We start from the raw sequence: 57,671 nt of genomic DNA, 5'->3' as shown, positions 1-57,671 counted from the left end.
ACAAGGGAAAATGGTATTGGCGGCTGGCCTCGCTGGATGACAAGAACCAACCCGGCCCCTATGGAAACACTCAGGAACTGAGAATCAAGGCCTGGTATGAGATAGGCCTCCCCGGCGACCGCAAGCTGCAATCCCGCCGCTACCCGGTGGCCAAGGCGCGCTACACGCTGCAACTAGCCCGGCCGGATGAACCCGGCCGCATCATCTGGCAGCAGGGCGCAGACGAGCCCGCCTGGTCGCTGCTGCGCATGCCCAGCGGGCGTTTCGTCGTCACCATCCTGGTGGACGGCGACGGCGGATACCATGCCGAAGAACGGTATCCCGCGCTGCTTTTGCCGTAAAATCACGCGATGCGCTCCACCCAGATCTCCCGCTACAGCAGGGGCATTCCCCTGCTGCTCGCCCTGCTCGGCCTGCTGCTCATCGCCAGCCAGCTGCTGGGCCGGCTGGATTTCTGGCTGTACGACAGCCTGACCCGGGCCAATCCGCTGCATCCGCCGGACCAGAATCTCATCGTCATCGCCATCGATGAAAAGAGCTTGTCCGAGCTGGGCCGCTGGCCCTGGCCGCGCGCTTACCACGCCCAGCTGCTGGACAAGCTGGGCGGCGCCAGCGCTGTCGGCTTCGACATCGCCATCGCCGAACCCTCGCGCGACCATCCGGAAGCCGACAAGCATCTCGCCGAAGCCATCCGCCGCAACGGCAAGGTGGTCGGCCCGGTGTTTCCGGAATTGCAGGCCGGCCAGCTGCTGGAAACCCGCCCGCTGCCGCCGATCGCATCGGCGATGGCCGCGCTCGGCCACACCGATTACGAACGCGACGAAGACGGCACCATACGCCGCGTCTATCTGCAGGCCGGCCTGGGCGCGCCGCGCTACCCCAGTTTCGCCGCCGCCGTCTGCGCCGTAGCCAACGGCCAGAAAGAGGCCATCCCTCCAGCCCAGCCGCCCCGCCCCGGACAGGCCTGGCAACGGCGCAACCTGGTGATGGTGCCGTTCAGCAGCGGCCCCAAGCCCTTTCACACCGTATCGTACAGCGACGCGCTGAGCCGGCTGCCGCCGTCGTTCTTCGAAGACAGCATCGTGCTGATAGGCGTGACCGCCAATGGCTTGGGCAACCAGCAGCCGACCCCGGTTTCAGCGAACAATACCGGCATGTCCGGCGTGGGAATAGACGCCTACATGGTGCACGGCCTGCTCACCCACCAACAGATACGGCCGATGCCGCTGCCATTGGAGTGCCTGCTGGGCGCGCTGCTGCTGGGACTGGGCGACTGGCTGCTGTCGCGCCGGGTGCGCGCGCGCAGCCTGCTGGCCGGCTACGCGCTGGCATCGGGCGCCGTGCTGCTATCGTCGGCCGCGCTGCTCTACTTCGCCTCGATTTGGGCCGGCGGCAGCGTGGTGGCCATCCTACTGCTGCTCAGCGGCACGCTGCGCTACGTCAGCGGCCAGGCCCAATTGTTCTCGCTGGCCTTCACCGACGGCCTGACCCGGCTCTACAATCGCCGCCACTTCGATGAAGTCTTCGGCCATGCCGTCGAGCAAAGCCGGCAAAAGCGCAAGCCGCTAGCGCTGCTCATTCTCGACATCGACCACTTCAAGAAATACAACGACCACTACGGCCATTACGCCGGCGACGAAGCGCTGCAGAAAGTGGCGCGGGCGCTCAAAGACTGTTTCCGCCAAAAGGGGCAATTGGCCACCCGGCTGGGCGGAGAGGAGTTCGGCGTGCTGCTGACGCCCGGCGATGCGCCGCAAGCCCTGTCCGCCGCCGAGCGCTTCCTCGGCCATCTGGCGGCGATGGAGCTGCCCCACTCCGCCAGCCCACTCGGCAAGATCAGCTGCAGCATAGGCGTGCGCGCCTGTGTCCCCGGCCCCGCCGACAGCACCCGCACCCTGTTCGAACAGGCCGACAAGGCGCTGTACGAAGCCAAGCGCGGCGGCCGCAACCGCGCCAGCCTTTACTTTTCATCCGACGCCGACGCAAAAAAAAGCGCGGACGAGATGTCCGCGCGACTGGATTGAAAATCCGGAAAACGCTCAACGGCGTCGACGGGCAACCAGCCACAACGTCCAGGCGATAACGCCCGCGAAGAACACCGCCACCCAGAACGGCATGGTCATGCCCAGGAAGCGGCCATGGATTTCCGCGCACTCGCCGCTGCCCTTCAACACCTTGGACAACACATCCCACAAGGGAAAGGACTCCATCAGGAATTCCAGCCCCGGACCGCATTGCGGCACCTGGTCTGCAGGCAGGCTCTGCAGCCACAACTGGCGCAGCGACACCCCCGCGCCCGCCAGGCCGGCCAGCGTCACCAGGCCGCCCCATACCCGCGCGCCGGCCCGGCCGGGATTATGCAGCGCCGCCAGCAGCGCCAGCGCGCCCACAGCCATCACGCCGATACGCTGCAGAATGCACAGCGGGCACGGCTCCTGGCCGAGCTGGTATTGCGCGAACAGCGCAAACCCCATGGCGCCGGCGCAAGCGGCCGCCACCAGCAAGAACCCCTGACGGTTCGTGATATTCAAACCCATCCCCCTTAACCTTTCCTGTCATGTCCAGTGAGTGAACGCAGTGTAAACGGAAAAGCTGAGATTAGGGCCGCCAGGCAAAGTTCCGGACGTCAGAGCTCCAAAAATTCCCGGATCGCGCCCTTTTGCTGCAAGGTGTCGCGGTAGCCCAGCGCGATCAGCTCGCGGCAATAGGCCGGCTCGAACAACAGATAGGTGGCGAGCGCGGTGCCGCGCTGCCGGGTGGCGCCGGTGCCGCGCATGATGAAACGCAGCATGGCCGGGAACAAATGGGTGTGGCGGTAGACGATGCCCTCCAGCGATTTGCTGGGATTGAGCTGGAAAATATCCACCTTCTTGAGCTGAGTCTGGTGGGCCAGCTCCTCGCTGCTCTGCAACAGCGACACCGTATGGTTGATGCGAGTCAGGCGCTCCATGTCCACCGCCATGCTGTCGATGAACACGCTGTTGAGCAGATGGCCGAATATCTGGGCCGGCATCGGATAAGAACCGACATTGCGCCGCTCTATCGTGTCGGGCCGCTTGCTGGCCAAGCCCACCACGAACAGTTTTTCCGCGCCCAGATGCAGCGCCGGCGACAGCGGCGACAGCTGGCGCACCGCGCCGTCGCAATAAAACTTCTCCCCGATCCGCACCGAGGGGAAGATCAGCGGAATCGCAGCCGTCGCCATCAGATGGTCCAACCCTATCCGCTCGCGCACGCCCAAGCGCTGATAGCGCATCCATTCGCCCAAGTGCTCCTGCCCCTGGAAGAAAGTGACCGACATGCCGGTGGTGTAGCAGGACGCGGTCAGCGCAAGCGCCTGCAGCGCGCCGGAGTCTATCGAAGGCGCGATGCCCTCGAACGGCATCCAGCGCCCCAGCGTGTCGCGCAGCGGCGCGTTGTCGAGAAAGCTCTGCGGATTGTTCCAGGCGTGGCCCGCGCTCAACAAGGACACACCGAAATGCAGGAAGGTCTTGATGAAGTAGCCAGCGCTGACGTCGTAAACGTCCGAGATATGCAGATGCTTCCACACCTTGGCCAGCGTGCTGACCGCCAGTTGGAAATTGCCGGCGCCGGCCGCCAGCGCCACCGCGTTGATCGCGCCGGCCGAGGTGCCGCAAATGATGGGAAAGGGATTGCGCCTGGGATCCGGCAGCAAGCGGGCAATGCCCAGCAACACCCCCACCTGGTAGGCCGCGCGGGCGCCCCCGCCCGACAGCACCAAACCGATTCTGCTCGGTCCGCCCATGCTCGTCTCTTTCTTAACGCCTTGTCAGTTCTATTTAGACATAGTCAAAAAGACGAAGCGACCGCAAGCGCCAGAACGAGACAGGGGCGAAACAGCCGAAAACGCGGGGGCTTGCGAACGGCGAAAGAGCCTGCTTGCAAGATGACTCCCAAGCGGCGCGGCGCTCGAGCAGGCGCTCAGAAACCTCCCGCCTGCAGCAAGGCCCACAAATGCGCGGCCACCAGCGCGCGCCATGGCGAGAATGCCTCCAGCCAGGCCTGCGTCTGCCGCTGGTCGGGCTTGTCGGCGGCGCCCAGCACCACGCCCAACGCCTTGCGCACGGCGACATCGCCATGCAGCGAGCCATCCAGCCAGCCATAGCCGCGCAGCAAGGCGTAGCTGACCGTCCACGGCCCGATGCCGGGCACCGCCAGCAACCGTTCGGAGATCTCTTCCGCCGCCGCGCCGTCCAGCCAGGCATCCAGCGGCAGGTCGCCATTCGCCGCGGCCTGGCTCAAAGCCAGCATGGCGCGGCTCTTGGCGCGCGAGAAGCCCGCCTCGCCCAACTGATCGGCCGTCAGCGCCGCCAGCCGCGCCGCATCCGGGTGGCACAGCAGGCCGGAAGAATGGCGGCAATCGCACAGCAGCAGCATGCGCCGGCGTATCGTCACCGCCGCGGCCACGCTGATCTGCTGGCCGGTGATCGCCCAGGCCAGCGCCTCGAACGGCGTCGCCGTCTGCGGCACCCGGAGGCCCGCGCGCGCGGCGATCAGGCCGCCCAATTGCGGATGGCCGCGGTATTGGCGCTCGAATGCCTCCACCGGCTGATTCAGGCCCAGCATGCGCCGGCCCATGCGCTCCAGCTCGCCGGCATCCCCCGATTCGCCGTCCACATCCAAGCCCAGAATCGCCCGGTCAGAATGAAAACGCAGATCAAGGCAGGCCGGCAGGCCTTGCCACAGCAAGCCTTTTTTCAAACCGTCGTCGTCCACCTGCTCGGCCAGCCGCTCGCCGTCGCGGCGGTGGAAAGCCAGGATGTCCTGCGGACGGAAGCCGGCCGGCAGCGCGATATCGCAATGAATGACGGACATGGATCAGCGGGCCTTGCGAAAAGTGAGATTGATGCGGCGTTCGCCCAGCAGCGGGTGGATGCCGGGCTGGACCGGCTGCACGCCATGGAAGCGCATCCGGTCCGGCCCGCCCCATACCAGCACGTCTCCGTGCCCCAGCAGGATGCGGGCGGTTTTGTCCGACCGGCGCAGGCCGCCCAGCAGGAATACCGCGGGCAGGCCCAGCGACACCGAGACGATGGGCGCGGAGAAATCGCGCTCGTCCTTATCCTGATGCAGGCCCATCCGGGCGCCGGGCAAGTAGCAGTTGATCAGGCAGGCATCGGGATCGAAGCCGGCGAAGCCCGCCTCGGCGGCCGCGCCGCGCGCCAGCTCACGCAACGGATCGGGCATCGTCGGCCAGGCTTGGCCGCTGTCGGGATCGACGGCGGAGTAGCGATAGCCGCGGCGGTCGGACACCCAGCCCCAGTCGCCGCAGCTGGAGGTGGCCACCGACATCGCCTGCCCGCCCGGCGTGACCATGCCGCGCGGCGGCGACTGCCTTAGCACCGCCTCCACCGCATCAAGCAGCCGTGCATCGCCGGCGCGGGCCCAGCCATGCAGCAGCGCGGTGCCGGCCGACAGCCGCTCAAGCCACGGCCCTTCGTCCGGCGCGAACAGGCTGCCGCTCACTCCTCGCCGGCCACCATCATGCCGCCGATCAGCACCGAGCCGATGCGGCGGCCGCCGCGATCCAGCACGTCGTCGGCGATCGCTTCGATATTGAGGAACATGTCGCGCAAATTGCCCGCGATGGTGATCTCCTCCACCGGATAGGCGACCACGCCGTTTTCCACCCAGAAGCCGGCCGCGCCGCGCGAGTAGTCGCCGGTGACGGTGTTGACGCCCTGGCCCAGCAATTCGGTCACCAGCAAGCCGCTGCCCATGCGCGACAGCACGTCGGCAAAGCTCTCGCCGGTGGAGTGGACCACCAGATTGTGCGCGCCGCCGGAGTTGCCGGTGGTCTGCATGCCCAGCTTACGCGCCGAGTAGCTGCTCAAGAAATATCCCTGCAGCACGCCGCTGTCCACCAAGCGGCGCGACTGCGTCGCCACGCCCTCGCTGTCGAAAGCGCTGCTGGCAAGGCCGCGCAGCAGGAATGGGTCTTCGTCTATCGTCACCCGGGACGCCATCACCGGCTTGCCCAGCGCGTCGAGCAGGAAGGACGACTTGCGGTACAGATTGCCGCCGCTGATCGCCGCGGCCAGATGGCCCAGCAGCGACATCGCCACCGGCGCCTCGAACAGCACCGGATACTGGCCGGTTTTGACCCGCCGACTGCCCAGACGGCGCACCGCGCGTTCGCCGGCGATGCGGCCGATCTCCTCGACCGGCGCCAAGTCGTCTTTGTGGCGCGCGGAAGAGTACCAGTAGTCGCGCTGCATCACGCCATCCTGCTCGGCCACCACCGCGGCGGACAGGCTATGGCGGCTGCCGGCGAAACCGCCGCGGAAACCGTTGCTGTTGGCGTAGGCGAACTGATTGGCCTGCACCGACACGCTGGCGCCCTCGGAATTGCGGATGCGGGCGTCCACCCCGCGCGCGGCGTCCTCGCAGCGGCGCGCCAGCGCTATCGCCTCCTCCACCGGCAGCTGCCAGGGATGGAACAGGTCAAGGTCCGGCAGATCGTCGGCCAGCAGTTGCGGATCGGCCAGTCCGGAGCAATCGTCCTCCGCCGTGTAGCGGGCGATGTCCAGCGCGGCGCGCACGGTGTCGGACAGCGCCTCGTCGGAAAAGTCGGATGTGCTGGCATGGCCTTTTTTCTGGCCCAGGTAGACGGTGACGCTGACGCCCTTGTCCTGGTTGTATTCTATGGTTTCCACTTCGGACAGGCGCACGCTCACTGTCTGGCCGACACCCTCGGAAACATCGGCCTCGGCCGCGCTGGCGCCTTGCTGGCGCGCCAGCTCGAGCACGCGGCCGGCGATCCCGCTCAAGGTATCGGGACTGAAACTGAATGTCTTATCTGCCATAGTATCTTTCGGAACGTGGAAACGGCCGGCGGCCTTTTCCGGTATCATACCAGCCTTGAAAACCGAGTGAGACCTAGCAACAATGACCGACCACCAGAACGACGACGATGGTTTCGTCAGCAAGTCCCAGCGCAAGCGCGACATGGACGCGCTGCAGGATCTGGGTAGCGAACTGGTCGAGCTGTCCAAGGATACGCTGAAGAAAATGGCGCTGCCGGAGGATTTGCTCTCCGCGCTGCTGGAACACAAGCGCCTGACCGCGCATGGCGCCATCCGCCGCCAGCTGCAGTACATCGGCAAACTGATGCGCAATGTCGATCCCGAGCCGATCCAGCAATATCTGCAGATCCTCAAGGGTGAATCGTCCGAGCACATCGCCTGGCAGAAGCTGCTGGAGCGCTGGCGCGACAAGCTGATGGCCGACGACGCCAACCAGCCGCTGTTCCTGCAGAGCTTCCCCGAGACCGACCCCAAGCAGCTGCATTCGCTGGTGCGCCAATCGCGCAAGGAAAAGCAAGACAACAAGCCGCCCAAGGCCTTCCGCCAGTTGTACCAGTTGATCAAGGAACAAATCCCCGAGCCGGGCAAGCCCCGCATCTGGCAAAAGGATGAGGAAGAGGACGACGAGTGATGCTGAAGATAGGCCTGGTTTCCATTTCCGACCGCGCGAGCCAGGGCGTCTACGAGGACAAGGGCCTGCCCGCGCTGCGGGACTGGCTGTCCCGCGCCATCGCCACGCCGTTCGAGACGGTGAGCCGGCTGATCCCTGACGAGCAGCCCGGCATCGAAGCCGCGCTCAAAGCGCTGGTCGACGACGAAGGTTGTCAGCTGGTGCTGACCACCGGCGGCACCGGACCAGCCCCGCGCGACGTGACGCCGGACGCCACGCTGGCGGTGGCCGACCGCGTGATGCCCGGCTTCGGCGAGCAGATGCGCCAGATCAGCCTGCGCTTCGTCCCCACCGCCATTCTGTCGCGCCAGACAGGCGTGATCCGCAAACAGAGCCTGATCCTGAATCTGCCCGGACAGCCCAAGGCCATCCAGGAAACGCTGGAGGGCCTGCGCGGCGCGGACGGCAAGGTGGAAGTGCCCGGCATCTTCGCCGCCGTGCCCTACTGCCTGGACCTGATCGGCGCGCCCTACATCGAAACCGATGAAGCGGTGGTGAAGGCCTTCCGGCCCAAGTCCGCCATCAAGCCGGCGCCATGAGCTACCGCGCGCCGCGCTGGCTGCGAGGCGGCCACGCCCAGACCATCTGGCCGGCGCTGGCGGTCAAGCAGGACGCCCCGTCCTACCGCCGCGAGCTGTGGGACACGCCGGACGGCGCGCGCATCGCGCTGGACTTCGTCGACGGCCAGCCCGGCGCGCCGCTGGTGGTGCTGTTCCACGGCCTGGAAGGCAGCAGCGCCAGCCACTACGCCAAGGCGCTGATGCAGGCGGTGGCCGCGCGCGGCTGGCACGGCGCGGTATCGCATTTCCGCGGCTGCGGCGGCGTGGACAATCCGCTGCCGCGCGCCTACCACGCCGGCGACGCCGCCGAGGTGCGCTGGATCTTGCAGCGGCTGTCCGGCCGCTTCGCCGCCATCGCCGCCGTCGGCGTGTCGCTGGGCGGCAGCATGCTGCTCAATTACCTGGCCGACGACGGCGAAGCCGCGCTGCCGCAAGCCGCCGCCGCGGTGTCCGCGCCGCTGGACCTGGTGGCTGCCAGCACCCGGCTGGACCGCGGCCTGGGCAAGCTGCTATACACCCGGATGTTCATGGACACGCTCAAGCCCAAGGCGATGGCGTCGCTGCAACGCCATCCGGGCCTGTTCGACGGCGCCAGACTGAGCCGCGCGCGCACCTTCATCGAGTTCGACGACCTAGTCACCGCCCCCATCCACGGTTTCGGCACCGCGCTCAACTACTGGACGCAGGCCAGCAGCAAGCCACGGCTCGGCCAGATCGTCCGCCCCACGCTGGTGCTGAACGCGCGCAACGATCCCTTCCTGCCGGAAAGCGCGCTGCCAGACGCCAGCCAGGTGTCGCCTGCGGTGACGCTGGACTTCCCCCGCGACGGCGGGCATGTGGGCTTCGCCACCGGCCCCTTCCCCGGACGGATAGACTGGCTGCCGCAACGGCTGCTGGAATTCATCGCGCCGCATCTGCAAAGCGCCTCGCCCGAACGTCATAGCCGTTGACGATCCCATCCCCTTGATGGCAAGTTCGAAGGCTTGCCAACAGGAGGACTTTCCATGACGAATCCAGACGCCGCCCAACGCAGCCTCACCGTCCAGTGGGACGATCCGATGATAGGCGCCCGCGCCGCCCAGACGCTCGGCGGCCTGGAATACCTGCGGGAAATGGCCGAAGGCCGCATCCCGCCGCCGCCGGTGATGAAGCTGCTCGGCTTCGACTTTATCCGCGCCGCCGAAGGCGAGGTGGAATTCGCCTTCGTCCCTCACGAATCCCATTTCAACCCGATAGGCAGCGTCCACGGCGGCGTGATCAGCACGCTGCTGGATTCCGCGATGGGTTGCAGCGTCCACTCGCTGCTGCCTCGCGGCAAGGGCTACACTACGCTGGAATTGAAAGTGAATTTCGTGCGCGCCGTCCAGCCCCGCCACGGCAAGCTGCTGTGCAGCGGCCAGGTCATCCACGCCGGCGGCCGCATGGCTACCGCGGAGGCCCGGCTGCAGGACGAGGCCGGCAAGCTGTACGCCCATGCCACCACCACCTGCATGATCTTCGACGCCCCGGCCGGCTGATCGGCAAAAGGAAGGAACCATGCTCCGCTCCGCCTTATTGTGCTTCGCATTCGCCTTGCTGGCCGGTTGCTCCACCATGGCCGACCGCCTCAAAGGCTCGCTGACGCCGCCGCCGGGCCAGGCTTACGCCATCGTCTCGCTGACCGGCAAGGCATTCGACCCCGACCGCGCCACCATCGGCCTGACAGTCAGCGACACCGGCGGCCGCGTAGCGGCCCAGGACATTGCCAGCCTGATCACAGACACGGTGTTCGGCGAGGAAGGCATGTCGCCGGCGGAGGGCAAGCTGGTGCTGATGGCGCTGCCCCCGGGCGACTACCGCGTTTCCGGCGCGTGGGGCCACTGGGTGGACGACGGCGTTTTCGGGTCCAATCTGCAGATGAAGCAGTTTCGGCTGAACGCGCCCTTCCATCTGGATGAGGGCGAAACGGTCTATCTGGGGCAGGTGCAGGTGGAAATGTCCTTCCTGCCGGAAGTGAAGCTGTCCGACGAGCGGCGGCGCGACTTCGGCCACATGCGGCGGGTATGGAAGATCAAGGACCTGAGCCAGGTGAAGATCCGCCCGCTGGCGATGCCGGCGGCGGCCCGGCCATAAAGCGACTCAGGGCTTGTACCACAGCTTGTACAGATAGGCGGGCTTGACCGCCGCCACCGCCGCGCTGACCGGCTCCATCACATGGTAGGCCGACTGGCGGCTGTCGCGCAGCAGGGGGTCGGCATAAGGCGGGCCATCCAGCTTGCGCAGCGCCGCCACCTTGGGCGTGTTGGCCTTGTCGCCGCGGTGGGTCACCACCGCCACCTCGTTGCTGGCCAGCCGCACGAAGCTGCCAGGCGGATAGATGCCCATCTCCTTCACCAGCAAGGACACATGCTGCGGCGGAAAACCGCCCAGCTCGCCGCGGAACAGGCTGCCCAGCACCAGCGCCGGCAACTGAGGCTGCGGGTTGTGCACGCAGCCGCACACCAGATCCACCATCTGCAGCAGCAGGGCGTCGGTTTCGATCTCGTCTCCCGCCAGACCCTGCGGATAGCCGCTGCCGTCCTGCTGCTCATGTTGCTGCTGCACCAGCAGATGCCAGTATTCGTCGTCGACGCCCGCCTCCCGCAGCATGGCCGAGCCCAGCGCCGGGTGGGCGAACATCGCCTCCTGCTGCGCCAGATCCATCGGCGCGCTCTGCGCCGCCAGCTGATTGAGCAGTCCGGTGACGGCGAGATTCATGCTCAGGGCCGCGCCCAGCATCGGCCGCAGTTCGGCGTCGGACAACCCCAGCCGCCGCCCCAATACCGCCAGCACCGCGGCCACGTGCACGCTCTGCGCGCTGCCTATGCATTGGAACGGCAACAAAAACACGCTAGCCAGCACGCCATCCGGGTGGCGGCGGCTGAGCGCCAGCAACCCTTCAGCCATGCCCAGCAGGCTTCCGGCCAGGTCCCGCACCGCCAGCCCATGCTGCAACACGCCCTCGGCCCGCCGCAGCAAGAAAGCCATTTCCTGCAGCGGATTGGCGCTGTTGCGCTGCTGCTCCGCCTCTTTCTCGCGCTGGGCGGCGCGTTCCAGCCGCTCGCGCTCGAGCTTGGCCGCCACTTCATCGCTTTCGCCGTGCCCCAGCTGCGCCAGGCGGTCGCGCTGCTCCTCGGTCAGCACGTACAGCCCCCGCTTCAGCAACAGCACGCCGTTCTTGGCGTACACATCGACCGGAGCTTGTTGGCCGGCGCGGAGAAAATTGCGCGGCAGTTTTACCTTTGCAGACGAATCCGTCATATTCCACTTGCATCAGTTGCGCCGACGCCTTGCCGGCCATCGCTTCAAAAATCGCCCAAGGGTGTCCTGATGCTTGGACGCATTGCCGATTTTGTTAGTTCTACTTAGAGCAGCTACCAGTGTTTATTCAAATTTTATCGAAAATCGGCGCGGACACCAGTCCCCGCCCCGATAAAGGAGTCATCTCGACATGAGCGACAACAGCGCACACCTTCCCCGCCGCAGCTTTCTCGCCGGTGCGGGCAGCCTGGGTTTCGCCCTGGCCGTGCAACCCATCGCCGCCAGCACCATCCTCACCGACAGCCGGCAATTGCAAACCGGCCATCCGGACATCGACACCGGCAAGGGAACGATGCCCGGCTACTATGCCCGTCCGGCCGAAGGCAACGGCCCCTGGCCGCTGGTGATCGTGATCCAGGAAATCTTCGGCGTGCACGAGCATATCCAGGACTTGTGCCGCCGGCTGGCCAAGCAGGGCTACCTGGCCGTGGCGCCGGAACTGTATTTCCGCCACGGCAATCCGGCGCAGGCACCGGACATCGACAGCCTGTTGCGCGACATCGTATCCAAGGTGCCGGACGGCGAGGTGATGAACGATCTGGACGCCACCTGGCGCTGGGCCGGCGCGCACGGCGCCGACCTCAAGCGCGCGGCCGTCACCGGATTTTGCTGGGGCGGACGCCAAACCTGGCTCTACGCCGCGCACAACCCGCAGTTGAAGGCGGCCGCGGCCTGGTACGGCAAGCTGGAGGGACCGGCAAACGCCAATGCGCCGCGTCAGCCGCTGGACATCGTCGGCGAGTTGAAGGCGCCGGTTCTGGGACTGTACGGCGGACAGGACCAGAGCATCCCGCTCGCCGGCGTGGAGAAAATGAAAGCCGCGCTGCGCGCCGCCGGCAAAGACAGCGAGATCGTCGTCTACCCCGATGCCGGCCACGGTTTCAACGCCGACTATCGCCCCAGCTACCACCCGCGGGATGCCCAGGACGCCTGGCGCAGGATGCTGGACTGGTTCGCCCGCCATGGCGCGCGTTGAGCCGGCGGGCTACGCGCCGCCGACCACATTGCCCAGCTCCAGCCGGGTGCGCACCACCTGGTTGAACAGCTGCAGCCAGTAGGGATCGAACTGCCGCTCCGACGCGTTCAGCTCGGCCACCGCCCGCAGCATCGAGCGGCGCTGGCCTTGCTGGGCGTGCTTGAGCATCACCGACTCGAACGCGTCCACCAGCGCCAGCACGCAAGCGCCGGAACAGATGGCGCCGTCACGCAGCCCATCCGGATAGCCGCTGCCGTCCGGACGCTCATGGTGCTGGGCCACCATCGCCGCCGCCTCCTCCCAACCCGGCATGCGCTCCAGCAGCCCCGCCGCCCAACCCGGATGCGCGGACATATCACGCCGTTCCTCATCGCTCAGCTGACCGGCTTTCAACCACATCGACTCCGGCAACAGCATCATGCCGATATCGTGCATATAGATGGCGGCTGCCAATTGCTCCATCGGCAATGGCTGCTTGGCCAGGCGATTGGTTTCCAGCGCAAGCGCCAGGTTGCGCTCGGTGCGGCCGGCATAGGCCGGCAGACGATGTTCCAGCTGTACCGCCAGAGACCGGAAAAACTGCAGGTCGGCAAATCGATGGCCGCCATGCGTCCCGGTTTGTTCGGCGGCCGCCTGCGCGACAACGGGCGGATGCCCCATCATGCTGGCCACCAGCCAGGCGCAGGCCTGCGGCAGTTCCTCGGCGCTCTTGTCCAGCAAAGGGTCCAGCCTCATCCGCAAGGCGTCCATCCGCAAATCATCCAAGGGGGCATCGTCCGCGACCGCGTCCAGCATCAGCACCAGCCGATCCATCACCAGCAGCAGCACATCGCCCAGCACGTCCAGGTATGGCAGTTCCTTGCGCCGGACCCGGTCCAGCAAATGCTCCAGCACGTGCACATAAGGCTCGACGAAGTGCACTTGGCACAAGCTGGCGTCGCCCTTGATGCTATGCAGGATGCGGAACAACTGCGCGATTTTCTCCCCATTTCCGCTGCCATCCTCCAACTGGCAGACCAACTGTTCGAGCTGCGGCGCGTAATCGGACACTGCGTCGCGAAAGTCCTGGAACGCAATAGGATCGATGATTTCCGGCATCAGTTGCTGCGTGGCCATATGGAACCCCTTCGGATTGGCGTTTTATCCAGTATATGCAAGCATGGCCGCTACGCATCCCGACACGCGCAACGCCCTTCAATGTAAACATCCTGTCCAAACGTATTGAATTATTCGTAAAAACAGATCACGCCTGCAGAAAACGCTTGCCATGGCGTGCAACTAGAGGCAATATTCCCCCCGCAGGATGCTCAAGTTGTGTGATGTGTAGTTGTCGTAGTGGCAATAGCCGTACCTCAGTCGCCATTTCCCTTGATCTTCGTGCCTTTTATTCAACTGCTCGTTTTGAGGAATTTAACAAAATGGCAACCGGCATTGTTAAGTGGTTTAACGACTCCAAAGGCTTTGGCTTCATCACCCCGGACGAAGGCGGCGACGACGTATTCGCTCACTTCTCCCAGATCAACGCCAAGGGCTTCCGCTCCCTGTCCGAGCAACAGCGCGTGAGCTTCGACATCGTCGAAGGTCCGAAGGGCAAGCAAGCCTCCAACATCCAGCCCATCTAATCTCTCTCGTAGAGATCATTTGGTCGTGATGAGAAAACCCGGATTCGTCCGGGTTTTTTGCATTCTGACCGAGAAAATCCGCGCCATCGCCATCGGAGCCCGCATGTCCGACAACCACGAAACCGTGATCGCCGCCACCCGCGAATGGGTGGAGAAAGCCGTGATCGGCCTCAACCTGTGCCCGTTCGCCAAGTCCGTGTACGTGAAGAACCAGGTGCGCATCCAGGTCAGCGAGGCCGCCAATCCGCAACAACTGGCTGAAGAGCTGGCCGCCGAGCTGAAGCTGCTGGCCGACACCGACCCGCAGGAAATAGACACCACGCTGCTGGTGCACCCGAATACGCTGGCCCGCTTCCTGGATTTCAATGAATTCCTGGACATCGCCGACGCCATCGTCGAAGACCTGGGTCTGGACGGCGTGATCCAGGTGGCCAGCTTCCACCCCAAATTCCAGTTCGACGGCACCGGCGTCAACGATATCGACAACTACACCAACCGCTCGCCCTATCCAACGCTGCATCTAATCCGCGAAGCCAGTATAGACCGCGCGGTGGAAGCATTTCCGGAAGCCGAAGCCATCTACGAGCGCAATATCGAAACGCTGCAAACGCTGGGCCTGGCCGGCTGGAAAGCGATGTTCGCGCCCAAGCCATCCGAGTAAGACGCTCCGCAAAACAAAAAGCGCAGCCCATGGCTGCGCTTTGTCGTTTGCGCCCCCGCCTCAACGCGGATGACGGCCTTGCTTGTCCGCATAGAAGGCCTGGATTCTGGGCATGTCCGCGGCGATATCGCCGCTAGGCTGGAACAACGGCCCGAAACCGCCCTCCTTGCGCCCATAGTCCAGATAGGCCAGCGCGATCGGCACGCCCGCGCCGCAGGCGATGTGGTAAAAACCGGTCTTCCACTCCTTTACCGCCTTGCGCGTGCCTTCCGGCGGAATCGCCAGCACCAGCCTGTCGCTGCGCTGAAACACGTCCACCATCTGCTGTACCAGCGAATTGTTCTGATGCCGCATCACCGGCACGCCGCCCAGCCAGCGCATCACCGGCCCCATTGGGCCCTTGAACAGCGTGTGCTTTCCCATCCAGTAGATCTTGGCGCGGGCGGCGAAGCACAGGCCCAGCGTGATCGGAAAATCCCAATTGCTGGTATGCGGCGCGCCTATCATCACGTACTTGCCCAACGCGGGAAACTCTCCCTTCAGCTTCCAGCCGCACAGCTTGAGCATGACGATGGACAGCCAGCGAAACAAATCGCGGACGATTGGGGTATCGAAAATGGTGAAATGCATGGCTGCCCTGTTGCAACGGCGCGGTTCCGCGCGCGAGAGCGGCATATGGCGCAGCCCTGCGTCGGGACAGCGCCAAACACGTAGAAGGCGCTGAATGTACTAAATCAAACACTAACAGTAAAGAACATAGCGCAAACCTCCCGCCGCCGCCCGCATCAACCTATAACAATCAGTAACATACTTAATGGAACTGTCGCCGCCGACAGCTGCCCAAAACCTATATCTCACCCCTAGTAGGACCTTGATAATGAACACTGCCAAGACCAGCCTGAAACTCGCCGCCGCCGGACTGATCGCCATCGCCACGCTCTCCGGCTGCGCCAATATGTCGCATCGCCAACAGAATACCGCCATCGGCGCCGTCGGCGGCGCGGTGCTCGGCTCAGTGCTTACCGGCGGCGACGCGCTCGGCACCATCGGCGGCGCAGCCGTCGGCGGCGTGATCGGCCATCAGACCGGCCGTCACTAAACCCAGGCGCACATCGAGAGCCAGCCCAACCGCTGGCTCTTTTGTTTTAAGGCCCGTCCCCCTATCATCCTGATGGAATCCACACCGGGCCAAACCATGAGCCAAACCATGAACTGGGAGAGCCTGCTCTCCACCCGCCGTTTCAAGATCATCCAGAACGAAGTGAGGGAAACCCGGACCCCGGCCACCCAGGAAGGCGGCTCCGGCCTGCGCACCGACTTCCACATCGACCACGACCGGGTGGTGTTCTCCAGCGCCTTCCGCCGACTGGGCCGCAAAACCCAGGTGCACCCGCTGGCCCGCCACGACCACACCCATAACCGCCTGACCCACAGCGTGGAGGTGGCCAGCGTCGGCCGCAGCCTGGGCAACCGCGTGGGCGTGATGCTGGAACACGACGGCCTGCTGCCGGCCGGCTACACGCCGCACGACATCGGCGCCGTGGTGCAGGTGGCCTGCCTGGCGCACGACATCGGCAACCCGCCGTTTGGCCATACCGGCGAGTACGCGCTGCGCGACTGGTTCCGCGACGAGCGCAACGCGCATTGGCTGAACAGCCTGTCGGCGGCGGAAATCCGCGACGTGCAAACCTACGAAGGCAACGCGCACGGCCTGCGTATGCTGGCCACGCTGGAAATGTACAGCGGCGAAGGCGGCATGCGCCTCACCTCCGCCGCGCTGGGCACGCTGATCAAATATCCGTGGACCGCCGACGCGCCGTCGGCTTACGAGCGCGACAAGTTCAACATCTACCGCACCGAGTTGCCGTATTTCGAACGGGTAGCCGAGGAGCTAGGCCTGCTGCGCCACGGTCCGCTGCAGTGGAGCCGGCACCCTCTGTCCTATCTGATGGAGGCGGCCGATGACATCTGCTACGCGATTCTGGACCTGGAAGACGCGGTGGAAATCGGCATTCTGGATTTCAAGGAATTCGAAACCCTATTTTCAGGCTTCTCCGAACACGAGCGCGTATGGGGCGTGCACGATGTCCGCCAGAAGTGCGGCACGCTGCGCGGCGTGGCCATCGGCCGCTGCGTGACCGAAGTGGCGGAAAAATTCATGCTGCACCAGCCCTCGCTGCTGCGCGGCGAGTTTCCGGCCAAAGACCTGATCAATCTGTGCGATCCCGCCGTGCAGGATGCGCTGCTGCAAGCCAAGGAGCTGGCCAGCCACAAGGTGTACCGCCATCGCACCAAGCTGGTGACCGAGCTGGCCTCCTACCCCTGCATCGCCACCATCCTCAACGTGCTGGTGCCGGCGGTGCACGCTTTCGTCACCAAGGACGACAAGGAACTCACCCCGCGCGAGCACCTGGCGATGGGCCTGCTGGAAGGCCATATTCAAACAGGCGACAGCCTATACCAGGCCTATATGAAGGTTCTGGACTTCGTCGGCGCCATGACCGACAACTACGCCGCCAACCTGGCGCGCGAATTGTCCGGCGTCGGCATTCTGTAGATACTCGAAGAAAGGCGACAATGACTCAGCCCGTTACCCGCTTCTGCCTGGTTCGCCACGGCGAAACCGACTGGAACCGCGAATACCGGCTGCAAGGCCATACCGACATCCCCCTCAACCACGCCGGCCTGGAACAGGCCAGCCAGCTGGCCCAGGCCTTCCGGCCCGACCACGCCTTCCAGGCGCTGTACGTCAGCGACCTGATCCGCACCCGGCAAACTTCCGCTCCGCTGCAAACCCGGCTGCAACTCAACGCCCACTACACGCCACAGCTGCGCGAACGCCATATGGGCGCCCTGCAGGGACTTACCTATGCGGAAGCGGCCGAGCAAATTCCCGACCTCTACCGCCTGCACCAGGCGCGCGATCCCGACTTCGACCTGGAAGGCGGCGAAAGCCTGCGCCGCTTCCGCGCCCGCATTCTAGATGGCCTGGCCAGCATCGCCGCGCTGCATCCCGGCGAAAACGTGCTGATCGTCACCCACGGCGGCGTGCTGGACATCATCTACCGCGCCGCCACGTCCAAACCATTAGAAGACAAGCGCGACTTCCCCATTCCCAACGCCGCGCTGAACTGGCTGGACTATCAGGACGGCGGCTGGACGCTGCGCCGCTGGGCCGACGAATCCCACCTCAGCAGCGCGCTGGACGAAATCCAGTAACCGCGCCGCGGCGCGCGTCCGGAACCACGCCCCCACGCGCCGGCGGGAATTTGTTAGTCTCCGGTAAGAAAGCCGCCCGCGCGGCGACCAACCATCAAGCGCCCGGCCCGCCGGGCCGGACGACACAAGGACACCCGCCATGACCATAGAAAAAACCGACGCCGAATGGCGCGCGCAACTGACGCCGGAACAATACCGCGTGGCGCGTCAGGCCGGAACCGAGCGCCCCTTCAGCGGCGAACACTACTTCCACAACAAGAAGGGCGACTATTTCTGCGTCTGCTGCGGCGCCCTGCTGTTCCATAGCGACACCAAGTTCGACGCCGGCTGCGGCTGGCCCAGCTTTTGGGCCGAAGCCGCCGGCGCCAACATCGCCCGCATCACCGACACCTCCCACGGCATGGTGCGCGTGGAAGTACGCTGCTCGCATTGCGACGCCCACCTCGGCCACGTCTTTGAAGATGGCCCGGAACCAAGCGGGGAAAGGTACTGCATCAACTCGGTGTGTCTGAACTTCAAGGCGGAATAAGCTCATGGTAGGTGTAGGTTTTCAGAGTTATTGAAAACTTTGTGCACATAGTTGAAATTGCACCAACATAGGGCATAACCTTTACTGGTTATGCCCTTGCTTATTTCCCTTCTAAAATCCTTCCAGTCGCCATTATTTTTTTAAATATGGCCAACACACGCCAATTGCAGCCAATTTAATTATTGTAGAAAAACAACAATGCTGAAAGCGCATGATTTTAATAAAAATTCAAGCATGCCATTTGGGTTTTTTAAGTCAAAATATATAATATCGACCTATCAAAACCTACCATTTTGATGAGCCATTTTTCAAAACCGCCTTGCCAATTTGCAAATCACATAGCTAGCTAATACGATGTAGAAGTCATGACATCTTTTGACTAATCTGAAAGATGGCAACGTTCATCTACTGAACAAAGAGATACATGCCATGCCAACCCCACACTTGGGGCTGCAGAACATTGTAAAGAAGAGCAGAGGAAGGAGAACCAAGCGCAGATAACAAAACAGGACACCCCTTTTCAGAAGTGCCCCGCTTGCTAGTGTAGGTGACTACACGGTACAACTCTCACAAAGCCAGTATCGTTAAGTCCCCTCCACTGGTCAAGCTCCCTATACGCCTTTTTTCTAGAACTCGACTTTTGAGAGGCACCCACGCGCCTTTCTCAAGCTGAGGCAGGAGCTTGTCATGTCGCATACCAACAAAGAAGTATCCATTTCAATACTCAGAGAGCTATTGAACTCCACTACCCCTGCTCGCGATGTAGTTCATCGGCACGGATGTTCATATCGTGGCTTCTTCCAGTCAACAAAGGCTTTCGCAGGAGCTATCCCTTTCGAATCAGGACTCGCCAGAGATGCTCTTCGAACATTTGAACTTGCCCCTGAAGTGACCATGATCGTCCCGGAACCGTTCACTTTTCATTATGAAATGGATGGGTTGATCCGAAACTACACCCCTGACTACTTGTTGTTTCTGCGCGACGGGCGTCGTGCTGTTAATGAAGTCAGATGGCAGGCAGAGGCAGATCAGCCAGCAAACCAACGCCGCTTCGACGTCATCGGCAAGCAGATGGCACGTGCCAACGCCATGTTCGCCGTTCTAACTGAAAGACAGCTACGTGCTCCAGTCTTACAGAAGAACATGTCGTTGATAGAAAGCCACAAGCACCTTCAGCTATCGACTGACATCATCAGCAAGATCTTGAGCAGCCTGCGTCACGGCGATCAACTCCTGGGACAGCTTACCGATAGCATAGGCTGCCAAAATCTCGTCCTAGCAGCCATCGGGCAAGGTATTCTTGCCATAGACCTACGCCGCCCACTGACTAACGAAACCAAGATCAGGAGGGTATGAGCATGGCTACTCTCGATCAAGCCACCAGCCTGAATCTTGCGGGACAACTCGTCCCTGCATCTCTCGACACTCCACCGCAATTGGGGCGAACTTTTGAATCGTATCCTGCAGGTGCTCAGCAAGAGGCACTACGACGCCGTGCCTACATCGATGCGCTTGCAGCACAGCACCCAGTTCGTCAAACGCAGGACATGCTGAAGGAGTTAGCCCAACGGGTTGCGACAAGGATCGGGGATGTGTCTCCACCATCGGCCATATCCATCTATCGCTGGCACAAGAGCTTTGTGACCAGCGGTCATGATCTGCGTGCGCTCATCCCTAAATTTCATGCCCGCGGCGGCGGCGGCCAGCGACTCCAAGCAGAACAGCTAGTGTTGCTGGAGAAAGCTGTCGACCAGACTTTCCTTAGCTTGCAACGGAAGTCGATTTCTTCAACTTATGAAGCCCTATTAAGCTCAATCGCCTATGAAAACTCTCAACGAGCAGACGAGAGCCTCATCGCGCCACCCTCATATGCGACAGTACGGCGCTATATCCGCTCGCTTCCCTGCTATGAAGTCGATCTTGCCCGCTACGGACGCGAGTACACCCGCAAAAAGTACCGGCATAGCAGCATCACACCCACCACGATGTATCTGCTGGAACGCGTCGAAATTGACCATACGCCGTTCAACATCTTCGTCATCGATGAGGAGTCGATGCTGGTGCTGGGGCGTCCGTACATCACGGTGATCATCGATTGCCACACGCGCATGATCCTGGGCTTCTACTTGTCGTTCTCGCCACCCAGCATCGAGGCGGTGCTGCGTTGCTTGCAGCACGCCATCGGCAACAAAGACTATGTGAAAGAGCGGTACCCCGACATCCAGCATGACTGGCCATGCCATGGCATTCCCACCACCGCTGTCGTCGACAATGGATTGGAGTTTCACTCCCAGGACCTGCTGCGCGCCACTTTCGAACTGGGCCTCAACTATCAGTTCTGCCCGCCCCGCACGCCCTGGTTCAAACCCATGGTCGAGCGATCGCTGCGAACGCTGGCGGAACAGTTCGCCCACCAGTTGCCGGGCACCAGCTTTGCCAACTGGTTCGACCGCTACGGCTATGACCCATTGAAGGAGTCCATCGTCACCTTGTCGGAGCTGGTCCACGCCCTGCACATCTGGATCATCGACATCTACTCCCAGACGTACCATCGAGGCCTGAAGCAGACGCCGTATGCCGCATGGCAGCGCGCGGCAGAAATTGTCACGCCTCGCACCATCGACCCCGAGCGCTTGCGGTTGGTGCTCTCCAAGCAGGCTGAACGGGTACTGGGCCATGCCGGCATTGAGCTGCATGGCTTGCGCTACAACTGCAAAGATCTGCTCCCTTGGCGCAAACAGCTCGGCGACCGCATAAAAGTGCAGGTCCGCTTCGACCCGGACAATCTGGGTTCGATATTCGCCCTCCACCCGCAGACCAAAGAAGCCATGCCCGTGCCCTGCCTCACCCCGGACTATGCCGAAGGACTGCAACTGCACCAGCACAAGCTGATTCAGGCGGCGCTACACAAAGAAGGCCTGGCATCCGCCGATCCGCTATCGCTGGCTCGGGCCAAAGTACGTATGCAAGAGGTGATCGGCCAATTGCTGCAAAGCCGTAAACTGGCCGACCGCAAACGCGCCGCGCGAGCCAAAGGCGCGCACTCAAGCAAGGTGATGACCACTGGCAAGCGGCCTCCTGCGATTTCAGAGGACGCAGAACTCCCCCCGACAGACAGCTGGTCACCGCCCAGTACGTTGCCTGTGCTCACGCACGCTCCGGAAGGAGATGGCCATGAGTGAGCGTTATACGCTGGCAGATCTTCGACGCGCGGAGCGGATCCAGATCCTGCATCCACAATTCAGCACGGCGCTGGAAAGGCTGTCGCACAGCCATACCCTGTCGCGCCAAGGCGCCGCGGCCAGGCATCTGCTGCTGGTTGGCGCATCCGGTACAGGCAAGACCTCTGTGCTGCTCAGCTTTGCCAAACAGCACCCCAGCTACGAAACGGAGGAGGCGACGATACGCCCGGTGGTGTATGTCCAAGTGCCCGCCCACCCCACCATCCGCGGTTTGGCAGAGGCCATTCTGATCGCGCTAGGGGCCGGCGTTCAGCTCCGGGGCAGCACCGCGGAGAAGACCAATCAGATCGTGCAGCTAATCCGCGGCGGTAAAACCGAAGCCTTGCTGCTGGATGAGTTCCATCACTTCGTCGACGCCGGCCGTAGAACCTTCGAGGAGGTCACCGAGTGGCTGAAGATCCTGATCGATCAGATCGCCATTCCCACGGTACTGTCCGGCCTGCCAGAGTGCGAGTGGATCCTGCGCTCCAACGAGCAGTTGCGCCGTCGCTTCGCCGCCCGCGTGGCGCTGACGCCGATCGGTTTCTCCTGCAACGAGGACAAGTCCTTGTTCCGCGACGTTGTCCATGCCTGGGACACGCAGATCAATCAGGGGCGTCCAATCTGGGGACTCGCCGAGTGGGACTGCGTCAGACGCCTGCACTATGCCAGCAATGGCCTGCTCAGCTATCTCTCCAAGGTAATTCTGGGGGCATTGGAATGTTTGATCGAACAGGAGCAGCAAGATCTCGACCAAAGCGTCTTGGCTATGGCTTTCTCCAACTATATCTGGCGAGACAGCCCGCCTGAGCTGAATCCCTTCGATGCCAACTTTGTATTCCGACGCCTGAATCAGCCTGACGAGCCATTCGAGCCGACACGGTTCTCCCGGAGGAATGCTCCAAAAGCCGCCATCCCCGCGTTGTAACCCCATGAGGATCGCCGCCCTGGCGATCCTCCAACGGAACAACCATGACCTCCCCACTACTGCAGATCCGCCCCAAGCCGCAGGCGGGTGAAAGTCTGCTGGGCTATTGCCTACGTCTGGGACACGCCAACGGCTACCCCGGACAGACTTGGCTACCGTTATTCGTCAAAAAGCACGACTCCGCCGGGCAGAATCTAACCCGGCTAACAGGCCACGATCAGACTAGCCTGGCTTGCCTGACAGGCCCGGCGCCGGCCAGCCTGGGCCGTCATAGCTACCATCGGCTCGGTCTCAAGGTGACGTACTGGAATCACCATCATCGCCGCTGGTGCCCCGTCTGCCTGGCTGAACACGGCATCTGGCAAACGGAGTGGCTGCTGACCCTGCAAATAGCCTGCCCGATTCATCGCCTGCTGCTGCGAGAAAAATGCCCCGGCTGCGACAAACTCATCCGCTGGCATCAAGGCACCATGTTTACTTGCAGCTGCGGCGCCGACTTGCGCCATGCCGCCACACGCCCAGGCACCGCTTCCGAGCTGGCACTCGCCAAACTGATTACCCAGACTATCCGGCCGCTGGTCGGCCTGCCCTACCTCTCCGTCAGCAACATTCCCACGCCACCGGAATTAGATCATCTATACCCGGTACAACTATGCGACCTGCTCTGGTTCTTTGGCGCCTATGCCTCGCACCGACCCAATACCCGGCCGCAAAAAATAGCCGATCATGGCCGAATCGAAATCATTCAGCCCTATCTGCAGTTGGCCATGCAGATTACCCAGCACTGGCCGCAACGCTTCCATCAACTACTGGAGGAATACACACTACCCATTTCCGGCAACACGGCATCGCTGCGGGTGTACTTGCGGGAAATGCATCAGGCCCTATACCGGCTGCTGATCTATCCAGAGTTGCTATTTGTACGGGCAGAATTCGAGCGTTATGTCCATGAACGCTGGCCGGACAAACTGATCCTGCAGCAGGACCTGCGACATGCCCATCCCATCATCAGCCTGGCCAAAGCAGCGGAACAACTCAATCTCTCAAGAGGCGCCGTACACAAGCTGATCGAAAGCGGCACGCTCAAAGGCTGCCAATCCTCATCGGCTAAAGGGAAAACCATTTGGCTGGTAGAACGTAGCTCGCTGGATGCCTACACCCGTAGTGAGCACGGCACGCTGACCATTTCGGAGGTGGAACGCATGCTGCGCATCACCCCAAAACGGATCCGTTTGCTGATCGAAAGTGGTTTGCTGCAACACCTGCCCCACGATAAGAAACGTACTCGATGGTGCTTTCAGTTGGAAACCATCAACGCCTTCCTGGAGCAGTTGAACCATGGCCGGATCAGCCCAGAACCGAACAATCCAGAACTGCTGTCAGTGTGGGAAATCACTAAGCGGTGGATGCAAGGCAGCCAGCCCTTCTTGGCGGTGATCCGCGCCCTGCAAGATGGTTCCCTGGAGGTTGTAGGCCGCACCCCGGCCGACCATGGCCTCCGCGCGCTGCTGGTTTCCCGACAGCAATTCACGCTCTGGCATGAGCAATACCGCCGCTCCCGCGGCTTCTTCACGGTCAGGGAGGCGGCAGCCGCCATCCAGATGGACGTCAACTTGCTCTATCACCTGATTGGCGCCGGACATGCCCACGCCAGCCAACAGCAGTATGGCTATGAGAAGCGGATGTTGTTGGGTCTGGAGGCCAAAGAGCTGGAACGACTGACCAACGACTACATCTGGGGCGAACGCTTGGCGGAAATGGTCGACAAACCGGTGCGACAGGCCGCCAGACACTTGGTTAAACAAGGACTATGTCCCCTCTATGGGCCAATGGAGAATTGCGGGGACGAGTATGTGTTTTGGCGCGCGGATGTAGCAGCCAGCCTGACTTGAGCGGATTATGAAAATTATGGGAAACCAATAATTATGGGATTCCCATAATTTTACATAACCACGCGACTGAACCGCCCCGGGTTTCGCGGAGGCTCCCTCACTTGCCGGGATGTCGATCTGCAGACCTATCTGGCAGGTCTGCATCGATGCCCTCGGGTCACTCCGAAGATGGCACGAGGCGGCCGCCACCTTGCGATCACCTGAGCCGCCTCTTACCATCTTTTCCACTTGTGGCGTTAGCTCGCCGCACAGTAGTACTTTTATACAGGCCCTGAAAACGCTTCATTCCTGCTAGCTTGCTATCGTAGGCTAACCTTTCTAGTATGGGGATGAATTCGGCACTAATGCCTTGATCATAATCACCGCCGGTCGGCTTAGTATGCAACATTAGGTTGAAGGCAAGCAGTCGCTTGTCTTTGTCGCTGGAACAGGCAAGGGCATGCACCAGATCAAAGAATTCCTTGCCCTTTCCCTGCCTCCAAGTCCCCGCTAAGTGCTGCGTTCCATGAAAATAATGCCCGATGGCAAGGGTTGCTTCTCTTTCCATCTCGATATGCAAATCACCTTTTCCGCCAACCTGAAACCAATTTTTGCTATAGAAGGCCTGGAAGGCTGACACAGGCTTCAACTCATTGACTAACTGGGTACAGGCATGATGCAAAACCCATTCACGAAAGAACTCCCGTTTCCATGAGCTTCCTGCCGCCTTGCGCGGCTCCCCTCGTACCCCCACATCGCTTCGAGGAGCCTGTCTCCGCAAGTAATCGTCCTTGGCACAGCCAATGCTGTCGGTCGTATAGCGCACGATTGTCTCGATAACTACATGCATAGGATCGGCCCCGTCCTCCTCCTGTCCAGCAAACTCAAACAGCAGTTCCACAGCGCGCCTTGCCAGCGGCTCTGCCAATCCAGACTGCTCACAGCCATTGAGGGATAACAGGCAGGCCCGTAGTTCATCAATGCTTGTCACTTCGCTTAGAATTCCGAAGGCCACGGTACGGTAATAACTAGCAAATCCAGACATTCGGATATTCTGGTATTGTGTACGCACAAAGTCGAGGCGCTCCGCTGGCGTGAACGCAGACGAATTGGCCCACTCGGCGAACATCATCTTCGCCAACAGTAATCGGCGGCCTTTCACCACTCCCTCTGCCGTGGCGGGTTGCACATCGAAACGGCTCAAGCGTTGCTGAGTACTGTTCCCAAGCTTTGGCGCAGCAAAAAGAATCGCTGCAGCACTTTCTCCAAGTTCATGTGAGTTCAATGCAAGAATGCGGTCGATCAAACTGGTTGCGCCTTCTTGATCTGCAAGCATCAGCAAGAACTCGAGCACGCTCTCCTTTAACATCAACCGGTCTTCTTCAGCACTGGCAAGATCGGCGCGCAAGCGCTCGGAGATCGAGGTACTATCCCTTCCCTGCAGGATATGCCGCAAATATTTTGCACCTTCGTATCCCCACAGCATGACGAACTCAACCATCAGCAAAGTCTGTAATACATCTTTCTGTTCAAGTAGCAAATTCGACTTAATCAGTAGGTCGAGCGCCCATTGCAGTTGATCAGCAACGAATGTCACGCCCGCCTCGGCAAAGCGGTCCGAGACGTCTCCAATAAACTTCTGATTGTGTTGCCCGCTGCCATCCCCAGGTAGCAAAGCGGCAGCTGTCGCCGTTAGGTAGCGCTCAAGTTGCAGGCGGCCTTCTTCGGACGCGTTCAGTGGCCTCACCTTCTGCTTAAGCAACTCTTCGACGATACAAATGTGATTCAGATCGCCCGACTGGATTGCGCCGATACACCATTGGTTGCCCATCGAAACGAGAATCCACGCGAACCAAGGTATTGCCATGTAATGCTGTAACTTCCCTTCACGCAAGCCCATGTCTGATTCGCAGCGATCATGTGTGATCGCCCGGTCCCAGCCATCCCCGAATGCATTCGACATGATCGCTTGACCCATGCAGTCACATACGCAGATTCTGTCTAGGTCCACCCATCCGGCCTTGGCTAGGTCAGCGAACGGTGCATCTCGCACTGACGATTTGCTATTGATCCATCCATACTCCTCCCAAAAGCTGGGCTGATCCACTGGCATCGTCAACCTATCGAAGAAGGTATCCTGAAGCGTGAACAGCCAGCGTACTGAGCGATAGCTAGTCGCATTTTCAATCAAGGTTTGCAATACAGCGCATACGTTGCGGGCCACCTGCGGATCGGGCAGAACCGCCTGCAAGTTGTCAAAGGCGACCACAAGCATGGGTGCCGGCCCCCACAGCTCATTAGCATATCCGTCGCAATAGGCATTCCGGGCGTTTTCGTAGCGGTCGAGCGTTTCCTGGAATTGTTGAAGAGATGCGAACCTACGCTCAGTAGCTCGGTACAGTGCACTCAGGATCGCGGCTTCAAGCGACTCTACAGTTAGGTCGATTACTTTTGGCCAAGCGACCTGCAAACACAGTTCAGTCCCCATCGGACTCGTCATCAGCCTTTCCAGAAAGTGGGTTTTTCCGGATCCGCTGCTGCCCAAGAGGAAAAAGCAGCGCCCCCTCGGCATTGTCGGCTGAATATGTTGTCGGATGAGAGTAATCGCCTCACGCTCGATTTCGTGCTGTTGAGAGTGGGCGCGATCAATTTCTTTCTCGATGTCGTTAACTAGTACGGAAAGTCCTTCGCACAACTGTCGGAACGGGGCCTGCAAGTCGAAACAACGCAAACGCTGCTTTAGAGCTCGATTTTGCAGAGGGAGCGTATCCTGCTTTGCCCTCAGCTTTTCCACCATCATGGTCAATTGTGCGTGCCAGTCCTCAGCCCCTAGGAACAACTTCCATGCGTTTTTCAGCGAAGATGGGGCCTCGGCATCGGCATGGCGGACCCACCACCTGTCGTCGCGCAAAGGTTGGAGTGGCCAACCCATACGTTGGCGCTTAAACGTCGATGTGACCAACCCAAGCGCAAAGTGCCGTTTTTCTTCAGTGCTGGGCAATTGTTCCAGGAGCGACAACATCCCCTGTACACCGTATGTTATGCCGTAGTCGGCTATGTCATTGGCCGAGTAGGACGGCACTCCATCAGCGTCGATTTCCGGTAAACCGGCTGCAAGCTTCTCTAGTTGGTCTTCCGAACAGGTCGCGATAAGCTTGCGAAACTCCGTTTGCACCGCAGCCGACTCAGCCAAGAGCGAAAGTGAAAGGACCGGTTCCACACTGACTGCGTGCAGAGTGGACATGCCCTGAAGCTCAGTCACAATCATAGCAACAACACGGCCATCCACATGAAGTGGACTGCCCGATGCGCCGCCCCAAGATATGGAGCCACCTCCGGCAAGGTGTAATTCAAAGACATCGGCACCGGGTTCTAGCCGCACCGCCTTGATGATACCGGTCAGGGTAACTTGTGCATCATTGGCGATAGTTGGATAGCTTGGAGCCGACCAACCCGAGCCCACTGCAGCCCCCCATTCGCCAATCGGTAATTTTTGCAAGACTGGCTTTTGATCGCGATCGGCAGGGGACAGCGTGAGCAGGGCAACATCAGCAGCTTTGTCGCAACTAACGGCCTTAAGCTCAATGTCAGCGGGTCCGTCGTCCCATTTGAGCCAGTAGCCGGCACCGGCATTCTCGTGCATCCATCTCTCGGCGCCATCTGCCACGACGTGGAAACTGGTCACTATCAGATTGTCATCTATGGCCCAGGCCGTACCGCATTTAATCGGCTGGCCATCAGTCCTTCTTGTCTCAATCCGGTAGCTGTTCACGGCAGCGCACTTTCGTAGACATGCAACTCCGCATGCAGCACGGTCCCATCGACGGCAACTGACAGATCGGCGAAATTCGGCGGCATTGGCTTGATGCCGCCTGGACTCAATAACTTACGCAGAAATAAAGTTAATTCCTTGCAGGTCTCGTCTTGGAGGACTTCAGGTGGAACAGTGAAGCGGTCGATCCACGTACCCGAATTGATGTAGACGCCTTGCCCGTAATCTTGTTGGCGCGGCAAATGCGTGTGTCCCATGACGACCACCTGCAACCCCTGAATCGCCTTGAGCATGCGTTCGCCTTCTACGCCATACTGTTGGGTCTCGCCAGAAATGAGGCTGGACTGGTCCGCGTCGACGATCTTGGTTATGCCTAATCGAATCTTGTTTAAGCGATCCAGTGGGATGGGGACACCATGCTCGAGCATATATGACAGGCTGGTCTTCTTGGTGCAACGCCAGCTGTCGATCCAATCATCCAATGCGGAGATGGGCTGATTAGTTGCCTTCAGCAGTGCGTACTCCTCGCTAAATATATCCCGCAGTGCCGCTTCCAACCCCACATCTTCGCTGCAAGCTGCCGCGATGGCGGTTTTTCCGTGCTTGGGCAACTGCTCTGCAAGCTTTTTAGCCTTGAGCAATTGCGCGATCTTTTTGATATCCGAACGTAGCTCCGGTTCAAATTGAAGCATCAGGAGCACAAGCAACTCACCCTCCGGCTGGATAACCGGGAGAAAAGGATATCTCTCCTTGAGCGTATTGACGATCTTGTGGACGATCTGGCTCCCCGCCGACACTTGTACGTCGGCCTGCGGTTCCCTACCTCGCGATTGCGCTGACGCCAGATGACGCACGCCATTCCAGTCATTGGCGTTGGCACCGTCATAGGTGTTGCCATGCTCGACAAGAGCGTTACCGATCCGATAGGCACGTCCGTCATCGACAAAACGCAAAGTTCCTGCAGGCGCGCATAGACAATCGTGCAACGCATCCTGAACTGCCGGCAGTGCCAGTTCCAGATCATGGTTACCTACTATGACAACAAGCTGATGATGGGCCGCCACATGACGCCCCAGAGCGTCAAAGACCGATGCAAATGAGGATGGGGCATCAACGACGCTGCGCAGCTTGCGTACCGCTTCGACCGAGTCTGCGGTAAAGGCAGCAAATGGAGCAATAGCTAGGAAGTCGATAAAGTCGCCGTTGATGACCAGCTCCAAGGTTTCATCTGCCGCCAAGCGGGCTGGTAGACCATCGATAAACTCGGCCAGCAATGCGGGCCGGCTCATCATTGCTGGTTCGCCGCCAAGATGAAGGTCCGAGATGACGAATACACGAGTGGCACTGCGCGCAAGAAGGCTGGTCTGGCATCCCGAAAATGAAGTCATTGGTGAACGCGAAGTTGATCAGAATGGAGCCACAGTATATGCAAATGCACTACTGGTACAAGTGCTCCCAATAGCAACCCTTAAAAGGTCTCCGCAGTCCAATCATAAGACAGGAATGCCTACAGGAGCCGGGACAGTCCATAGTGCTTAACCCGCTGTCCACGGGGGCCGAGACAGACCAAACACCCGGCTCAATAAAATTGGCTATCGGCCGGACGCCATTGAGGCAAAATTAAAACGCCCATGCGCAGCATGGGCGTTCACCTTACTCAAACAACAGCATTACCCCCAACTAGATGCAAGAGTCGGAGCCGACGCCTTTTGGTAACTCGACGCCAAAATACTCGTCGTAGCTGGTGGAGGCACAAATGCCGCCATGGCCTGAACCAGCTTATCGGCACCATTAACACCCAGGGACTCGTGACCACCCGGTGGGGTCAATGACTTGCCAGTAACGGTCAGATCAACACCTCCCGGCGGCGTCAGCGGCTTGCCGGTAACCGTCAGATCAACACCTCCCGGCGGCGTCAGCGGCTTGTTCGTGCTCGTTCCAGCGCTCCCCGGAACCACCTCGAATCCCCAGCTGGACGAAAGTGCCGGCGCTAGTGTCTTCAGGTAATCCGCTGGCAGACTGGTCACCGTAGCCGGCGGAGGCGCAAGTGCCGCCATCGCCTGAACCAGCTTGTCGACACTATTAAAGCCCAGAGACCTGTTATCGCCGGATCGTATCGAGACGCCGGAGCGGCCCGAATCGAACCAATGCAACAAGGTCACTTGCTCGGCGGAGCCGACAACGTCGATTTCGAGATTTTGCCCCATGCGCTTGAACCACAGATGGTCGGCGGTCGCCGAGGCATTGAAATTCAGCGTGCCGCCTCCTGTAATGTAATCCAGCGTGTTATTGCCTTTCCCGAGATTGACCGTATTGTAGAACCCGGCCATCGAAACGGCATTGTTGCCATCCCCCAACTGCAGCGTCACGCTGGAAGCGGTGCTTTCCGTCGTAATTGTATTGCGGCCGTTGCCAAGCGTGATGGTATTGCTGCCTTGCTGAGCGACCACAGTGTTGTTGCCGTTCCCCAATGTCAACTTGCCCATCGCTCCGCCGATGAACACGGTGTTGTTGCCGTTGCCCAAGACAAGATTGCCGAATGTTCCGTTCACCACGGCAGTTCTGTCCTCATCGCCGCCGGTGGCCGACTGGAACGAATCGACCAGAAACACGCCGTCATTCCCCTTGGGCAGATTGCCGCTCGCATCCGGCGTCGCGATATGCGGCTGGAACACCAGATCCAGCGAAGAACTCGCCGCCAATCCTCCCATATCGGTTGCCGTCACCTTCAGGCCGAGAACGCCGCTGCTGCCCGCGACCGGTGTGCCACTCAGCGCCAAGTGGCCCGGATCGAAATGCAACCATGCTGGTATCGGATCGCCATTGCTCAAGGTCACGCCATAACTCAGGGTATCCCCGTCCACGCCCGAGCTGAACATGCCAGACGGCAATGTATACGACCAGGCGGCCCCCGGTGTCAGCATGACATGCGTCCCATAATTGACTCTGGGTACCGCGTAGGCGGACACCACGGCCACAGGAAGCGCCGTGCTGGTCGACAACCCAGCAAGATCGGTGGCAGTCACTTTGAGATTGAACGTACCGGCGTTGGCATTGCCCGGACTCGCGCGCAGCGAACCGGTTTCTGGCGCGAAGCTCAGCCAGTCCGGCAGGGGGTTGCCATTTTCCAGCGTCACCGTGTAGCGCAAGGTATCTCCGACAACCGGCTCGCTGAACAGATCGGCCGGCAGTACATAGCTGCCAATGGTTCCTGCCTTGAAGGTTTGCGGACCAAGCGGCTTGCCCAGCACCGGTGCCTGTCCGTGCGGGCATACATGCAAGTTCAAGGTCGTCGCGGCGGCCAGCCCCCCCAGATCGGTTGCAGTCAATTGGATGGACAAGTCGCCGACAGCCTGGACATCGGGTGTGCCCGATAGCTTGCCGGACACCGGGTCCAACGCCAGCCAGGCCGGCAGCGCTTGACCATTGGCCAAGCTTGCCTTGTAAGTCAGGCTATCCCCGGGGATATCCTCTGCAAACAGGCCTGCGGCATTAAACTGCCACGGCTGATTGGCAATCATGCCTTGCACACCGGCCGGTGTTGATGCAGTCGGCGCATGGTATACTGGACGGATTTGCAGATCCAACTCAGTGCTCTTCAGCGGCTCTCCCCACATACCTCCGGTACTGATCTTGATCGCAACATTTCCAGTCATTTGATCCGTCGGCATCCCGCTGACAATCCCGCTCCAAGAAGAAAACTGCAACCAAGCCGGCAGCGGCGAGCCATCCAGCAAGGTGGCGGAATAACTGGCAGAACGGTTCTGCGACAACAGGCCTGGAGGCAACATATACGACCAGCGAGTGCCCGCACGCAGATGCTGCAACGGCAACGCGATGCCGCCAGCCGGCTGCTGCTGAGCAGCCCCCACTTGCAAATGCAAAACCTTTCCGTCACTACCACCACCAAACGCTGCAGTAATCTTCAGCGTTATCGGCGCGGAGGTCTGCGCAGGCGGCGTGCCATACAATGCGCCATTGAAAGAGTCATACGTCAGCCAGGACGGTAGTGGACTACCATCCGCCATCGCCACATTATATCTGTCCGACCAACTGCCCTTGATCATCCCAGCGGGAAGCGTATAGGACCATGGTGTTCCAACCTGCAAATTCTGATCCTGTGGCTGACTATCCGCATCCTGCAGAGAACTATCGCCACGCAAGGTCAAGCTAAGCGGCATATTGCTCTTCAATCCCGCCATATCGCTCGCGGTGACGACCATATCCAGCGAAGCATTGCTATTGCCAGCCGGCAAACCGCTCAACACGCCAGTTGCCGGATCAAGCTTCAGCCAGCCAGGCAAGGCGCTTCCATCACGCATCGCCACGCTGTAGCTCAACGTATCGCCGGCCACTGCCGAAGTGAACACCTGGTTTGCCAAGGCATACGACCATTGCTTGCCGACAACGACATCCTGAGCATCGAATACCTTGCTGGCCTTCGGCGCCTGATACACCGGATTCACCGTTACGCTGATGGCCGCGCTATTGCTCAAGCCGCCCTGATCGGAAGCTGTGACTTTCAGCTTCAGCGAGCCCGTCGTTTGATCGGTCGGCAGTCCGCTCAGCGTCTTGCTGATTGGATCAAACTGCACCCAAGCGGGCAACGGGTCGCCATTGTCCAAGGTCACACGCAGCGACAGCGTGTCCCCAGGCACCGCCTCATGGAATAGGTCCGTCGGCAGCGCAAACTGCCAAGCCGTACCGGCAGACAAGGTCTGGTCCGGCAACGGATGCATCACGTCCGGCGCCTGATAGCGCGGCGAGACATTGAGACTCAACGGAGTACCCGCCGACAAGCCGCCCATATCGGTTGCGACCAGCTGCAAAGCCATAGTCCCGGTCGTCTGATTGGTCGGCATGCCGGCCAGCACGCCGCTCGCCGGATCGAAGCTGAGCCAGGCGGGTAGCGGGTCGCCGTTCGCCATGGTGACGCTATAACGCAGAGAGTCTCCCGAGACCGACTCTTGGAAGAGCCCAGCCGGCATCGTCCATGACCATGCGCTTCCGGATGTCAGCGCCTGGGCCGGCAAAGTCTGAGACACGGTCGGAGCCTGGTAGGTCGGCGTCACCTGCAGATTGACGGTAGTCTGGCTGCTCAGCCCCGCCTGATCTGTCGCGGTCACCGACAAGGCCAGCGTTCCCGCCTGCGCATTGCGAGGCGTACCACTCAATTGACCGGACTGGGCGTCCACATGCAACCAGTCAGGCAATGCTCCTCCGTTTGCCATGCCTATGCTGTAGCGCAATGCATCGCCGGCGATGCTCTCCTTGAAGACATCCGCCGGCAAAGTGTATTGCCACGGTTGTCCGGCCTTGATCGTTTGATCCGGCACACCGTGCGCCACCTGCGGCGCCCCGCCTGCCGGTTGGACATGCAACGGCAGCACGGTGCTGGCGGACAAGCCGCCCATATCGGTTGCCGTCAACTTGATGACCAGATCGCCAGCTACCTGATTAACAGGCTGTCCGGACAGGACACCCCGCTTCTCATCGAAGGAAAGCCAGGATGGCAGAGGATCGCCATTGGCCAGCGTCGCTTTGATTGCCAGCGTATCGCCCGGCACGTTTTCGCGGAACAGCCCGTCCGGCAGCGCGAATTGCCAGGTCTTTTCCGGCGCGGCGAACTGGGCCGGCAGGGACAAGCCAACCGTAGGAGCCTGGTAATCCGGCTGCACCTGCACGGTCAGCGTCGAAACAGCAGATTTGCCGGCCATATCAATGGCCGTCAGCTGCAAGGCTACCGCTCCCGCCATCTGATTGGTCGGCGTGCCGGTCAACTGCCGTGTCCGCGGATCAAACTTCAGCCAGTCCGGCAGCGAGGCACCATTGGCCAGAGTAGCCTGGTAATGGAGAGCATCGCCACTGGCGGTAGCGCTGAAAAGCCCGTCCGGCAAGGTGAACTTCCATGTCTCGCCAGCCTTGGCCGTGGAGGTCAGCGCAGGCTGGCTGGCCTGCACGTTGCCATTGGCCAGCAGATTGTCCAGCGCAGCGGCGGACAAGGTGCGGTCGGCCAAGACGACGCTGCCTACCCCTCGGCCATCTCCCTGACCTTGCAGCACGACTTCGGCAAACTGCCCTTGACCATCACGCACGGAAAGAAGCAGATCCTTGCCCTGCCGCGCCATCTGCACCATATCGGCCTGCACGCCTTGCATCGAAAGCGTGTCCAGCCGCCCCGCATTGGCCTCGACCTGGACACGGCCGCCATTGAGCGACACTACATAGGTATTGTGGCCGGCGCCGCCGATCAAGCGGTCGCGGCCCTTGCCGGCGACCAGCACGTCGTCGCCATCACCACCAATCAGCACATCGTTGCCGTCATTGGCCGTCAAGGTGTCACCATGATGGTTCGCCATGCCAATGATATTGGCCGAACCGGTCAAGCGCAGACTGTCCACGTCCTCTGGCAAGGCCATATCAATCGCGGACTGAATCTGCGGCCGCCCATGCTCATCGGTCGTCCTGACTATACCCTGAGAGGTACCCACGATAGTCGTCGCATCGACCCTGTTCGGCGTTACCGTCTGGACGCCATTGCCGGCAATCCCGTTCGCCGGCGCCACTGGCTGATCTACCGTGCCAGCCTGGCCGGGCTTGGGCGGGGAGAATATGAAATCGTCGGCACTCAGTTGGGCAGGATCGATCGTGTCCAGATACACCAGATTCAACGGCTTGCCATTGCTGCCCAAAGCCTTGCTGCCAACCATGGTGCCGTGAACTTGAGCCAGGCCGTTGATCACCATCCGCTGGCTGAGTGCGATATCGAGATCTGCAAAGTTGCTGATGCCGAGCGGTCGCAGATCTATCTTGTCTATGCCGTGCTTGAAGCCGCGCACCGCATTGGAGAGATCCTTGGCACCGTCCTGCTTTTGCACCTCGAACACATCGGACGTGGCCGCGTCGTGGCTATAGACTGTGCCCGCGAGCGAAGCCACCATCTGGCCAGTAGCCGAAGTGGACAAGGAAATGCCGGCTGCGCCGCCCTTCAATGCGATCGTGCCGCTTCCGGCAGGCAACGGCTGCGAAGGCGACGCCCCGCTTTGGATGTAGGAAGCCGGAACAGTTAGGCTGTCCTGGAAGACAAAATTCGCGGCATTCAGGCTACCGACCTGCACGTTTTGCACGAGGATGTGCTGCCCCGCGCCCAGGTCGATAGACACGTCATTGCCCTGCTGCGTCAGAACCAGATCTTGGAAACGTTTGCCAGCGAAACCCACCAGGTCGATCAACTCCCCGCTGCCGGGACGGAAGTTCGCGATGGTGTCCAAGCCCTGGTCGCGTCGATGAACAACGAACAAGTCCTTGCCCGCGCCGCCGACCAAGGTGTTCCGACCCCGTCCGCCATCCAGCAGCGCATCGGCGTCGCCGGCGACCAGGGTGTCATTGCCATCACCGGAAACCAGATTCTGGATCGCGCCCGGACTGCGCACAGCCAGCGCCGTGCCGGCCAGATTGGCCTCGCCGGTCCGCAAATTGATGCTCACGTCGCCGCTGATGGCCGCCGCGTCTATGGTGTTGCGGCCACCGCCCGCTGCCGCGACGGCGGCATCCAGCACAGCCCTTTGGCCATTGGCCTGCACCTGAGCCTTGTATTCATCGGTGTAATAGAAGGTATGGTCCGCCGTCGCCGCCTGACCATACAGGCGCAGCGCCCAGTGATTCAGCGTCACCGGCTGGCCGCCATTGGCATCGCTGACCTGCAGTGTCCAGTTGCCGGTAGACAGCTCCCCCCAGTCGTGGGTGGTCATGAAGGTGTAGCGGAAGGCACCGCTGCGCGTGCTACCGACATCGGCATCGCTCGCGCCCTTGAAGCCGGCGGGAACCTTGCCTTCGCGGTTCAGCAGAATGCTCCGGGTGCCGTTGGGCGCCACCAAACTCACCACGACATCGCCAAGCCGGCCGACCGCGGCGTCCAGATCCACCTCGACGTGCTCGATCTGCAAACCGCTCTGCATCGCCAGCGCGGACTGTATCACCGCGCCGCCGTTGGCGACGAGGTTGAGCTGGCCGCTGGCTGCGCTGTAGACCACCTCGTTGGCACCGGTTTGCTGCGTCATCCAGCTCTCGGCCAAGCGCACCGCCGCCCGAGCGTCCACCTCGCCGAAACCATAATCATGGCTGACGTGCATGCCGCCGCCATTCCAGTTGCTGGCGGCGTTCTGATCCCAGCTGGTGGCCGCATCGCTAATCTGGCGCGCCGTCAGCGCGAGGATTTCCTGCACATCGCGATAACCCAGATGCGGATTGGCCTGCAGCATCAGCGCCACCACCCCTGAGACAATCGGCGTAGCAAAGCTGGTGCCCTCCATCGTGCTGTAGGCATTGCCGAAGGTCGACCCCTGATCGGTCATCACCATCTGACTGGTGCTGGCCACATTGCTGCCTGGCGCCGATACCAGCAGGCTCGCGCCTGGGTTGGAGAACGGCGTCGATCCGATCTGCAGCGTGGACAGATCGCCCTTGGCATTGATGGCCCCCACTTCGATGCTGAAGCGGTTGTTATTAGTCAGAGATCCTTGGGCGCTGCCGCCAGTGGCGCGGGCATTGCCGCCAGCGGCGACAATGACGGTTCCCAAACCGCCCCGGCCATTGTCGGCGGCGTACTGGGCGTTGGATACCAGAGAGGCCGCGGTGTCTATGGTGCCATCCTGATAGTTGCTCAAGGCGAAATCATTCTTGAAGCCCCAGCTGTGGTTAGCGATGTCGTAGCTGACCATATGGCCCAGGCCGCTCAGATCGCTGCCGCTGTTCGCCAGATTGTAGCCGGACAGCGTGGCGTCGTACGCCACCCCAACGCCGCCTTGGCCATTCTTGGCGGCGACCATCACCCCGGCCACCATGGTGGCGTGGTTGGACGTCGCCTTAGGCATCGCGTCGGTGGACTGCATGGTCTGCAGCCAGGCGGGGTCGACATTCGGCGCCAGATCGGGGTGGCGATAATCGAATATTTCCGGCTCGACGGCAAACTCGCCGCCAGGCTCGAACTGGGCAATGCGCACGCCCTTGCCGGAATAATCCTTCCAAACCGGCAGAATGTCGGCATCGCTCAGATACCATTCCTTGCCCAGCAGCGGATCATCGGGCAGCTCGGGCGTCAGCATGGTGACGGAGGCCTGCATCGGCGCCGTCTGGCCGCTGGTCAGGTCCTGCACCACCGAGCTGCCATGGCCGGCGGCGTCGCCGACGCCGTACTTGAAGCCCATCACGCCGTTATAGCCCGGCGTCGGCGTGAACAGCACATCGCCGGAAGCCGTCAGACTGACCGTTCCGCCCTGGGCGCTGCCGACCGAAGCGATGCGTAAGGCCCCCTGCGAACGCAGGCGCTGGTCGTTGGCCAGCAGTTGGGCGGCGCTGATCAGATGCGGCTGCAGATGATCGAAAGCCTTGCCCGCCTGGTCCACCCTCAAGGTATCGGCCACCGGCATCGGGTTGGGCAGGGACAGGTCCACCGCCTGGATGTCGCTGAAATTCAGCTTCTGGATGTTTTTCAGATAGACCGTGCCGTCGCGGTGCGGAATCTTGTCGGCCACCCAGTAGCCACCGTCCTCTGTCGGCATGATGCGGTAATCGGCGTAACTGCCATGGAACTGCACGATATTGGTGCCGCCGCCGCCGTCTATGGTGGCGTTGCCCATGCCCACCTTGATCACATCGTTGCCGGCGCCGCCGTAAATCGTGTCCGCGCCGCCGCCGGCGTTGATCACCGAATCGCCCTGCGCGCCGTAAATGATGTCGCCGCTAGGACCTGCGGTGATGATGGCCTGGCCCGACCCGCCGATGATGGTGTTGTGGCCACTGCCGCCCATGATGACATCGGTGCCGGCGCCGCCGATCAACATATCGTTGCCGGTGCCGCCCTTGATGTAGACGCCATTGCGGCCGCCGCTCATGATCACGTCGTCGCCCTGGCCGCCTTCGGCTATGGTCACGCCAGCTTGGGCCATATTGATGGTCATGCCCTTGTCGCCGGTGATCACCAGCATGTCGGTGCCGCCGCCGCCGTGGATATTGGCCGGATCATCCTTGGCCGACACCACGAATACATCGTTGCCGGCCCCGCCCTGGTAGACGTTGCTGCCGCCGCCTCCCACCAGCCAGCTACCGCCCGCCGCGGCGATCAGCGTATCGTTGCCGCTGCCGGCATACAGGTTGTCCACCCCCAGCTTGGCCGCGTCCAGCGTCACATTGGCGCTGCCGGCATCCTGATAGGTCTTGACCTCGCGCTTGCCGTTCGGCCCTGTCGATGAGGAGTGGATGGTAGTGCCGCCTTGGCCGGATTCGAAGGTGTTGCCGGTCGGATCGGACACCAGATTCACATCGGCGGCCACATGCGTCTGTCCCTGCATCACGAACGTGGCCGTGCCGGTGACGATATTGCCGCCAATCACCTGATGAGTCTGTTGAGCATGCAGGTCGATGCGGGTGATGCCCAGGTCCGCCATCGACTTCATTTCGCCGCTGCCGACCTTGCCGTCATGATTGGCGTCCACCCAGACCCGCAGCGAATTCCAGATCGCGTCGTTGGCGTCGATCACACCGTCCTTGTTACTGTCCTGCGCGGCCAGCGCCGCGAAACCGTTGGCGTACGGCGCCGTGCCGACGCCGCCATTGCTCCCGGCCTGTCCACCGAAATACTGGCTGAACATCTGGCTGATATCGGTTACTTTGCCGTCGGCATTGGCCACTGCCAGGAAGCCGGTCTGCCCGTCGGTCCAGCCGGTGCGCTTCAGCGTGCCGGAATGGTCGATATCGAATAGCACCGGATTGCTCTGGAAAGACGTCAGGCCTATTCCCTTGCCGCTCAGATCCAGCACCAGCGGGTCGATGTAGACCTGATTCATGCAATTGGCCGACTGGCTGCCTATCGTCGCGGCATTCAGCGATGCCCAGGCGTCCATGCTGGCCGGCGCCAATATGGCCTTGGCTATCGCGTTATTGGTGAAGTCGTTGTTGTCGTTCTGCACTTCGCCGGGGCGAATGCAGGCCGATGCCATGCTGGCCGCCGTGGTAGAAACCAGATCGGTATGGTTGAGCATGCCATTGCCGAAGCCTATGGACAGTGTCGCCGAATGGTCGATGAAACCCTGGCGGGTCAGATCCATCGCCTCGCCCTCGCCCTGGGTGCGGCTTTGCGGTATCGGGTCGGGATGGATGGAGATGCTGGGCGCGAGATGGTTGTCGGCGGCCGGCAGATTGATGACCTGTCCGGCCGGAAATTGCGTCACGATGCTGCTGCCGGGGTTGGCGGTAATCAGATCATTGACGGACACTCCTGTTGCCGCCGAAATCGAAGCCCAATCGCGATGCGTGGCATCGACGGCGAACTGGTTGGCGTTCAGAGGCGCATGTCCTGCAGCATTGGCGGCATTGCCGTCCAGAATCTGTGTCTGTGCCCATGGCAGCGTCGTGGCATTCCAGCTCAGGACATCAACACTGGATAGTTTGACCGGCGCGTTCGGCCCTTGCGGGGAAAAATGGGTCATGGTGGCGCCGGACGGTGTGCACTGGAACACGCCATCGGACAAGGCTTCGCCGGTCTTCGCGTCAAAGCGTGAAATATCCACCCGGCCCGGCTGGATGGTGAGCTGCGAGCGTTCCTGGCTTTCCTCGCAGAACATCTGGCCGCTGCCATGGTCATCCAGGTCGACCACATAGCGTCCACCGGTGCTGGTCATGCCGAAATAGCGTTGGGAACCGGCAGGCGCATCCTTGGGCGCGCCGACCATGGTGATATAGGTGGGCAGATCGGTATTGGAGGTCACCAGCTTGGGATCGCCAAAAAACTTGGCGGCATTGCTGCCGGCGACGGGCACCGCGCAGGCGCCCATCAGCAGCGGGCCGAAGCCGGAAGCCCACAAACCCAGCGACCCGAGGCCGGCCACCGTTTCCCAGCCGAACCGGCCCTCAAGCGCGCCCTTGCCCGCGGACAGCGGGGCTGCGGCAAAACCGCATATGAAGGAGGCGCCTATCCGGGAGGCCGCCTCAGGCGTCGTCACGCTGTCGCCCTTGCCTATTGAGCTGAGCCAGCCGCCCAGCATCACCATATCGTCGAGGTTCCTATTATCGCGCGGGGCCGCGCTCAGCCTGCTGAAATCACCGCCGATCGCCTCCATGCCATCAACGCCGGAATAAGCCAGCCGGTGCAGATATACCCATTTATTGGCGTTATGGTCGATTCTATCGCTATCCAGTCCGACGCCCTGATCGAAGTAATGCAGCGTATTGCCGGTATTGGCCAGATACGCGCCGCCGGTCTGCGACACAATCTCCGTCGCCGAGTGATCCTCCATACGGGCCGCGGAGTAAAAGCTGCTGATGCCGGCAAACAGCTGCGGATCGAAATGACCGTAGGCGCTGCTCAGTTCCGCTTCCGAGCCGGGCGCCGAGTTGGCGATGACGGCCATGCTCTCATTGCTGACGGCGGCAAGGTTTTTCAACCTCGTCTTATAAGAATCACGTTCAAGCACAATATCGGCGCAGATGAACTGGGCGATCGCGCCGCCCTTGCTGTCACCGGCGCACACCAATTGCGCGCCGGGCGTCTCCAACGCTTTATTCAAGGCCTCATAGACATTGTCTTTCAGCGTCTTTCCATTGACATCCAGGTGCTGAGAATGCCACTGCGACATGCCGAAATCTTGGAAATTGCTGTTCCAGCCGGCCATGTCGCCATTGCCATTGGTGCCCATCGCCACCGCCATCACCTGGTTGCTGGCCTCATTGCGATAGATCACCACCTTGCCGCCCTGGCCCGGGTCCTCCACCGAGCGGGTAATCACCCAACCGGGTGGTACATCCCACGGCAGCTTCTTGCCATTGCCGGAATTGTCTATGCCCTGCAATTGGTAGCCTGCTGCGGTTTTGCCATAGGTCTGGTCCATCGCGGTATAGGCCGCGCGCAGCAGCACCTGTTTGTCAGCCGACAGATCGATACGCGTACTCATTTATTGTTTTCCTTGCACATATTCAAAATGCTGATTTCATTGCCGCTGTCCTGCGACCAGGTGCTGGCGTGGATGAAAGCCAACCGGCAACCGTCCGGCGACACCTTCAAGCCATAAGCCGATTGGCGCCATCCCGGTGCAAACCAGCGTTGACCGCCCCAGACGCGGTACAGCTGTTCACCCTGCAACAGCAGCAATCCCGGGCTGGAGCGGCCGCTGGAGTTCAACAACAGGCCATGCGGGGTCGGCAGCAGGTTGGCGAAGCCGTGCACGCCGTAGCTGAAGATGATTTTCGGATAGGGAATTTCCGTCACCTCGCCGTCCGGCGACATCAACCGGTAAGGCGTCAGGTCGTAGGGCCGGTCGCCCCAGGTGGCACCGGCCAGCCGGCGGTCGGTGGCCGAGTCGTGCTGGCTGTCGCCGCTATTCAATAGATAGCGCTTCAGGTAAGGCAGATAGATCGGGAAGAAAACTTCTTCGGCCCTCACTCCGATCTGCCGAGACGGTTGGCCGCGCCGAAACAATACCGTATTAAAGTCTGATTTAAATGATTGCTTCGGTACCCCTTGCCGCAGGAAGCCATTAATGTCCTGCAAGGGCCGGCCAAAGTCTTGCTGATATAGCGGAATACCGTTATCGGTAGCCTCACAGGTAAGCGTATCGAATGGCTGTGGCGTGCTTAAACGCGTCAGCTGCCTATCCGCTCCTCCCAAATGCATCACCCAGAAAGTAGGCAAGCTCCATACTGTCCTAATCCCTGGAGGCAACTCAGCTGGAATCGGCTTGACCGAAGCCAGCTGCCGAGAGGCGTTCCAGCACTGCATCATCGCGTGCGGCAGTAGCACGCTGGACTTGCCGGTGCGGGCGTCGACCAGCATGATCTGGAACTGCCCCTTCCGCTGCATATGCCAGCCCGGCTGGGCCGCGTTCACCACCAGATGGTCGCTATCGAGCCACTCGCCTGCATCGGGGAAAATATCGCTGTACATACCCTCCAAGCCGGTATCGATCAGCTCGAATGATTTGTCCTGCAACTCTCGCGTTGCCGGCGGCCAAGCGGCTCGCGCCTGGGCAAAATAAGGATCGCGGATCGGAATCGGTTCCGCCTGGCTGGCAAAGCAGGAAAGCAGCAAGCTCCCCCACAGTGTCAGCACCACCTTTTTCCTCGTCATTGTAAAACTCTCCATTTTCATCACGGGCTCAGGCTTACGCTTACCCACACTGACTCAACCTATCCTCATCAGGACTGGTATTAACGTCCCACTCTTTGGCGGGATCGGTGTTCAAGGCTAGGCCTTGCACATATTCAAAATGCTGATTTCATTGCCGCTGTCCTGCGACCAGGTGCTGGCGTGGATGAAAGCCAACCGGCAACCGTCCGGCGACACCTTCAAGCCATAAGCCGATTGGCGCCATCCCGGTGCAAACCAGCGTTGACCGCCCCAGACGCGGTACAGCTGTTCACCCTGCAACAGCAGCAATCCCGGGCTGGAGCGGCCGCTGGAGTTCAACAACAGGCCATGCGGGGTCGGCAGCAGGTTGGCGAAGCCGTGCACGCCGTAGCTGAAGATGATTTTCGGATAGGGAATTTCCGTCACCTCGCCGTCCGGCGACATCAACCGGTAAGGCGTCAGGTCGTAGGGCCGGTCGCCCCAGGTGGCGCCGGCCAGCCGGCGGTCGGTGGCCGAGTCGTGCTGGCTGTCGCCGCTATTCAATAGATAGCGCTTCAGGTAAGGCAGATAGATCGGGAAGAAAACTTCTTCGGCCCTCACCCCGATCTGCCGGGACGGTTGGCCGCGCCGAAACAATACCGTATTAAAGTCTGATTTAAATGATTGCTTCGGTACCCCTTGCCGCAGGAAGCCATTAATGTCCTGCAAGGGCCGGCCAAAGTCTTGCTGATATAGCGGAATACCGTTATCGGTAGCCTCACAGGTAAGCGTATCGAATGGCTGTGGCGTGCTTAAACGCGTCAGCTGACCATCTGGTCCCAGATGCATCAGCGAAAAATTTTCCAAATCCCAAACCCGCCGCCCCGGGGGTAACTCCTCCGGAATCGGCCTGATCGACGCCAATTGGCGTTTGGCGTTCCAGCATTGCAGCATCGCATGCGGCAGCAGCACGCTGGACTTGCCGGTGCGGGCGTCGACCAGCATGATCTGGAACTGCCCCTTCTGCTGCATATGCCAGCCTGGCTGGATGGCATTCACCACCAGATGGTCGTTGTCCAGCCACTCGCCCAATTTGGGCCGGATATCGTGGTACGTCCCCTCCAAGCCGGTATCGATCAGCTCGAATGATTTGTCCTGCAACTCTCGCGTTGCCGGCGGCCAAGCGACTCGCGCCTGGGCAAAATAAGGATCGCGGATCGGAATCGGTTCCGCCTGGCTGGCAAAGCAGGAAAGCAGCAAGCTCCCCCACAGTGCCAGCTCGGCCCTTTTTCTCATCATGGTGAAACGCCTCGTTGCCATCACCGGTTCCATTGCCTTGCCCCCGCCGGCGGTTTCCCGCTATCGCTCGCGCAGGCTTTCCTGCCCGTACTCGATCAGGGGACTGAGGAAATATGCCGCCACGTTGCGGCGTCCGGTTTTGACTTCGACAGTGACCGCCATCCCAGGGGACAAATTGACCCAGGTATCCTCGACGCGAATCCGGCTTTGACTCAGATGCAAGCGGGATGGAAAGATCAACCCAAGCTTGCGATCAGACACTGCGTCATTCGAAACTTTGAGCACCCTTCCATCCAGATAGCCATAGCGGGCAAAGGGGAAGGACTCGACCTTCACAATCGCCTGCTGACCAGCGCGGACAAAGCCGATGTCTTTGTTTTCGATATTGGCCTCGACTTCCAGCGTATCGTCCGGCACGATTTCCAGCACCGTTTGCGCCTGAGTCACCACGCCACCAACGGTATGCACGGCCAATTGCTGAACGGTGCCATTCACCGGAGCACGCAACTGCATCCGTGCTTCGCGCTGCCTGGCCTTGGTTTCCTCCCCCTGGAACTGGGGCAGCTGCTGCTGGGCCTGGTTGAGGGCATCCCATAATTCGCGACGGAAAGACGAGGTGGCGGCATCCAGTATCCGGCGCTGTTCCTCAATGCCGGCCTCCAGCTCCCGGGCATGGCTTTGCTGCCCTGCCAGGTTCTGCTCCTGCTCGATGCGTTGCTGTTCTTTTTGCAGATAGTCCTGGCGGGAAACATAGTTGTCTTTCACCAGACTGCGGTAGGCGTCTGCGGACTGGCGGGCAAGCGGCGCGGTTTGGCGCAGTTTGTCGATTTCTCGCCGGGTGCTTTCCAACTCGGCCTGACGCTTGGTCAGCTCAGCCCGTTGCGCGCCTTGCTTGTCGAGGTATTCTCGGTACTGCCCTTCTGCGAATTGTTGCACCTGAGCCTGCCGCATCGCGGGCAAGCCAGGCACCGACTCCACCTGCGGCGGCCGCGATGTTTTCAGCGCGTCCAGCAAAGCGTGCGCCCTGGCGATGGTGACCATGGCATCCAGCCTTGCCAGCCGCGTCTTCGTGGCATCGGCACCGGCCATGGTGGTATCCAACTCCAACAGCGGCTGTCCAGCCTTAACCCGCTGGCCGTTGTTGACCAGAATGGCTCGCACCGTACCAGTCTCCGCGGACTGGATCATCTTGACTTGGGCATTTGGCACCAGCTTGCCATGCGCGACGGCGACCTCATCAAGCTGACCGAAACAGGCCCACAGCACCGCCGCCAGCGCCAGCGCCATCAGCGCTCGCATCGCCCATCGCGGGGCGGGATGCACCGGTGTATCCCGGACTGCCAGATGGGCCGGCAGAAACGCCAGCTCATGTCCGGCTCGCGGCGGGGCATCCAGCTGATGCCGGAGCGCCCACACCGCACGCCAAATTTGCTGATAACGCTGCGCCAGATCCTTGCCCGCTTGCCAATACAGTTTCATGCTCATCATGCCGTTTGCAGCTCCACTAGCCGCGCGTAATAGCCACCCTGACGCACCAAGGTTTCATGCGCGCCGATTTCAACGATCTCCCCCTTGTCCATCGCCACAATGCGATTCGCGTGCCGGACGGCAGATAGACGGTGGGCAATGATGATGACGGTACGATTGCGGCAAATGGCCTGCATATTGTGCTGAATGATGCGTTCGGACTCGTAGTCGAGAGCGCTGGTCGCCTCGTCCAGAATCAGAATGCCGGGATTGCCGATCAGTGCGCGCGCTATGGCAATACGCTGGCGCTGACCACCCGACAGTCCGTTGCCGTGCTCACCCACCTTGGTGTCGTAGCCTTCCGGCAACTCGATGATGAATTCATGCGCGCCGGCCAACTTGGCGGCCTCCATAACCTGGTCCAACGGGATGCCCGGATCGCTGAGGGCGATGTTTTCCCGGATGGAGCGGTTGAAAAGCAGGTTTTCCTGCAATACCACGCCGATTTGACGCCGCAGCCAGGCTGGATCGGCCAGCGCCAGATCTATGCCATCCAGGCGGACGCAGCCGCCCTCCGGAACATACAAGCGTTGCAGCAACTTGGTCAGGGTGCTTTTGCCAGAACCAGAGCGGCCGACGATGCCAATCACCTCCCCCGCCTGGATATGCAGATCGATCCCCTTGAGCACCTGAGGACCATCCGGCGCATAGCGGAATCGGACATCCTCAAACAGGATCTCCCCCCGCACTTCAGGCAAGGCCTGACGGCTGGGCGGCAATTCGGTACGGGTATTGAGGATGTCGCCTAGCCTGCGCATGGAGATGCCGACCTGCTGGAAATCCTGCCAGAGCTGCGCTAGGCGCAGCACCGGATCCGACACCCGCCCCGCCAGCATATTGAATGCCACCAAGCCGCCCACGGTCAGATGGCCATTGATCACCATCAGCGCGCCAAACCACAGGGTCAAAACCGTCACCAGCTTGCCTACCAGCTGAATCCCCTGCTGACCCAGCATGGACAGCGCCGTCACACGAAAGCCGGCGCTGACATAGCTAGCCAGTTGCTGATCCCAACGACGGGTGAATTGCGGCTCAACCGCCATTGACTTGACCGTTTCAATACCGGATACGGTTTCTACCAAAAAGGACTGATTATCGGCGCCTCGTGCGAATTTCTCGTCCAAGCGATTTCGGAGCGGCGGAACCAACACAAAAGAAATAGCGGCGTAACAAGGCAGCGACAAGGCGACGATCAACGTCAACTTGAGAGAATAGAAGCACATGACTGCCAGGAAAATGCCCGAGAACAGCACATCCAATACCGCCGTCAGCGCCTGCCCTGTCAGAAAGCTGCGGATATTCTCCAACTCGCGAACCCGCGCTACCGTGTCTCCAACTCGCCTCGCGCCGAAATACGGCAAGGGCAAGGCAAGCAAATGACGAAAAAGGCTGGCGCCAAGTTCGACATCAATGCGGTTGGTCGTATGGGAGAACACATAGGTACGCAAGCCGGTGAGAAACACATCGAACAGGGACGTGATTAGCAAGGCGATGCAGATCACATTCAAGGTAGCAAAGCCTCGATGTACCAGCACCTTGTCCATGACAACCTGGAAGAATAATGGTGTTACCAAAGCAAACAGTTGCAGCACTAGCGACACGGCGAACACTTCCGCGATCAGCTTGCGATATTTGACGATGGCGGGAATGAACCAGGTGAAATCGAAACGGGCCAACTCTCCGGCCAGTGAAGCCCGCGAAGCGAACAGAATGGCCCGGCCATCCCATTTTGCCGCCAGCTCATCAATAGTCAGCATGGTGGGTTGTTCAGTAACCGGATCCTGCACCAAGACCCGCTGCCCATCCGTCTTTCCAACGATCAGATGTGATCCGTTTTCTAGCAACGCGAGACACGGCAAGGTGGCATGCATTAAGCGAGACAACTTCAATGACACGATACGCGCCGTCAAACCAAGCTGCCGAGCCGCCAGCAGCAGATCCGTGTCCGATAGCTTTGCCGAGACATTCCCCGACTGGTGTTTGATTTGCGCAGCATCCGCCGCGATACCGTGATATCTAGCGACGATCACCAGCGCAGCCGCCCCTGCATCGATACTTACTTCCATTCAGAATGAATCCACTTCGATACCGATCACTCATCTTTCAACAAGAAAGCAAACAAGTCGGTTTAGTTGTCACGATCACTTGCCATTGGCAAAGCTCTGCCAAATTGTAAATCCAAACAACATATTGTAACAATATTGTAAATTATTGTATACTTCTAAATAACAAATGAAATTCCAATGGCAATACAAATTCAAATGAAATCAAAGGCTTTAATAATAAAATTGTTATTGCTCAGCGGGAGGTGCCTTGCGTGGGATGTCTACCCAAACGACCCTCTACAGTCACAATCTTCAACCATCGCCGCTCCCGAGCCGTGTCGCACACACGAACTTCCCGCCAAGCTGGATCTGCTGACCGCAGTCGACATGTCGCTATGCCATGATCCACAGACGCGGGAGGCCTGGGCCAATATCAAATTACAGCAGGCTGAATTAGGACAGGCGCGGGCAGCCTACCTGCCCAAACTGGAGGGAAATGTACAGTGGGTGCGGGATCACAATGTGGTGAGCACGCCGGACATACCTGCTCTCAGCACGGCCAACCGAGATGGGTACCGCAGCGATAGCGCAAGCCTGAGCTGGCTGCTTTATGATTTTGGCGCCCGATCAGCGCGGCACCAGGCAGCAGAGGCCGGCTTGCGCGCAGCGCTGGCCAGCCAGCAGACCGTACATGCGCAGATTTTCGCGGCCATCGTTCGCGACTTCTATGCGCTTGCCGCCGCACAAGCCACTCTCATCGCCACCACTGAAAACGAACGCAATGCCACCAACAGCCTGAAAGCGGCAAGCGCAAAAGTGAATGGTGGAATCGTGGCAATAAGCGACCAGTTGCAAGCAGAAACGGCCTTATCCCAAAGCGTGATCAATCGCATTAAAGCTGAACAGCAACTGGCTATCATGCAAGGCAACCTTGCTCTTGACATGGGACTTCCGGCCGATAGTCATCCAACAGTGACGGAGCTTGCTCCCAGTGATCCGGTGAAGAAAGATCTTGATCGCAATATCAGTGAACTACTGGCGCGTGCGCAAAAAGACAATCCAGAGTTGATCGCCGCCCGCGAAAATCTGGCGGCTGCACAGGCCAAAGCGGATCAGACCGCAGCTGAAGGTCGACCAAGCATTGCGCTGACGCTGCGCGCTACCCACAACAATCAACCAGAAAGCCTGGGCGTCGGCATGCCGACAACCTCGGCGAATAGCCAGCAACGCTATGCGGGCATTCAGGTAACCCTGCCTTTATTTGACGGCTTCGAGCGAACCTACCGCATCCGTGCTTCCGCCGCAGAAATTGAGCGACAGCAAGCCATTCTGGATGGAACTTCGCAAAAGACGGACAGGACGGTCTGGAAGAACTATCAAGATGTTCAGTCAGGCATAAGCAATCTCACGCAAGCCAGCCGGCTGTTACAAACAGCGGAACAGGCATTTGCAGCATCAAGCAAGCGCTATCAAGTTGGGGCGGCCGACGTTCAAGAACTAATGAACGTACAAAGCAACCTCGCATCAGCGAGACAACAGCGCATCCAAGCCATGTCCGACCTTCTAACTGCTCGATACCAGTTGGCACAAAGCATTGGCCATCTTATCGACACTGCAAGCACGGTCAGCGAAATATCCGGCTTTCGCCAGCCAGGCGGTTGAGAAAAGCATATTGTTTCGCCAATACCCGTCGTCCTTGCCAATCTACACCCCGCGGCAAGCCCCTGATCTGCCATTAACCTCACACAGCGGTTATATTGGTTGTCGACGCAGATTGGCGCTCACTGGATGCACGCGTAAATCATAAGGCAGGAATGCCTACAGGAGCCGGGGCGATTCACAGTGCTTGGACCTCTTCAACCGTTCGGACCAGTGGGCCGAGGGTGACTTATGGATGGACGACGAAATTATTGGCTTCTTGACAACTATCGAGTCACTGATCCACACCGCGGAGATCGTCACCATATCCATGTCGTTTAACTACTCGGGCACCAACGCACAAACTCGTCATCTGGCACAACTTGTAGTACCACGTATTCTAGCGCTGCGCAGTCGATGCCCCAATATTGAGTAACACGTGATTTTAGACCCCAACCCACCATGACTAGGTCATCTGTACTATTTTCTCACAGGCACACAACGTGATAAACCTGTTGAAATGCATGTGTTTTTCATACAAAATCTCAACCGTTAACACTAATTAACACACAATGTCCAGTGTCTGTATAAACACTGCTAGCCATTTATATGCCACTACCCAACATATCGATTCCCACGGGTCTTTTACTTTCTCCGTTTAAGACATGGATTGAAAAGTTCTTCCTGCTTGAAACATACCTAACCTCTCATCGCGAATATCTGAAGCGCAATGGATTCCTTGTTCATTGGAAATCCTTTGGGCCAGGTCTTGAGGTCTCGCTGTCATTTCCGTCAATTCTCGACAACGACCGAGCTCCCATGCCGCATATTGCTCTTCGCAAGCCTAATTCTGACGCACCCTTGGATCGTATTTGCCTCCTAGTGGAGGCCGAATCACCTCTCGGCATATTTCAAGAAACTGTGACGCTTTTTCGTATCGGAACGAAACCGGTTATCGCATCTCTCCCATCAATTCCACTCCGTACATTTTTCATAAGCGAAGACATGAAGCTTATTGATTCCATGAACCGATTTCGTATCTTTATTCTTGAAATCGGTTCGCCTCCTGCTCAGATTGCACTCACGTGCGAAAGCGCCTTTAGCACGTCCCCGAACATCATTGATCTCCTGAATGATCGCTTCGAGGAACGATGGGGAACCTACTGGAACATGGCTGCTATTGATTTCTCCATTCGCGAAAGAATGCTTTGGTTTACATACCATCTAGTTAGCCCAAAGGTACTTTATGGTTCCGCATCAAAGGTCCCAATTTCAGCACACGTAAGAGCGATATTCAGAGCGGTCGTTGGTCGGCCACTTTGCTGGCTACTAACAAGACAGTGGTTGCTAAAGGCATATTTCTGGATTCCCATTCTTATATTTCGCAAAAAATTTAGAGTGAAAAATGACTAATCCACCTCCTCAGGAGGCACCTAATAAATTGAGCCTCTCGGTTCCCTACAGCCTCCGATCGCCCCAAAGCTAGCACGTTAATGTCTATGGAATCACCACGGTTTTCGCGGAAGCCCCCTCAATTAGATTGGGCGAGCGCATGATTGACACAGATCTCGGCGAACGCTTGGATCACGCAGAAAATGCTGCGGATCGCCCTTGGCAATTCTATTTCATACTCGGGGGCTGTAGGCCCGTAGCGGGAATTGTCGGCCTGGCGGTAGCGAGAATCGGAAATGTGCTAATGTAAACGAAGAGGCCACCGTGATAGGTGGCCTCTGTGTGCGCTTAGACCTCGAAAGCAACTGTCGCCTGTCCTAAGCTGCTGCAGAACAGAACTGCCGTGTGCAAATCAGGCTGCGGATCAAAGGTCCGACTCTGATCGCGCCAGGTGTAAGTGATAGTGGCCAGCTGTCCATTGATCTGTCCGAAGTAGATACCCAGAACTCCGCTACTGATCGAACGCGCGAAGCCCTCCTTTTCTTTGGCTGTGGCGGCTTCATCTTCAACGAATCCATGCTTAGTCAAAAATTGAGTGAGGCCAGAATCGTCTTTAATTGCCGAGAATTCTTCCTTAACACTCATAGCCAACTCCTAAATTGCATTGAAAAGCGACATAATTTACCACCACGTGTCGAGTGCTCACGAACTGACTAGTTGCTTGTTGATGGCTTCTTCTTTGGATTCTGGGGTGAAATGCGGAGTGCTCATGGACACCCAGCCATGCCAAAATCATAATACAGGATTGCTTAACAGGAGCTGGGACAGTCCACCTGGGCGATTCACATATAACCGCTACCGGCCGAGCCGGAGTTCGGAAGTATCAAGCTCAAACTCGTCTTCAATGCCAAGCTTTTTCATGATTGCTGGCAGCACTTGATGAATCACACGCATGCCAATGAGCAGTTCATTCATATAGATGTCCGGATGAAGGCGACTTTGGTCAAAGCCAAGGCTACGCGCTTCTGCGGCCTGACCCAATTCGTCGTGGGAATCAAAGATCAGATCCATCAACTCGGCTCTGAGAGGGATGCCAGCACGAAATGCACGCTCCTTCAGATACGCGACCATTTCAGTGACCTCAGACTCTACTTTGTGCTTGAAACTTGGAAAGCCGGGAACCTTGTTCTCGTCCAGATCTAGCTTCGATGCGGCCAGGCTGAGCAGTGCAGCATCAAGTTCCCAAGCTGGGGTGTCGAATAGATCCAACTCGTCGTCGAAAACCAAATCCGACACGAACGCTGCATAGAAGCCGTACACATTTGTGAGTGACTTGAACATGTCATAGATGAGTGAAGCAATCTCGTTGTCCCAGACAGCCTCGTCTTCATCATCGTCATCGTCTACTATGCACCCCCCCAACTCCTCGGGAAATGGCTGAGGAATATTGACCCCCATCTCTTGAAGCACATGAAAGGTTTTCCAGAATAGGACGCAATTGTCGCAATCCACATCCTCAACTAACGGTGCCGTGTTGTAGCCCGTCTCCGCATCGCACTCAGCGAGATCAGCAAGGTAGCGGATAAGCTTTACCCATTTCTTGGCATCTTCTTTGGAGCCAGCAAACAAGACGATGTCCGGATCCAGATTGTCCAAGCCCGCCAATTCGCTCAACTTTTCGCTCATTTCGAATGAAATGTGCTCGCCGTTCTTCCACTTGCTAATCTGTGCCGGCGAAACCCCGAGCCTAAGGGCAAGTGCCTTCTGGGTGCAGCCCTGAGCGGACAGTGCGAGTTCCACGAGTGACGATGACTTCATGTTCGACTCCTTTGTTAAGTAAATTTATTAATTAAGTTTACTTAACATTGTGCGCATATTTCTCGAGCGCTGCAACACCTGACTTGCTATTTCGGCGCACGGATCGAACGACGGTCGCTAGAGATCCGGTTAGCTGGGGTGAAGGAAGGTCGCACTTGGGTCGGCTCTTCGAATGCTATCGGCCCCCGACACTGTATTCCGTTGGCGTGAGAAACTGACGCCAAATGACCACAGCGACTCTCCGACCGGCTGTTCGTGCGGTGTTGGGCTGCGCAAGCGAGTGGGCCGGCAGATCGTCGACATTGACCGTTCGACCGCCAACGCCGGAGGACAGCAACCGCTGCACAGCGGTCCTTCAAGAAATGCAGCTTCACCGTCCACTTAGGCCGACTTGCGGCCACTTCAGAGTTCGGAACATCTTGACCAACAGATTTTTTCAAAAACTGCGCAGAAAAGTGAGATTTTTGCAGGAACTCTGCTTTTGCTCAGCTTGGTTACGCGTACAAGGAAGTGCAAAAAACCTTACCGGACAAGCAAGGCTTTTTTCACTAACTTTGCCTCCCTACAGTAGGTATTGGGATGCAAAGTTAGTGACAACTCAAGGCAAATAAATTGCAACTCGCCTTCAGCCGTCAACAAACCGCCTACTAGCGGCACCCCCGCCCTTAGCTGCCATGCCGGCCATCCAACGGCCGCGCGGCGCGTTGCAGCCGGTCGCGCACGGCGCGCCAGGCCGGCTCGTCGGGCGGCAGCACGATCCAGACCGATGGGCAACCGCTGGCGTCCGCCTCGTGCAGCGCGGCGTACAGCGCCTGGGCATAGCCCTCCTGTGTGCTCGGCATGCGCTTGAACCAGCCGCAGCGCGCGGCGGGCGCGTCGATGGCCAGCACCGCAGCCTGCCGCCAGCCGGCGTCGTCGGCCCTCTCCTCCGCTTCGGCGGCCTCCAGCCGGTAGCAGGGCTGGCGCGGCGCGTAATGCGAAGCCAGATTGCCCGGCACGCGCGGCGCGTCGGGCGCGGCGGTTTCCGCCAGGTCGAGGAAAGGCGCCAGCATGGCGGCGGTGACGGCGCCGGGACGCAGGATGGCCGGCCGCGCGCCTCTGAGATCGAGAATGGTGGACTCTATGCCCACCGCGCACGGGCCGCCGTCCACCACAGCGGCGATGCGGCCTTCCATATTGGCGCGCACGTGGTCGGCGGTGGTGGGGCTGATGCGGCAAAACGGGTTGGCCGACGGCGCCGCCACCGGCCGCTGCAGCCGGTCCAACAGCGCTTGCAGCAGCGGATGGCTGGACCAGCGCAGCGCCACCGTGCCTTGTCCGGCATTGACGATGGCCGGCACCTTTTCGCTTGCCGGCAGCACCAGGGTCAGCGGACCGGGCCAGAAGCGTTCTATCACCGGCCAGGCGCAGGCGGGGACGCGCGCCGCCCATTCGTTCAGCTGCTCGAGGCCCGGCAGGTGCACGATCAGCGGGTGATCGGCCGGCCGGTTCTTGGCGCGAAAAATGGCGGCCACGGCGTCGGGCCGGGTGGCGTCGGCCGCCAGTCCGTAAACGGTTCGGTGGGCACGGCGACCAGCTCGCCGGCGCGCAGCAGCGCGGCGGCCTGATCCAGTCCTTCGGGGGTGGGGCTAAGCGACTTCATGGTTTTCCAAGGTTCAGGGATTGCAGTATTGCGACGACGCGGCCGCCTGCAAGGTTTTTTCGCGCGTGGCCTGGCAGCACGGGCATTGCCAGCGGCGCGCGCTGGGCAGGCGCTGGCCAGCCGTTCCGCCAGCGCGGCGGCGCAGCGCGCTATCATCGCCATCCGCGTGGGATTGCGGTGGGCGCGCATATCGCACTCCAGATGCAGCGGGCCGTCTGCCAGATGCGCGCGCAGCGCGGCTTCGTCGGTCAGTCCCTTGTGGAAGGCCTGATCGCCAGGCCGCCCGACGATCAGGCCGTGCGCCGGAAAGCCTGACAGGCGCAGGATGTCCGGCAAGGCCGCCAGATCGCTCAGCGTCCAGTGGCGGAAATTGGTTTCCGGCCCGCGCGTCCAGGCCTCCACCGCGTATTGGCGTTCCGCGTCCCAGCACAGCAACAGTTCGGTGGCCCAGCCGCAGCTGCCAAGCCAGGGGTCGCCGCCGAAGCTGCCTTCGCTGCCTTCGCTGCCTTCGCTGCCTTCGCTGCCAATACCATAGCGCAGGCCGCTGAGCTCGCAAGCCAGCCTGGCCTTGGCCAACGCGGCGTCGCGCTGGCTGCCGGCGCGCGGCGTCTCGCCGGTGAAAGCGCCCAGGCTGTCGGTATCGAAGCTGTCCACCAGCGCCAGGTCCCAGCCTATGCCAGCCAGCGCGGGCGCGATGGCGGCGTGCTTGCCGTGGCGGGTCAGCAAGGCGGCGCGGCGCTCAGTCATGTCGCCACCCGCCATCGGCATGCCAGCGCAGCGGCGTGTCGCCGTGCACGCAATACAGGTGCAGCCAGCCGTTTTCCGCCAGCTGGCGCGGGACGGGCTGCGCCGCCAGCGCCTCCGCCAGTCTGTCCGGCGGCGCGTCTATGCAGGCGGCCAGCCGCAGCGGGGCGTGGCGCAGGCGCCGGCCGTCGTGCACCGACTGCCAGGCCAGGCCGATGCGCAAGTCGCCGCTATTGCCTTCGAACACGCCGATGCGGCCGCCCACCACATTGTGCAGCAGCTTGTTGCCGCTGCCGAAGCGGCGCGGGTCCGCCGTGGAGGCGAAGTACTGCATGTTGATCCAGTGCGCCACCACCATGGGCGCGGCGAGGATGGCCTGCAGCCCTTTGCCGTCCGGGTCGGCGCGCCAGTCGTATTCATGCAGGAAGGCTCGGCCGCCCAGGTCCAGCTTGCGCGTCTTGGCGCGCGGCGCGGCGATGAACAGCGCATTGCCGGCCAGCCCCCATTCGGGCCGCGTTTCCCCCCAGTCGTCTCCCTTCTGCCGCATTTTTTTCAGCAGGATGGCGTCGTCCGCTGCCGACGCGAGGCCTACCAGCGGCGCGCGGCGCTTTCGCGCCAGCGCCGACGCGGCCCGCAATTGCGCCTGCAGGCCGGGCAGGCGCGCGCGCGCGTCCGCGCTCAGGGTGTCCGCATCCAGCAACAGGATTTCGTCGCTGTGCGTCAGATGCAGCGCGGGCAGGAATACCGTGTCGGCGGGAATGGGCCGGCCCAGCGCCGCCAGCCGCTCGCGCAGCGCCGGATCATTGAGCCAGCTGGCCAGAAGCCGCACATGCTGATGGCCGCCATGCCCGCCGCAGGCGCCGCATTGCAGCGCCGCCGCCTGCGGATTGTTGCTGACATGGCTGGCATGGCCCACCAGCAGCGCCCAGGGGGCGAGCGCGCCGGCCAGACCCATGGCCGGCAACAGGCCGGAGACGATTTCCGCGCGCGTCTCCAGGCCCAGGCCGTCCCGGGGCACAAGCTTGGCGCTATGCGGCGTCAGCCAGGGATCGAGCTGCGGCAGCGCGGCTTGATGGCCGCGCGCCTTGCTGCGCCCGGCCAGCGCCGCCAGCTTGGCGAGGCCGGCGCTTTCCACCAGGGCGAACCCAGACAGCGGCGAGCGCTGGAAGGCCCGCCAGCCGCGCCGCGCGGCAGATGGCTTGGACGCGGGCGCCGCGCTCGCTTCCCAGCCCGGCGCCAGCAGTACCGGCAGTCGCGGCTGGGCGACATCGCTGCCCGGCACGCGGTAGGCCAGCGGCAGGCCGAAAAAGCCGGCGAAGCCGTAGGTGCGGCTGGCGGGAACGGTTTGCTCCAGCGCGCGGCGCAGCGGTTCGGAACGCACATCTATGCAGAACACCGCTTGCATCGCCGGACGGATGGCGTCTTCGGCGGCGGATTCGCGGCACAGCGCCTGGGCCAGCGGCGCATGCAAGGACAGTTCATGCGCGCGCTGCCAGATCAGCGCGCGCGCGTCGGCGCGGCCATGCAGGCGCAGCCCCCAATCGCGGCGCCAGGCCGCCCAGGCGCTGTCCGGCCCGCGCGCGCCGTCGTCCAGCAGGCATTCCCAAGCCATCTGGATAGCCAGCAGCTGGCGCAGGTGGCCGTCGGTTTCGCCTTTCAGCCCGGCCTGCCAGCCAAGGTAGGCGCACCAGGCCGCCCAGCCGTTATTGCGCATCAGCAGCGCCTGCAGCCAGGGCTTCAGCCATTCCGGCTCCGCTTGCAGCTGCGCCAGCCCGGCGGCCAGCATGGCCTCCGCGTCGCCGGGCAGCCGCTCGGCGCGCAGGCGCAGCTGTTCGCGCCGCTCCGGCAAGGCGCTCAGGCCGTAAGGATGGCGCATCTGCTCCAGCCAGGCGGCGTAAAAGCCGCGCTCATGGTCCAGGTGCCAGTTGGCCTGGTCGCGGTCGAACCAGGCCGCGCAATACTGGCTGATCTGCTGGATGACGACATCGGTCCAGCTTTGCGCGCCGAGCGGGCCCGCCGCTTCGCGATGGCAGGCTGCCAGCAGCCGCGGCGGCGGGACAGGATCGACATCGCAGGGCTCGGCGTCCAGCCAGGCTTGCGCGCCGCCGCTCCAGCCCGCCTCCGACAGCGCGGCGTCCAGCGCCGCGGCGCTGATTTCGCCGCGCCGCCAGGCGTCATGATATTCGCCGCGCGGCAGGTGCAGCGGACTATCCGCCACCAGGCGCAGCGTGTCGGCGGCCTGGCTGAAAGACTGTTCGCGCAGGCCCCAGTAAGGCGAGCTGGCCACCAGGCTGTCCAGCGGCCAGGCCGGGGCGATGGCGGCCAGCGCTTGGTCTATGGCCTTGCTGTCAATCACGGCTGCTCTCCCGCAGTTGAGGCCATTTCAGGGCGAAGGGCGCGGGCGGACGCGGAAGGCGGCGGCCCAGCATGCACCACCATTCGTCCAGGTGGAAACCGGCGAAGGCATGCGGATAGATCCGGCGCGCCAGCGCGCCTTGCGGATGGCGCAGCAGCCAGCCTTGCAGCAGGAAGGCGAGCAGGAACAGCGCGGCCAGCAAGGCTTGCGCCCACTCCGGCGGCGTCGGGCCATGCAGCGGCAGGATCCGTGCCGCCAGCGCGTGCAGCAGCAGATAAGACTGGCTCAAGGCCAGCGCGGCCAGCCAGCCGGCCCCGCCGCGCAGCAGCGCGCCCAGGCCCAGGCCCATCGCCAGCCAGAACAGCGGCGGCAAGGCTGCTGCGGGAATCCAGCGCTGCCACAGCCATTGCGAAGCCGCCAGCAGCGCGGCCGCGATCAGGCCGCGGGCCAGATGCGGGAGAACGCCGTCGGCGCTTTCCTGCCCCTGCATGCGCCGCGCCGCGCTGTCGCGCGCCGTTTCGCCGGCCAGCAGGAAGGCGTGGGCCTTGTAGAAGGAGTGGGCCAGCAGATGCAGCAAGGCCAGCGCATACCAGCCCATGCCGATTTCCAGCAGCATGAAACCCATTTGCGCGCAGGTCGACCAGGCTAGGCGCAGCTTGATGCTGATGCGCGTCAGCATCACCACGCAGCACAGCAGCGCGCTGGCCCCGCCCCACAGCATCAGCAGGAGGTTGGCCGGCGGCGCGGCTTGCAGCAGCGGCGCCGCCTTGATCAGCACCATGCCGCCCAGATTGACCACCCCGGCGTGCAGCAGCGCGGAAATCGGCGTCGGCGCTTCCATCACCTGGGTCAGCCAGCCGTGGAAGGGCAACTGGGCGGTCTTGATCGCCACCGCCGCCGCCAGCAGCAGGCCGGCC

At 60.9% G+C, this 57,671-nt stretch carries 40 protein-coding genes (1 of these 40 running past the window's edge); 19 read left to right on the top strand and 21 right to left on the bottom strand.

Annotated elements, in window-relative coordinates; genetic code table 11:
* Together LQR33_RS02660 and LQR33_RS02655 are read left to right on the top strand one after the other, a co-directional pair.
* A protein-coding gene (locus tag LQR33_RS02660) for a FecR family protein (RefSeq protein WP_231467368.1) crosses the window boundary here: on the top strand, positions 1–341 show its final stretch. It extends 1,192 nt beyond the left edge of the window; 341 of the gene's 1,533 nt are visible here — the last part of the coding sequence; its start codon lies off the left edge, out of view; the stop codon is at positions 339–341.
* Between the two features lie 9 nt (positions 342–350).
* A complete protein-coding gene (locus tag LQR33_RS02655; protein WP_221667988.1) occupies positions 351–2,024 on the top strand; it encodes a CHASE2 domain-containing protein in 1,674 nt (557 codons plus the stop codon).
* Between the two features lie 15 nt (positions 2,025–2,039).
* Here the strand turns inward: LQR33_RS02655 and LQR33_RS02650 are convergent, their stop codons facing one another.
* From LQR33_RS02650 to pmbA, 5 genes are all read right to left on the bottom strand, one after another.
* Positions 2,040–2,537 carry a disulfide bond formation protein B gene (locus LQR33_RS02650; protein ID WP_166438145.1) on the bottom strand — a complete coding sequence of 166 codons (498 nt, stop codon included), beginning with the start codon at positions 2,535–2,537 and terminating at the stop codon, positions 2,040–2,042.
* An 89-nt stretch (positions 2,538–2,626) separates the two neighbouring features.
* The gene (locus LQR33_RS02645) at positions 2,627–3,766 is read right to left on the bottom strand and encodes a patatin-like phospholipase family protein (protein WP_221666062.1); all 1,140 of its coding nucleotides are present in this window, start codon (positions 3,764–3,766) and stop codon (positions 2,627–2,629) included.
* Positions 3,767–3,942: 176 nt separating this feature from the next.
* On the bottom strand, positions 3,943–4,836 hold the full coding sequence (locus LQR33_RS02640; RefSeq protein WP_231467366.1) for a DNA-3-methyladenine glycosylase 2: 894 nt from the start codon (positions 4,834–4,836) through the stop codon (positions 3,943–3,945).
* A gap of 3 nt (positions 4,837–4,839) precedes the next feature.
* On the bottom strand, positions 4,840–5,487 hold the full coding sequence (gene alkB / locus LQR33_RS02635; RefSeq protein ID WP_166438142.1) for a DNA oxidative demethylase AlkB: 648 nt from the start codon (positions 5,485–5,487) through the stop codon (positions 4,840–4,842).
* Positions 5,484–6,827, bottom strand: coding sequence for a metalloprotease PmbA (gene pmbA / locus LQR33_RS02630; protein ID WP_166438141.1), 1,344 nt, complete (start codon positions 6,825–6,827; stop codon positions 5,484–5,486). The genes alkB and pmbA overlap by 4 nt, the downstream gene beginning before the upstream one ends.
* 82 nt (positions 6,828–6,909) lie before the next feature.
* Here pmbA and yjgA point away from each other — a divergent pair, with 82 nt between their 5' ends.
* From yjgA to LQR33_RS02605, 5 genes are read left to right on the top strand one after another with little or no spacing between them, the layout of a single operon-like run.
* Positions 6,910–7,458: a ribosome biogenesis factor YjgA gene (gene yjgA / locus LQR33_RS02625; protein WP_046157019.1), complete on the top strand. Its 549-nt coding sequence runs from the start codon at positions 6,910–6,912 to the stop codon at positions 7,456–7,458.
* Positions 7,458–8,036, top strand: coding sequence for a molybdopterin adenylyltransferase (gene mog / locus LQR33_RS02620; protein ID WP_186009504.1), 579 nt, complete (start codon positions 7,458–7,460; stop codon positions 8,034–8,036). The genes yjgA and mog overlap by 1 nt, the downstream gene beginning before the upstream one ends.
* Positions 8,033–9,007 carry a YheT family hydrolase gene (locus LQR33_RS02615; protein WP_231467364.1) on the top strand — a complete coding sequence of 325 codons (975 nt, stop codon included), beginning with the start codon at positions 8,033–8,035 and terminating at the stop codon, positions 9,005–9,007. The genes mog and LQR33_RS02615 overlap by 4 nt, the downstream gene beginning before the upstream one ends.
* Positions 9,008–9,061: 54 nt before the next feature.
* Positions 9,062–9,574 (top strand): PaaI family thioesterase, encoded by a 513-nt coding sequence (locus LQR33_RS02610; RefSeq protein WP_231467362.1) that lies wholly within the window; start codon positions 9,062–9,064, stop codon positions 9,572–9,574.
* 19 nt (positions 9,575–9,593) lie between these two features.
* A complete protein-coding gene (locus LQR33_RS02605) occupies positions 9,594–10,169 on the top strand; it encodes a hypothetical protein (protein WP_231467360.1) in 576 nt (191 codons plus the stop codon).
* Positions 10,170–10,175: 6 nt separating this feature from the next.
* Here the strand turns inward: LQR33_RS02605 and LQR33_RS02600 are convergent, their stop codons facing one another.
* Complete coding sequence (locus LQR33_RS02600) at positions 10,176–11,336, bottom strand: HD-GYP domain-containing protein (RefSeq protein ID WP_021475253.1); 1,161 nt, start codon at positions 11,334–11,336, stop codon at positions 10,176–10,178.
* A 190-nt stretch (positions 11,337–11,526) separates the two neighbouring features.
* Between LQR33_RS02600 and LQR33_RS02595 the strand changes: the two genes are divergently transcribed.
* The gene (locus LQR33_RS02595) at positions 11,527–12,372 is read left to right on the top strand and encodes a dienelactone hydrolase family protein (RefSeq protein ID WP_231467357.1); all 846 of its coding nucleotides are present in this window, start codon (positions 11,527–11,529) and stop codon (positions 12,370–12,372) included.
* Between the two features lie 9 nt (positions 12,373–12,381).
* Here LQR33_RS02595 and LQR33_RS02590 read toward each other — a convergent pair whose 3' ends face one another.
* Complete coding sequence (locus tag LQR33_RS02590; RefSeq protein ID WP_166438136.1) at positions 12,382–13,488, bottom strand: HD domain-containing phosphohydrolase; 1,107 nt, start codon at positions 13,486–13,488, stop codon at positions 12,382–12,384.
* Positions 13,489–13,790: 302 nt separating this feature from the next.
* On the opposite strand from LQR33_RS02590, the gene LQR33_RS02585 reads away from it, so the two are divergent.
* Together LQR33_RS02585 and LQR33_RS02580 are read left to right on the top strand one after the other, a co-directional pair.
* Entirely contained in the window at positions 13,791–13,994 is a 204-nt protein-coding gene (locus LQR33_RS02585) for a cold-shock protein (protein ID WP_021475250.1), read from the top strand.
* A 103-nt stretch (positions 13,995–14,097) separates the two neighbouring features.
* Entirely contained in the window at positions 14,098–14,655 is a 558-nt protein-coding gene (locus LQR33_RS02580) for a DUF1415 domain-containing protein (protein WP_031295434.1), read from the top strand.
* 60 nt (positions 14,656–14,715) lie between these two features.
* Here the strand turns inward: LQR33_RS02580 and LQR33_RS02575 are convergent, their stop codons facing one another.
* Positions 14,716–15,285, bottom strand: a complete 570-nt coding sequence (locus LQR33_RS02575; protein WP_166438135.1) for a lysophospholipid acyltransferase family protein — start codon at positions 15,283–15,285, stop codon at positions 14,716–14,718.
* Between the two features lie 247 nt (positions 15,286–15,532).
* Between LQR33_RS02575 and LQR33_RS02570 the strand changes: the two genes are divergently transcribed.
* The 8 genes from LQR33_RS02570 to LQR33_RS02535 all read left to right on the top strand — a co-directional run bounded on the left by LQR33_RS02570 (position 15,533) and on the right by LQR33_RS02535 (position 24,444).
* Complete coding sequence (locus tag LQR33_RS02570) at positions 15,533–15,754, top strand: glycine zipper 2TM domain-containing protein (protein WP_221666071.1); 222 nt, start codon at positions 15,533–15,535, stop codon at positions 15,752–15,754.
* A 96-nt stretch (positions 15,755–15,850) separates the two neighbouring features.
* Positions 15,851–17,212 (top strand): deoxyguanosinetriphosphate triphosphohydrolase, encoded by a 1,362-nt coding sequence (locus LQR33_RS02565; protein ID WP_221666072.1) that lies wholly within the window; start codon positions 15,851–15,853, stop codon positions 17,210–17,212.
* 20 nt (positions 17,213–17,232) lie between these two features.
* Positions 17,233–17,874, top strand: coding sequence for a histidine phosphatase family protein (locus tag LQR33_RS02560; protein ID WP_166438133.1), 642 nt, complete (start codon positions 17,233–17,235; stop codon positions 17,872–17,874).
* Between the two features lie 139 nt (positions 17,875–18,013).
* The gene (gene msrB, locus LQR33_RS02555; protein WP_166438132.1) at positions 18,014–18,403 is read left to right on the top strand and encodes a peptide-methionine (R)-S-oxide reductase MsrB; all 390 of its coding nucleotides are present in this window, start codon (positions 18,014–18,016) and stop codon (positions 18,401–18,403) included.
* 687 nt (positions 18,404–19,090) lie between these two features.
* Entirely contained in the window at positions 19,091–19,759 is a 669-nt protein-coding gene (locus LQR33_RS02550; protein ID WP_231467355.1) for a hypothetical protein, read from the top strand.
* Positions 19,760–19,761: 2 nt separating this feature from the next.
* Positions 19,762–21,585, top strand: coding sequence for a Mu transposase C-terminal domain-containing protein (locus tag LQR33_RS02545; RefSeq protein WP_231467354.1), 1,824 nt, complete (start codon positions 19,762–19,764; stop codon positions 21,583–21,585).
* The gene (locus LQR33_RS02540) at positions 21,578–22,552 is read left to right on the top strand and encodes a TniB family NTP-binding protein (RefSeq protein ID WP_231467352.1); all 975 of its coding nucleotides are present in this window, start codon (positions 21,578–21,580) and stop codon (positions 22,550–22,552) included. The genes LQR33_RS02545 and LQR33_RS02540 overlap by 8 nt, the downstream gene beginning before the upstream one ends.
* Positions 22,553–22,596: 44 nt before the next feature.
* Entirely contained in the window at positions 22,597–24,444 is a 1,848-nt protein-coding gene (locus tag LQR33_RS02535; RefSeq protein ID WP_231467349.1) for a helix-turn-helix domain-containing protein, read from the top strand.
* Positions 24,445–24,640: 196 nt separating this feature from the next.
* Here LQR33_RS02535 and LQR33_RS02530 read toward each other — a convergent pair whose 3' ends face one another.
* The 7 genes from LQR33_RS02530 to LQR33_RS02490 all read right to left on the bottom strand — a co-directional run bounded on the left by LQR33_RS02530 (position 24,641) and on the right by LQR33_RS02490 (position 47,185).
* Positions 24,641–28,195 carry a S1 family peptidase gene (locus tag LQR33_RS02530; RefSeq protein ID WP_331282860.1) on the bottom strand — a complete coding sequence of 1,185 codons (3,555 nt, stop codon included), beginning with the start codon at positions 28,193–28,195 and terminating at the stop codon, positions 24,641–24,643.
* Complete coding sequence (locus LQR33_RS02525) at positions 28,192–29,583, bottom strand: metallophosphoesterase (RefSeq protein WP_231467343.1); 1,392 nt, start codon at positions 29,581–29,583, stop codon at positions 28,192–28,194. Before LQR33_RS02525 ends, LQR33_RS02530 begins: the two co-directional genes overlap by 4 nt.
* Positions 29,584–29,865: 282 nt before the next feature.
* A complete protein-coding gene (locus LQR33_RS24180) occupies positions 29,866–41,142 on the bottom strand; it encodes a putative Ig domain-containing protein (RefSeq protein ID WP_269326187.1) in 11,277 nt (3,758 codons plus the stop codon).
* Positions 41,139–42,335 carry a hypothetical protein gene (locus tag LQR33_RS02505; RefSeq protein ID WP_166438109.1) on the bottom strand — a complete coding sequence of 399 codons (1,197 nt, stop codon included), beginning with the start codon at positions 42,333–42,335 and terminating at the stop codon, positions 41,139–41,141. Before LQR33_RS02505 ends, LQR33_RS24180 begins: the two co-directional genes overlap by 4 nt.
* A 96-nt stretch (positions 42,336–42,431) precedes the next feature.
* Entirely contained in the window at positions 42,432–43,592 is a 1,161-nt protein-coding gene (locus tag LQR33_RS02500; RefSeq protein WP_231467339.1) for a hypothetical protein, read from the bottom strand.
* A gap of 60 nt (positions 43,593–43,652) precedes the next feature.
* Positions 43,653–45,080 carry an HlyD family type I secretion periplasmic adaptor subunit gene (locus tag LQR33_RS02495; protein ID WP_231467336.1) on the bottom strand — a complete coding sequence of 476 codons (1,428 nt, stop codon included), beginning with the start codon at positions 45,078–45,080 and terminating at the stop codon, positions 43,653–43,655.
* Positions 45,077–47,185, bottom strand: a complete 2,109-nt coding sequence (locus tag LQR33_RS02490) for a type I secretion system permease/ATPase (RefSeq protein WP_231467334.1) — start codon at positions 47,183–47,185, stop codon at positions 45,077–45,079. The genes LQR33_RS02495 and LQR33_RS02490 overlap by 4 nt, the downstream gene beginning before the upstream one ends.
* A 177-nt stretch (positions 47,186–47,362) precedes the next feature.
* Here LQR33_RS02490 and LQR33_RS02485 point away from each other — a divergent pair, with 177 nt between their 5' ends.
* Positions 47,363–48,826, top strand: coding sequence for a TolC family protein (locus LQR33_RS02485; protein ID WP_231467331.1), 1,464 nt, complete (start codon positions 47,363–47,365; stop codon positions 48,824–48,826).
* Positions 48,827–50,542: 1,716 nt separating this feature from the next.
* On the opposite strand, the gene LQR33_RS02480 is transcribed toward LQR33_RS02485, so the two are convergent.
* The 6 genes from LQR33_RS02480 to LQR33_RS02455 form a co-directional block, all read right to left on the bottom strand.
* Positions 50,543–50,839 carry a hypothetical protein gene (locus LQR33_RS02480; protein WP_231467328.1) on the bottom strand — a complete coding sequence of 99 codons (297 nt, stop codon included), beginning with the start codon at positions 50,837–50,839 and terminating at the stop codon, positions 50,543–50,545.
* Positions 50,840–51,049: 210 nt separating this feature from the next.
* Entirely contained in the window at positions 51,050–52,012 is a 963-nt protein-coding gene (locus LQR33_RS02475) for a helix-turn-helix domain-containing protein (RefSeq protein ID WP_231467325.1), read from the bottom strand.
* A 665-nt stretch (positions 52,013–52,677) separates the two neighbouring features.
* Positions 52,678–53,526 (bottom strand): L-threonylcarbamoyladenylate synthase, encoded by an 849-nt coding sequence (locus tag LQR33_RS02470; RefSeq protein WP_231467322.1) that lies wholly within the window; start codon positions 53,524–53,526, stop codon positions 52,678–52,680.
* Positions 53,478–54,401 (bottom strand): DUF6671 family protein, encoded by a 924-nt coding sequence (locus tag LQR33_RS02465; RefSeq protein ID WP_231467319.1) that lies wholly within the window; start codon positions 54,399–54,401, stop codon positions 53,478–53,480. The genes LQR33_RS02470 and LQR33_RS02465 overlap by 49 nt, the downstream gene beginning before the upstream one ends.
* A complete protein-coding gene (locus tag LQR33_RS02460; protein ID WP_231179934.1) occupies positions 54,394–56,754 on the bottom strand; it encodes a YbcC family protein in 2,361 nt (786 codons plus the stop codon). The genes LQR33_RS02465 and LQR33_RS02460 overlap by 8 nt, the downstream gene beginning before the upstream one ends.
* The coding region (locus LQR33_RS02455) for a proton-conducting transporter transmembrane domain-containing protein (RefSeq protein ID WP_269326186.1) at positions 56,747–57,671 on the bottom strand (925 nt) is incomplete at its 5' end. The genes LQR33_RS02455 and LQR33_RS02460, both read right to left, overlap by 8 nt.

Origin of the sequence: Chromobacterium piscinae (assembly GCF_021129175.1) — a bacterium.
In the GTDB taxonomy this organism is placed as follows: Bacteria; Pseudomonadota; Gammaproteobacteria; order Burkholderiales; family Chromobacteriaceae; genus Chromobacterium; species Chromobacterium piscinae.
Note: the sequence above shows the minus strand (reverse complement) of the source record. Positions and strands in the feature narration are given on the sequence as shown.

Coding starts and splice junctions, on each gene's coding strand:
- LQR33_RS02655 (WP_221667988.1), top strand. CDS start 351: ATGCGCTCCACCCAGATCTCCCGCTACAGCAGGGGCATTCCCCTGCTG.
- LQR33_RS02650 (WP_166438145.1), bottom strand. CDS start 2,537: ATGGGTTTGAATATCACGAACCGTCAGGGGTTCTTGCTGGTGGCGGCC.
- LQR33_RS02645 (WP_221666062.1), bottom strand. CDS start 3,766: ATGGGCGGACCGAGCAGAATCGGTTTGGTGCTGTCGGGCGGGGGCGCC.
- LQR33_RS02640 (WP_231467366.1), bottom strand. CDS start 4,836: ATGTCCGTCATTCATTGCGATATCGCGCTGCCGGCCGGCTTCCGTCCG.
- pmbA (WP_166438141.1), bottom strand. CDS start 6,827: ATGGCAGATAAGACATTCAGTTTCAGTCCCGATACCTTGAGCGGGATC.
- yjgA (WP_046157019.1), top strand. CDS start 6,910: ATGACCGACCACCAGAACGACGACGATGGTTTCGTCAGCAAGTCCCAG.
- mog (WP_186009504.1), top strand. CDS start 7,458: ATGCTGAAGATAGGCCTGGTTTCCATTTCCGACCGCGCGAGCCAGGGC.
- LQR33_RS02615 (WP_231467364.1), top strand. CDS start 8,033: ATGAGCTACCGCGCGCCGCGCTGGCTGCGAGGCGGCCACGCCCAGACC.
- LQR33_RS02610 (WP_231467362.1), top strand. CDS start 9,062: ATGACGAATCCAGACGCCGCCCAACGCAGCCTCACCGTCCAGTGGGAC.
- LQR33_RS02605 (WP_231467360.1), top strand. CDS start 9,594: ATGCTCCGCTCCGCCTTATTGTGCTTCGCATTCGCCTTGCTGGCCGGT.
- LQR33_RS02600 (WP_021475253.1), bottom strand. CDS start 11,336: ATGACGGATTCGTCTGCAAAGGTAAAACTGCCGCGCAATTTTCTCCGC.
- LQR33_RS02595 (WP_231467357.1), top strand. CDS start 11,527: ATGAGCGACAACAGCGCACACCTTCCCCGCCGCAGCTTTCTCGCCGGT.
- LQR33_RS02590 (WP_166438136.1), bottom strand. CDS start 13,488: ATGGCCACGCAGCAACTGATGCCGGAAATCATCGATCCTATTGCGTTC.
- LQR33_RS02585 (WP_021475250.1), top strand. CDS start 13,791: ATGGCAACCGGCATTGTTAAGTGGTTTAACGACTCCAAAGGCTTTGGC.
- LQR33_RS02580 (WP_031295434.1), top strand. CDS start 14,098: ATGTCCGACAACCACGAAACCGTGATCGCCGCCACCCGCGAATGGGTG.
- LQR33_RS02575 (WP_166438135.1), bottom strand. CDS start 15,285: ATGCATTTCACCATTTTCGATACCCCAATCGTCCGCGATTTGTTTCGC.
- LQR33_RS02570 (WP_221666071.1), top strand. CDS start 15,533: ATGAACACTGCCAAGACCAGCCTGAAACTCGCCGCCGCCGGACTGATC.
- LQR33_RS02565 (WP_221666072.1), top strand. CDS start 15,851: ATGAGCCAAACCATGAACTGGGAGAGCCTGCTCTCCACCCGCCGTTTC.
- LQR33_RS02560 (WP_166438133.1), top strand. CDS start 17,233: ATGACTCAGCCCGTTACCCGCTTCTGCCTGGTTCGCCACGGCGAAACC.
- msrB (WP_166438132.1), top strand. CDS start 18,014: ATGACCATAGAAAAAACCGACGCCGAATGGCGCGCGCAACTGACGCCG.
- LQR33_RS02550 (WP_231467355.1), top strand. CDS start 19,091: ATGTCGCATACCAACAAAGAAGTATCCATTTCAATACTCAGAGAGCTA.
- LQR33_RS02545 (WP_231467354.1), top strand. CDS start 19,762: ATGGCTACTCTCGATCAAGCCACCAGCCTGAATCTTGCGGGACAACTC.
- LQR33_RS02540 (WP_231467352.1), top strand. CDS start 21,578: ATGAGTGAGCGTTATACGCTGGCAGATCTTCGACGCGCGGAGCGGATC.
- LQR33_RS02535 (WP_231467349.1), top strand. CDS start 22,597: ATGACCTCCCCACTACTGCAGATCCGCCCCAAGCCGCAGGCGGGTGAA.
- LQR33_RS02525 (WP_231467343.1), bottom strand. CDS start 29,583: ATGACTTCATTTTCGGGATGCCAGACCAGCCTTCTTGCGCGCAGTGCC.
- LQR33_RS24180 (WP_269326187.1), bottom strand. CDS start 41,142: ATGAGTACGCGTATCGATCTGTCGGCTGACAAACAGGTGCTGCTGCGC.
- LQR33_RS02505 (WP_166438109.1), bottom strand. CDS start 42,335: ATGAAAATGGAGAGTTTTACAATGACGAGGAAAAAGGTGGTGCTGACA.
- LQR33_RS02500 (WP_231467339.1), bottom strand. CDS start 43,592: ATGATGAGAAAAAGGGCCGAGCTGGCACTGTGGGGGAGCTTGCTGCTT.
- LQR33_RS02495 (WP_231467336.1), bottom strand. CDS start 45,080: ATGATGAGCATGAAACTGTATTGGCAAGCGGGCAAGGATCTGGCGCAG.
- LQR33_RS02490 (WP_231467334.1), bottom strand. CDS start 47,185: ATGGAAGTAAGTATCGATGCAGGGGCGGCTGCGCTGGTGATCGTCGCT.
- LQR33_RS02485 (WP_231467331.1), top strand. CDS start 47,363: ATGGCAATACAAATTCAAATGAAATCAAAGGCTTTAATAATAAAATTG.
- LQR33_RS02480 (WP_231467328.1), bottom strand. CDS start 50,839: ATGAGTGTTAAGGAAGAATTCTCGGCAATTAAAGACGATTCTGGCCTC.
- LQR33_RS02475 (WP_231467325.1), bottom strand. CDS start 52,012: ATGAAGTCATCGTCACTCGTGGAACTCGCACTGTCCGCTCAGGGCTGC.
- LQR33_RS02465 (WP_231467319.1), bottom strand. CDS start 54,401: ATGACTGAGCGCCGCGCCGCCTTGCTGACCCGCCACGGCAAGCACGCC.